The 57,671-nt window shown below is 72.8% G+C and carries 48 protein-coding genes (2 of these 48 cut by a window edge); 24 read left to right on the forward strand and 24 right to left on the reverse strand.

Annotation, left to right across the window (positions count from 1 at the left end):
- A protein-coding gene (locus ACWD35_RS01035; RefSeq protein ID WP_451348995.1) for a cytochrome P450 crosses the window boundary here: on the forward strand, window positions 1–962 show its 3' portion. The gene continues 301 nt to the left of window position 1, outside the view; only the last 962 of its 1,263 coding nucleotides appear in the window; its start codon lies beyond the left edge, outside the window; the stop codon is at window positions 960–962.
- Here ACWD35_RS01035 and ACWD35_RS01040 read toward each other — a convergent pair.
- The 3 genes from ACWD35_RS01040 to ACWD35_RS01050 form a co-directional block, all read right to left on the reverse strand.
- A complete protein-coding gene (locus ACWD35_RS01040) occupies window positions 939–2,138 on the reverse strand; it encodes a damage-control phosphatase ARMT1 family protein (RefSeq protein WP_451348996.1) in 1,200 nt (399 codons plus the stop codon). The two genes, ACWD35_RS01035 and ACWD35_RS01040, sit on opposite strands and share 24 nt — an antisense overlap.
- A gap of 21 nt (window positions 2,139–2,159) precedes the next feature.
- Window positions 2,160–2,807 carry a ScbR family autoregulator-binding transcription factor gene (locus ACWD35_RS01045; RefSeq protein WP_451348997.1) on the reverse strand — a complete coding sequence of 216 codons (648 nt, stop codon included), beginning with the start codon at window positions 2,805–2,807 and terminating at the stop codon, window positions 2,160–2,162.
- A 455-nt stretch (window positions 2,808–3,262) separates the two neighbouring features.
- Window positions 3,263–3,913, reverse strand: coding sequence for a Tat pathway signal sequence domain protein (locus ACWD35_RS01050; RefSeq protein WP_451348998.1), 651 nt, complete (start codon window positions 3,911–3,913; stop codon window positions 3,263–3,265).
- Window positions 3,914–4,534: 621 nt separating this feature from the next.
- On the opposite strand from ACWD35_RS01050, the gene ACWD35_RS01055 reads away from it, so the two are divergent.
- Together ACWD35_RS01055 and ACWD35_RS01060 are read left to right on the forward strand one after the other, a co-directional pair.
- On the forward strand, window positions 4,535–5,242 hold the full coding sequence (locus ACWD35_RS01055) for a DUF6230 family protein (protein ID WP_451348999.1): 708 nt from the start codon (window positions 4,535–4,537) through the stop codon (window positions 5,240–5,242).
- 4 nt (window positions 5,243–5,246) lie between these two features.
- The gene (locus ACWD35_RS01060; protein ID WP_451349000.1) at window positions 5,247–5,711 is read left to right on the forward strand and encodes a DUF6114 domain-containing protein; all 465 of its coding nucleotides are present in this window, start codon (window positions 5,247–5,249) and stop codon (window positions 5,709–5,711) included.
- A 42-nt stretch (window positions 5,712–5,753) separates the two neighbouring features.
- Here the strand turns inward: ACWD35_RS01060 and ACWD35_RS01065 are convergent, their stop codons facing one another.
- The 4 genes from ACWD35_RS01065 to ACWD35_RS01080 form a co-directional block, all read right to left on the reverse strand.
- The gene (locus tag ACWD35_RS01065; RefSeq protein WP_451349001.1) at window positions 5,754–6,671 is read right to left on the reverse strand and encodes an ABC transporter substrate-binding protein; all 918 of its coding nucleotides are present in this window, start codon (window positions 6,669–6,671) and stop codon (window positions 5,754–5,756) included.
- 114 nt (window positions 6,672–6,785) lie between these two features.
- The gene (locus ACWD35_RS01070; protein ID WP_451349002.1) at window positions 6,786–7,454 is read right to left on the reverse strand and encodes an ABC transporter permease; all 669 of its coding nucleotides are present in this window, start codon (window positions 7,452–7,454) and stop codon (window positions 6,786–6,788) included.
- Window positions 7,451–8,104, reverse strand: coding sequence for an ABC transporter permease (locus tag ACWD35_RS01075; RefSeq protein ID WP_451349003.1), 654 nt, complete (start codon window positions 8,102–8,104; stop codon window positions 7,451–7,453). Before ACWD35_RS01075 ends, ACWD35_RS01070 begins: the two co-directional genes overlap by 4 nt.
- Complete coding sequence (locus ACWD35_RS01080) at window positions 8,101–9,225, reverse strand: ABC transporter ATP-binding protein (RefSeq protein WP_451349004.1); 1,125 nt, start codon at window positions 9,223–9,225, stop codon at window positions 8,101–8,103. Before ACWD35_RS01080 ends, ACWD35_RS01075 begins: the two co-directional genes overlap by 4 nt.
- A gap of 528 nt (window positions 9,226–9,753) precedes the next feature.
- Here ACWD35_RS01080 and ACWD35_RS01085 point away from each other — a divergent pair.
- Entirely contained in the window at window positions 9,754–11,073 is a 1,320-nt protein-coding gene (locus ACWD35_RS01085; RefSeq protein WP_451349005.1) for a hypothetical protein, read from the forward strand.
- Window positions 11,074–11,086: 13 nt separating this feature from the next.
- Here the strand turns inward: ACWD35_RS01085 and ACWD35_RS01090 are convergent, their stop codons facing one another.
- The 11 genes from ACWD35_RS01090 to ACWD35_RS01140 all read right to left on the reverse strand — a co-directional run bounded on the left by ACWD35_RS01090 (window position 11,087) and on the right by ACWD35_RS01140 (window position 32,314).
- Window positions 11,087–13,441 (reverse strand): hypothetical protein, encoded by a 2,355-nt coding sequence (locus ACWD35_RS01090; RefSeq protein WP_451349006.1) that lies wholly within the window; start codon window positions 13,439–13,441, stop codon window positions 11,087–11,089.
- 90 nt (window positions 13,442–13,531) lie between these two features.
- Window positions 13,532–14,851, reverse strand: coding sequence for a PP2C family protein-serine/threonine phosphatase (locus ACWD35_RS01095; protein WP_451349312.1), 1,320 nt, complete (start codon window positions 14,849–14,851; stop codon window positions 13,532–13,534).
- A gap of 83 nt (window positions 14,852–14,934) precedes the next feature.
- On the reverse strand, window positions 14,935–19,485 hold the full coding sequence (locus ACWD35_RS01100; protein WP_451349007.1) for an FtsK/SpoIIIE domain-containing protein: 4,551 nt from the start codon (window positions 19,483–19,485) through the stop codon (window positions 14,935–14,937).
- A gap of 17 nt (window positions 19,486–19,502) precedes the next feature.
- On the reverse strand, window positions 19,503–21,503 hold the full coding sequence (locus tag ACWD35_RS01105; RefSeq protein ID WP_451349008.1) for a metallophosphoesterase family protein: 2,001 nt from the start codon (window positions 21,501–21,503) through the stop codon (window positions 19,503–19,505).
- Window positions 21,500–26,566, reverse strand: a complete 5,067-nt coding sequence (locus ACWD35_RS01110; protein WP_451349009.1) for an FtsK/SpoIIIE domain-containing protein — start codon at window positions 26,564–26,566, stop codon at window positions 21,500–21,502. Before ACWD35_RS01110 ends, ACWD35_RS01105 begins: the two co-directional genes overlap by 4 nt.
- A 183-nt stretch (window positions 26,567–26,749) precedes the next feature.
- Window positions 26,750–27,457 carry an SLATT domain-containing protein gene (locus tag ACWD35_RS01115; RefSeq protein WP_451349010.1) on the reverse strand — a complete coding sequence of 236 codons (708 nt, stop codon included), beginning with the start codon at window positions 27,455–27,457 and terminating at the stop codon, window positions 26,750–26,752.
- Between the two features lie 31 nt (window positions 27,458–27,488).
- Window positions 27,489–27,896 carry a peptide-methionine (R)-S-oxide reductase MsrB gene (gene msrB / locus ACWD35_RS01120; RefSeq protein WP_451349011.1) on the reverse strand — a complete coding sequence of 136 codons (408 nt, stop codon included), beginning with the start codon at window positions 27,894–27,896 and terminating at the stop codon, window positions 27,489–27,491.
- Between the two features lie 26 nt (window positions 27,897–27,922).
- Window positions 27,923–29,314, reverse strand: coding sequence for a UDP-N-acetylmuramate--L-alanine ligase (murC, locus tag ACWD35_RS01125; protein ID WP_451349012.1), 1,392 nt, complete (start codon window positions 29,312–29,314; stop codon window positions 27,923–27,925).
- A 40-nt stretch (window positions 29,315–29,354) separates the two neighbouring features.
- Entirely contained in the window at window positions 29,355–30,620 is a 1,266-nt protein-coding gene (locus tag ACWD35_RS01130; RefSeq protein WP_451349013.1) for an RNA-guided endonuclease InsQ/TnpB family protein, read from the reverse strand.
- A gap of 229 nt (window positions 30,621–30,849) precedes the next feature.
- A complete protein-coding gene (locus tag ACWD35_RS01135) occupies window positions 30,850–31,320 on the reverse strand; it encodes an indole-3-glycerol phosphate synthase (RefSeq protein ID WP_451349014.1) in 471 nt (156 codons plus the stop codon).
- A 127-nt stretch (window positions 31,321–31,447) separates the two neighbouring features.
- Window positions 31,448–32,314 (reverse strand): pyrimidine reductase family protein, encoded by an 867-nt coding sequence (locus tag ACWD35_RS01140; RefSeq protein ID WP_451349015.1) that lies wholly within the window; start codon window positions 32,312–32,314, stop codon window positions 31,448–31,450.
- 37 nt (window positions 32,315–32,351) lie between these two features.
- Between ACWD35_RS01140 and zapE the strand changes: the two genes are divergently transcribed.
- The 6 genes from zapE (at window position 32,352) to ACWD35_RS01170 (ending at window position 38,363) form a co-directional block, all read left to right on the forward strand.
- Window positions 32,352–33,464 carry a cell division protein ZapE gene (zapE, locus tag ACWD35_RS01145; RefSeq protein WP_451349016.1) on the forward strand — a complete coding sequence of 371 codons (1,113 nt, stop codon included), beginning with the start codon at window positions 32,352–32,354 and terminating at the stop codon, window positions 33,462–33,464.
- 361 nt (window positions 33,465–33,825) lie between these two features.
- The gene (locus ACWD35_RS01150; protein ID WP_451349017.1) at window positions 33,826–34,404 is read left to right on the forward strand and encodes a carbonic anhydrase; all 579 of its coding nucleotides are present in this window, start codon (window positions 33,826–33,828) and stop codon (window positions 34,402–34,404) included.
- Window positions 34,405–34,412: 8 nt separating this feature from the next.
- Window positions 34,413–35,924: a SulP family inorganic anion transporter gene (locus tag ACWD35_RS01155; protein WP_451349018.1), complete on the forward strand. Its 1,512-nt coding sequence runs from the start codon at window positions 34,413–34,415 to the stop codon at window positions 35,922–35,924.
- A 10-nt stretch (window positions 35,925–35,934) separates the two neighbouring features.
- A complete protein-coding gene (locus ACWD35_RS01160) occupies window positions 35,935–36,807 on the forward strand; it encodes a slipin family protein (protein ID WP_451349019.1) in 873 nt (290 codons plus the stop codon).
- 34 nt (window positions 36,808–36,841) lie between these two features.
- Window positions 36,842–37,378, forward strand: a complete 537-nt coding sequence (locus ACWD35_RS01165; protein WP_451349020.1) for a YbhB/YbcL family Raf kinase inhibitor-like protein — start codon at window positions 36,842–36,844, stop codon at window positions 37,376–37,378.
- Between the two features lie 130 nt (window positions 37,379–37,508).
- Complete coding sequence (locus ACWD35_RS01170) at window positions 37,509–38,363, forward strand: polysaccharide deacetylase family protein (protein ID WP_451349021.1); 855 nt, start codon at window positions 37,509–37,511, stop codon at window positions 38,361–38,363.
- An 8-nt stretch (window positions 38,364–38,371) separates the two neighbouring features.
- On the opposite strand, the gene ACWD35_RS01175 is transcribed toward ACWD35_RS01170, so the two are convergent.
- Together ACWD35_RS01175 and ACWD35_RS01180 are read right to left on the reverse strand one after the other, a co-directional pair.
- Window positions 38,372–39,043 carry an ABC transporter gene (locus ACWD35_RS01175; protein ID WP_451349022.1) on the reverse strand — a complete coding sequence of 224 codons (672 nt, stop codon included), beginning with the start codon at window positions 39,041–39,043 and terminating at the stop codon, window positions 38,372–38,374.
- The gene (locus ACWD35_RS01180) at window positions 39,040–39,972 is read right to left on the reverse strand and encodes an ABC transporter ATP-binding protein (protein ID WP_451349023.1); all 933 of its coding nucleotides are present in this window, start codon (window positions 39,970–39,972) and stop codon (window positions 39,040–39,042) included. Before ACWD35_RS01180 ends, ACWD35_RS01175 begins: the two co-directional genes overlap by 4 nt.
- Window positions 39,973–40,038: 66 nt before the next feature.
- Between ACWD35_RS01180 and ACWD35_RS01185 the strand changes: the two genes are divergently transcribed.
- The 7 genes from ACWD35_RS01185 to ACWD35_RS01215 all read left to right on the forward strand — a co-directional run bounded on the left by ACWD35_RS01185 (window position 40,039) and on the right by ACWD35_RS01215 (window position 47,042).
- Window positions 40,039–40,770 (forward strand): peptidyl-tRNA hydrolase, encoded by a 732-nt coding sequence (locus ACWD35_RS01185; protein WP_451349024.1) that lies wholly within the window; start codon window positions 40,039–40,041, stop codon window positions 40,768–40,770.
- A 13-nt stretch (window positions 40,771–40,783) separates the two neighbouring features.
- The gene (locus ACWD35_RS01190) at window positions 40,784–41,422 is read left to right on the forward strand and encodes a TetR/AcrR family transcriptional regulator (protein ID WP_451349025.1); all 639 of its coding nucleotides are present in this window, start codon (window positions 40,784–40,786) and stop codon (window positions 41,420–41,422) included.
- A 78-nt stretch (window positions 41,423–41,500) separates the two neighbouring features.
- Entirely contained in the window at window positions 41,501–42,100 is a 600-nt protein-coding gene (locus tag ACWD35_RS01195; protein ID WP_451349026.1) for a TIGR03086 family metal-binding protein, read from the forward strand.
- Between the two features lie 94 nt (window positions 42,101–42,194).
- A complete protein-coding gene (locus tag ACWD35_RS01200; RefSeq protein WP_451349027.1) occupies window positions 42,195–43,514 on the forward strand; it encodes a DUF692 domain-containing protein in 1,320 nt (439 codons plus the stop codon).
- 91 nt (window positions 43,515–43,605) lie between these two features.
- Complete coding sequence (locus ACWD35_RS01205) at window positions 43,606–44,325, forward strand: DUF4142 domain-containing protein (protein WP_451349028.1); 720 nt, start codon at window positions 43,606–43,608, stop codon at window positions 44,323–44,325.
- Between the two features lie 96 nt (window positions 44,326–44,421).
- The gene (locus ACWD35_RS01210) at window positions 44,422–45,228 is read left to right on the forward strand and encodes a TIGR04222 domain-containing membrane protein (protein WP_451349029.1); all 807 of its coding nucleotides are present in this window, start codon (window positions 44,422–44,424) and stop codon (window positions 45,226–45,228) included.
- Window positions 45,229–45,377: 149 nt separating this feature from the next.
- Window positions 45,378–47,042 (forward strand): alpha/beta hydrolase, encoded by a 1,665-nt coding sequence (locus ACWD35_RS01215; RefSeq protein WP_451349030.1) that lies wholly within the window; start codon window positions 45,378–45,380, stop codon window positions 47,040–47,042.
- 38 nt (window positions 47,043–47,080) lie between these two features.
- Here the strand turns inward: ACWD35_RS01215 and hemQ are convergent, their stop codons facing one another.
- Together hemQ and hemG are read right to left on the reverse strand one after the other, a co-directional pair.
- Window positions 47,081–47,812, reverse strand: coding sequence for a hydrogen peroxide-dependent heme synthase (gene hemQ / locus ACWD35_RS01220; RefSeq protein ID WP_451349031.1), 732 nt, complete (start codon window positions 47,810–47,812; stop codon window positions 47,081–47,083).
- Window positions 47,813–47,817: 5 nt separating this feature from the next.
- Window positions 47,818–49,272, reverse strand: a complete 1,455-nt coding sequence (gene hemG, locus ACWD35_RS01225) for a protoporphyrinogen oxidase (RefSeq protein ID WP_451349032.1) — start codon at window positions 49,270–49,272, stop codon at window positions 47,818–47,820.
- Window positions 49,273–49,431: 159 nt separating this feature from the next.
- On the opposite strand from hemG, the gene ACWD35_RS01230 reads away from it, so the two are divergent.
- Window positions 49,432–50,358, forward strand: coding sequence for a DUF4349 domain-containing protein (locus ACWD35_RS01230; protein WP_451349313.1), 927 nt, complete (start codon window positions 49,432–49,434; stop codon window positions 50,356–50,358).
- Window positions 50,359–50,385: 27 nt separating this feature from the next.
- Complete coding sequence (locus ACWD35_RS01235; RefSeq protein WP_451349033.1) at window positions 50,386–51,789, forward strand: FAD-dependent oxidoreductase; 1,404 nt, start codon at window positions 50,386–50,388, stop codon at window positions 51,787–51,789.
- Here the strand turns inward: ACWD35_RS01235 and ACWD35_RS01240 are convergent.
- The gene (locus tag ACWD35_RS01240; RefSeq protein WP_451349034.1) at window positions 51,786–52,073 is read right to left on the reverse strand and encodes a hypothetical protein; all 288 of its coding nucleotides are present in this window, start codon (window positions 52,071–52,073) and stop codon (window positions 51,786–51,788) included. The genes ACWD35_RS01235 and ACWD35_RS01240 overlap by 4 nt on opposite strands.
- A gap of 92 nt (window positions 52,074–52,165) precedes the next feature.
- On the opposite strand from ACWD35_RS01240, the gene ACWD35_RS01245 reads away from it, so the two are divergent.
- Window positions 52,166–52,990 carry a rhomboid family intramembrane serine protease gene (locus ACWD35_RS01245; protein ID WP_451349035.1) on the forward strand — a complete coding sequence of 275 codons (825 nt, stop codon included), beginning with the start codon at window positions 52,166–52,168 and terminating at the stop codon, window positions 52,988–52,990.
- Between the two features lies 1 nt (window position 52,991).
- On the opposite strand, the gene hemE is transcribed toward ACWD35_RS01245, so the two are convergent.
- Window positions 52,992–54,059: a uroporphyrinogen decarboxylase gene (gene hemE / locus ACWD35_RS01250; RefSeq protein WP_451349036.1), complete on the reverse strand. Its 1,068-nt coding sequence runs from the start codon at window positions 54,057–54,059 to the stop codon at window positions 52,992–52,994.
- Between the two features lie 97 nt (window positions 54,060–54,156).
- Here hemE and ACWD35_RS01255 point away from each other — a divergent pair, with 97 nt between their 5' ends.
- From ACWD35_RS01255 to ACWD35_RS01270, 4 genes are all read left to right on the forward strand, one after another.
- Window positions 54,157–54,831 carry a DUF3000 domain-containing protein gene (locus tag ACWD35_RS01255; RefSeq protein ID WP_451349037.1) on the forward strand — a complete coding sequence of 225 codons (675 nt, stop codon included), beginning with the start codon at window positions 54,157–54,159 and terminating at the stop codon, window positions 54,829–54,831.
- Window positions 54,832–55,090: 259 nt separating this feature from the next.
- Entirely contained in the window at window positions 55,091–55,750 is a 660-nt protein-coding gene (locus ACWD35_RS01260; protein ID WP_451349038.1) for a LuxR C-terminal-related transcriptional regulator, read from the forward strand.
- A gap of 168 nt (window positions 55,751–55,918) precedes the next feature.
- On the forward strand, window positions 55,919–57,208 hold the full coding sequence (locus ACWD35_RS01265) for a ribonuclease D (RefSeq protein WP_451349039.1): 1,290 nt from the start codon (window positions 55,919–55,921) through the stop codon (window positions 57,206–57,208).
- 220 nt (window positions 57,209–57,428) lie between these two features.
- On the forward strand, window positions 57,429–57,671 hold the beginning of the coding sequence (locus ACWD35_RS01270; RefSeq protein ID WP_263213749.1) for a thiolase family protein. It continues 975 nt past the right edge of the window; only the first 243 of its 1,218 coding nucleotides appear in the window; the start codon lies at window positions 57,429–57,431; the stop codon falls past the right edge of the window.

Genomic DNA, 57,671 nt, shown 5'->3' on the forward strand with positions numbered 1-57,671 from the left:
CGCCACACCACGGGCGGTTGCGGCGCCTGGTGAGCCGGGCGTTCACGCCCGGCCGCATCGACCGGTTCGCGGACGTCGCGCGCGAGCGGGCGCGCACGCTGCTGGCGGGGGCGCTCGCTCAGGCACGCGCGGGCGACGGCACGGCCGATCTGGTGGCCGCCGTCACCGACGAGTACGCCCTGCTCAACCTGACCGACCTGCTGGGCGTTCCGGACAGCGACCGGCGGCTGCTGCTGGACTGGACGCACCGGGTCATCGGCTACCAGGATCCGGACGAGGCCGGTACCCCGGTGCTGGACGAGGCGGGCAAGCCGGTCAACCCGCGTTCGCCGGCGATGTTGGCCGATATGTTCGCCTACGCCCGACAGTTGACTGTATACAAACGACAGTATCCCGCCGACGACATCATGACGACCCTCGCCCAGGACCCCGAACTCGCCGAGGCCGAGCTGGAGATGTTCTTCTTCCTGCTCACGATCGCCGGCAACGACACTGTGCGCAGCGCGGCGCCCGGCGGGCTGCTGGCACTGGCGGAGCACCCGGAGGCGTACGAGCTGCTGCACGCCGGCAAGGTCGGCCTACCGTCCGCGGTCGACGAGCTGCTGCGCTGGCATCCGCCGGTGCTGACCTTCCGCCGTACGGCCGAGCGTGACACCGAGCTGGCGGGGCAGCGGATCCGGGCGGGCGACAAAGTGGTGGTGTTCCACGCCTCCGCCAACCGGGACGAGCGCGTGTTCACCGACCCCGGCCGGCTCGACCTCGCCCGCACACCCAACCCGCACGTCTCCTTCGGCGACGGTCCGCATGTCTGCCTGGGCGCGCACTTCGCCCGGCTGCAACTGCGGCTGCTCTATGAGGAGGCGCTACGCGTGCTGCCCGCACCACGGCTCGCCGGGCCGCCCGGACGGCTCGTGTCGAACTTCATCAACGGCCTCAAGTCACTGCCCCTGCACCTCGCTTGACGGGCTCACCTGGATCAGAGCGTGCGTGCCCGAGGTACGCCAGCCCTGTCCTTCCGCCGCGGCCAGGGCGGCCTCGGTGTCCGCGGACAGGCCGGTGACGACGTCGGACTTCAGGGTGCGCAGGGCGACGACCGGGCCGGGGAAGTAGGCGGTCGCCCACTGGAAGGAGGTGGTGGGCGGCCACATCCGGTCGCCCACCAGGCGGCGGTAGTTGAGGTCGCCCTTGACGACGGTCAGGGCGGCCGAGCCGAACTCGGCGCGCAGGTCGTCGGGCAACTCGGCGTACGGCAGCGGGGCGCAGGAGAAGGGGTGGGCGCGCACGGTGAGGCGGCCGTCGGCCGTCGCCGCCCAGAGAGAGCGCCCGTAATCGGCGGCGGCGCCGGGCGCGGCGCGGATCCGGTGCAGGGCGTCGATCACGTCGGCGGTCGTGGCGTCGGAGACGTAGTACGGGTACGGCTTGATGTGCAGCACCGCGCGCGCGATCCGCCCCTCGGCGAGGAGGTGGGCGATCAGGAGCAGGTCGGGGATGAGTTCCCGGCCCGCGTTGTCCGCGACGAGGCAGAGCGTGCCGGTGCCGGCGGGCGGCAGCAGCGACCACAGGGTCTCGCTGTCGTCGGCGACCAGTCCGGGGACCGGCTCCCCCGCCTCGGCACCGGCGGCGGAGAGCCGGAAGCCGAGGTCCGCGCGGTTGCCCCACAGCGAGCCGTGCAGCAGGGCGCGGGCGCGCTCCCGCTCCGGGCGGTCCCGCAGTTCGTCGAGCGCGGCGAGTTCCTCGTCGGTCTCCGGGGCGTCGAGTTCGGCGCGTTTGAACGGGCGGAAGGGGTCGATGCCCTGCCAGGCGCCCGGCCCGAAGTACCCCACGGCGTCCAGCAGCCGGCGGTAGAAGTAGCTCTCGGACCACAGCCAGGGCACGTCGAACCAGGACCGTCCGACGTAGCCGTCCAGGCCCCAGTCGCGCCAGTGATCCCGGTCGGGCTCGTCGGCGGCAAGGGGCTCGATCACGCCGTCGGTGCAGCTTTCGAGCAGCGCGTCGAGCGCGCCGTGCTGCGTGGGGCCGTACGGGAAGGCGTCCCTCACCTGCCGGATGATCGCGGGGTGCCGCTCGGCCAGCACGCTGTGCGGGAAGGAGCCGGGCTCGTTGCCGAAGATCTCGGGTGCTAGGAGGGCGTCGGGCATGCCGTCACCGTATCGCGCGAGTCAGGCGGCTCTGGTCTCCCGCTCCAGCTGCGTGGCGAGCGTCAGATAGCGGGGGCGGCGGGGCACCGGGACCACACCGCGGATCATCAGATGCCACATCTCGGCAACCCTGCGGGGCAGCCGGCCGACCGGCTCGATGGTGCGGACGGCGACGCGGGTGCCGATGAAGAAGCAGACGAGGGAATGGGCGACGGCGCCCGCGTCGATGTCGGAGTGCACGTCGGCCTCCTTCACGGCGACCCTCAGTTTCCGCGTGGCGAATTCCAGCCACTCGATGAAGGGATGCGTCAGGTCCGGCTTCATGGCGATGTCCGCGGCGGCCAGGCGGAGTCCGGCGCGCGGCACCGGGTCGTCCACGGCGAGCCGGGCGATCCCGAAGGTGGTGCGCATCAGGGACTCCAGCGCGGAGCAGCCACGGCACTCGGCCTCGGCCACCACCCGCTGCGCGGCTTCGGCGTGCAGCTGCAGGATGGCGCGCGCCAGGTCCTCCTTGGCCGCGAAGTGGAAGTACAGGGCGCCCTTGGTGATCTTCGCGTGGCCGACGATGTCGCTCAGGCTGGTGGATTCGTAGCCGTGCCGGTCGAACAGATCGGCGGCGGCCGTGATGATCGTTGCCCGGGTCTGCTCAGCGCGCAACTGCCTCGCCATGATCGGACCCCTCCTTGCGACATCAACCGACGGGACATGCGGTTTGTTTTAACCCCTCGCATACGATAACTCACCGAACGGCAGGAGGGGTTCCCGGCGTCGGAATCCGTGACAACGATGCACCCGTGGCGTACGCGACACCGGCTCACGAGCAAAGATCCACAAGTGGACGGCGCCAGAACCCGCTTCCGCCTCAGGACTTGACCGATACCGGAAGCCCCCGGGCGGCAGCGCTCCGCATCCGTGAGGGCCTCTGCGCAGGGCCGAGAATCCCCTCCCCGACGGACCTCAGGCGATCACTAAACCAACTTACCAGTCGGTTTCTCTCGACCCCGGCCACAGAACGCTGCAAAATGCACAATAACGCTCCAGAACAGCAGGACGCCGGACACGAACTGATCGTGTCCGGCGTGGTGTTCTGTCAGCTCACGAGCTGGACGCTGCTGTTACGGCACTCAGTTGACGTAGACCCGAGCGCCGCCGGTGGTGACGGGTGCGTACTTGGCACTGAAGTAGGCGCTGGCGAAGCACAGCGACGAACCCGAGGTCTTGTTGAACTGCTGGCTGGAGAAGGTGATGCTGCCGTCGGCGTTGCCGGCAGTGCCGTTCAGGCCCGACCCCTGGTAGACGCAGGTGACGGTGCCCAGCAGAGTGCGCAGCGAGACCGTGGCCTGGATGCTGGAGCCGGCGGGCGGCGTGACCTTGAGGGTGCCGTCTGAGGCGACCGTCGCGCCATAGGGCAGGTGGTCGATCGTGATGCCGTTGACGCCGGTCACGCCGGTCACGTTACTCGCGCACGAGGCGGGGTCGAAGGTGTGCGCGGTGACCGACTCGGTGGCGGTGCCGGGCGCCGTCGGGTTGCTGGTGACGGTCGCGGTGAACTGGGACTTGGTGCACTTGATGCCGCTGGTGCCGGTCGGGCTGGAGTAGAACGTGGCCGAGGTGCCGGTGGCCAGCGGTGCGGTGACACTGGCGCCGACCGCGACGGCGGTGCCGCCGACGCTGCCGGTGGTGAGGACCGCGCTCGCCGCCGAGGCGGGGGTGGCCACGGTGAGCGCGAGCGCGCCGGCGGTTGCGGCGAGGACGAGTAAGGAACGCGTACGCATGCGGGTGCCTCTCTCTTCTGAGGTGGGGTGAAGTGAGTGGGGGGTGGCGGGCTTGCGTGCGATGCCGTCGTCGCCGGCCCGTGACGCCTTCTCCGTGCGCGACGGGACGGGCGGCGACGGCAGACCGGACACCTGCCGCAGGACTCCGGAGGAGGGCCGGCGGCAGGGCCGGACGAAAGAGGCGGCCGGACAAGAGCCGCTGGGGAAACGCGACCGTGGCGACCGTGCCGAAGCCGAGCTGATGCGGAGCGGTAGCTGGAAACGCGGAGCGGTTGCTGCAAGAGGGCCGGGAAAGCGGCCGGCGCCGCTCGGCGGATCCGGCGCCACGGATCCGGTGAAACAGGGAGAGTTGTAGACCTGATCAACCATCAGCGTCAAGGACTGTAAGGCGAGTTGATGCAAGAAGATGCCGCTCGCGCATATCCCGCACTCTTTTTCCACAACTCCCTTGACCCCTCAATGTAACCGGCGGTAACTTCCTGAAGGCTACTGTCGCGTAACCTGAATCCCTTTGCGTCCACCGGGAGTTGTGAGGGGGCGTGCGCGACAGCCGCAGTCCGCGCCAGGACATTCGCGCCACTGAAGCCCAACCCGCATTGACCTATGCCCATGGGAGCAGACATGGCCTCGTCCTCGGACGTCCCGTCCACCGGCAACACCCCCGACACCCCGGACAGCGATGCAGCGTCCGAAGCCCTGAGAACCTCCGAGTCCGGGGCCGCCACCGCCGGCGGCATAAGACGCGGGCGGGTCCGGGCGCGCCGGGCCGCGGTGATGGCGGTGCCCGCCACGCTGGTCGCCGCGAGCCTCGCGGTCCTGACCGCGCAGGGCGCACTCGGCGTGCAGTTCGCGATCTCCGGCATGCCGTTCACCGTCACCGCGACCGACCTCCAAGGCACCGGCTTCGAGCAGTTCGGCGGGCTCGACAACATGGCGGACGGCAGCCCCAACGCCGGGGACACCGGCGGACAGGTGCTGATCGTCACCTCCGCGATCAAGAACGCCACGCTCACCAAGCTGTGCCAGAGCGTCGACCTCGGCGGCACCAACCTTCTGATCACCGCGGGCAGCGGCGACAGGAAGGTGACCGCGCGCGACCTCACCACCGACTCGACCGAGCTGTCGGGCGACGCGGCGTTCAACAACATCGAGATCGGCAACGACGCCAGCACGCTCGACAAGGCGAACGCGAAGGGCCCGATCGGCGTCTTCAGCCAGCAGGCCGACACCGTACACATCGCCAACCTGCGGCAGACCAACTACGCGACCACCGCTGGCGTGTTCAAGCTGCCGGGGCTCAAGCTCCGCTTCAGCGGCTCGGGCTGCTGAGCCGATGCCGGACCGTCCACGTCAGGAACTGAGACCCGCCTTCCGCAGGTGGCGGGCCCGCCGGCCGTTCTGGGGCGGGCTGCTGCTGGCCCTGGGCGGCGGCGAGATCCTGTTCACCGAGAAAGCCTCGATGAAGGTCGTGATGCACATCGGCATGCAGGGCCTGGCCGGCTATCTGCTGCCGGGCCTCATGCTGCTGCTGGGCCTGCTGATCCTCTTCAACCCCGCCCAGCGGCTCTTCTACTCCATCACCGGCGTCCTGCTGTCCCTGGGCACCTGGATCACCTCGAACCTGGGCGGCTTCTTCCTCGGCCTCCTCTTCGGCGTCATCGGCAGCTGCCTCGCCTTCGGCTGGCTGCCCGACCAGGAACCCCGGATGAGCCGCCGGAAACACCGCAGGCTGGCGCGCGCGGCGGCCACTCAGTTGGCGGCGGAGGCTGCTCAGAGCCCGGTGGCCGGCGGATCCTGAGCTGTGGGGGGCACCCAGGCCGGGGCCGCCGCGGCCTCGGCGTCAGGCGAGCCCGGCGGTCCGCAGCCAGGCCTTGGCGACGTCCAGCGGGTCCTTGTGCTGGGTCTGCACCTGGGTGTCGAGCGCGAGCAGGGTCGTCGTGTCGAGCTTGGCCGAGACGGCGTTGAGCGCGTCGATCCCCTTCTTGGGCAGGTCGCCCTTGTGGACGAGCGGCTGGACGTTCTCGAAGCCGAAGAGGTTCTGCGGGTCCTGGAGGACGACGAACTTCTCCTTGGCGATGGTCGGGTCCGTGGTGAAGATGTCCGCGACCTGGACGGCGTTCTTCTTCAGGGCCTCCTGGGTGAGCGGGCCGCCCGCGTCGAGCGCCTTGAAGGACTTGAAGTCGAGGCCGTACACCGACGTGAGGCCCTTCAGGCCCTGCTGCCGGGCCTGGAACTCCGGCGAGGCACCGATGACCAGGTCCTTGGCGACGCCCTTGAGGTCGGCGATCGAGGAGGTCTTGGTCAGGTGGTACTTCAGCGCGGTGGCCGCGTTGACCGTGACGGAGTCCTTGTTCTGCGCGGGCGCGGGCTCCAGCACGGTCAGCTTGGCGTCCAGCTTGCCCTTGATGGCGGAGGTGGTCTCCTCGACGGTCTTGGGGGCGGCCTTGGCGTCGAGGTAGGCCAGCAGGGCGCCGTTGTACTCGGGCAGGACCGAGACGGAGCCGTTCTGGAGCAGTTTGTAGGTGGTCTCGCGGCTGCCGATGTTGGGCTTGTAAGTGACCTTGATTCCCTGGGCCTTGAGGGCCTCGCCGTAGATGTCCGCGAGCAGGATGCTCTCGGTGAAGTTGTTGGATCCGACGACGATGCCGTCGCTCTTCTGGGAACAGCCCGTCAGCAGGGCCGTCACCGCCACGAGGGCGACGGCCGCCGCGCCGTGGTTCCTCCGAATGGACCTTCTGCTGTGGGTCGTTGAAGTCACTCACTGATCCAAACCGGGCAGTTCTCGGTCAGTCAAGGGTTCAAGGTCACCAATTGGCTTCGATCCAAGGTCAGTTGAGCCCGGAAGGGAACGGTCCCGGATCCGCGCCCGTCGTCATCCGCTCCTGCGCACCCCCGGTGAGACCGCGGCCCGGGACACCGCCCAGAAGACCGCGAGGGTCGCGAGCGCCAGCCCCGCGACCAGGGTGGCGCCGCCGATGACCTTCGCGAAGTCCCGCTGGTAGAGGCCGTCGATGATGAACCGGCCGAGGCCGCCGAGGCTGACGTAGGCGGCGATGGTGGCGGTGGAGACGATCTGGACGGCCGCCGTGCGCAGGCCGCCGAGGATCAGCGGGAGCGCGACCGGCACCTCCACCTGGAACAGGATCCGCGGCTCGGTCATGCCCATGCCCCGGGCCGCGTCCACCGGGGACGGGTCGAGGGAGCGGAGCGCCTCGTAGGTGGTGACCAGGACGGGCGGTACGGCGAGCACGACCAGCGGGATCATCACGGGCAGCAGGCCGAACCCGATCCAGATGAACATCAGCACCAGTAGCCCGAAGCTGGGCAGCGCGCGCCCGGCGGTGGCGAGCAGCGCGAGGGCGTTGCCGCCGCGCCCGTAGTGTCCGGTGACCAGGCCGACGGGCAGTCCGATCGCGGCGGCGATCGCGAGGGCCTCCAGGGAGTACAGGACGTGCTCGACGAGCCGGGCGGGGATGCCGTCGGAGCCGTGCCAGTGGGCGCCGTCGCTGAAGAAGGCGTGGGCGTAGTGCAGTACGTTCACCGGGTGGCACCCTTCCTCGGCATCCACGGGGTCAGCAGCCTGCGGACGAGGACCAGGGCGGCGTCGGCGAGGATCGCCAGGACCGCGGTGGTCAGCACGGAGTTCACGGCGAGCTCGGGCCGGTGGTAGATGTTCGCGTCGTAGAGCATGTTGCCGAGGGCGCCCTGGTTGCCGATGAGCATCCCGACGCTGACGAGGGAGATGCTCGACACGGTCGCCACCCTGAGCCCCGCGATGATCGCGGGTACGGCGATGGGCAACTGCACCTGGAGATAGCGCCGTACGGCCCCGAAACCCATGGCCTGGGCGGCGGCGAGGGTCTCCGGCGGCACCGAGCGGACGCCGTCCACGATCGCCGGGACCAGGACGACGAGGCTGTACACGGCCAGCGGGATCATCACCGTGGTCTCGGACTGGCCGGTGTAGTCGATGAGAACGACGGAGAAGGCCAGCGAGGGGATGGCGTAGAGCACGGTCGTGACGCCGAGGACGGGCGGGTAGAGCCAGCGGAACCGCACGCACAGCTGAGCCACCGGCAGCGACAGCAGCAGTCCTGCCAGCACCGGCAGCAGGGCCTCGCGCAGGTGCAGGCCGATCAGGCCGACGTAGGTGTACTGGAGGTCGCTCGGCAGGTCGAAGAAGCCGTTCATCGCACGGCCTTCGCGTCCGGGCGGCCCGCCGCGTGGGCGGCGCGGATCGCCTCGCCGATGGCCTGCTGGGAGACGACGCCGACAGCGCGCCCCGCCTCGTCGACGGCCACGGCCCAGCCGGTCGGCGAGAGCACCGCCCCGTCGAGCGCGGTGCGCAGCGAGTCGGTGCCGGGCACGAACGGCCCTCCACAGGGCAGTAGTTGCTCCCGGTCGATTTCCCCGGCGACGAGCCGGTCCGGCTCGCCCCAGCCGAGCGGCCTGCCGTCGGGGTCCGTGACGAGCAGGTAGGGGGCGGCGGTGTGGGCGGTGAGCCGGTCGGCGCTCGCGTCGACGGGGACCACCGGTGCGGTCTCCAACTCCAGTCCGGCGGACGGGAAGAAGGACAGCCGGCGGATGCCGCGGTCGGCGCCGAGGAAGTCCTCGACGAAGGCGTCGGCGGGTGCGCTGAGCAGTTCGGCGGGGGGCGCGAACTGGGCGAGCGTGCCGCCGGTGCGCAGCACCGCGACCATCGTACCCAGCTTGACCGCCTCGTCGATGTCGTGGGTGACGAAGACAATGGTCTTGCCCAACTCCTCCTGGATGCGAAGGAGTTCGTCCTGAAGTCCCTTGCGCACGACGGGGTCGACGGCGGAGAACGGCTCGTCCATCAGCAGGACCGGAGGGTCGGCGGCGAGCGCGCGGGCCACGCCGACGCGCTGCTGCTGGCCGCCGGAGAGCTGGTACGGGTACCGCTTGGCGAGCGCGGGGTCGAGCCCGACCCGCTCCATCAGCTCCGCGGCGCGGGCCCGCGCCTTCTGCTTGCCCCAGCCGAGCAGGCGGGGCACGGTGGCGATGTTGTCGAGGATGGTGCGGTGCTGGAAGAGACCGGCGTTCTGGATGACGTAACCCATCGACCGGCGCAGGGAGTTGACCGGCTGCTGCCGGATGTCGACGCCGTCCAGGAGGATGCCGCCCTCGGTGGGCTCGATCATCCGGTTGATCATCCGGAGGGTCGTGGTCTTGCCGCAGCCGGAGGGCCCGACCAGGACGGTGATGGCGCGGTCCGGTATCTCCAGCGACAGCCCGTCGACCGCCACCGTGCCGTCCGGGTACCGCTTCGTGACTGCATCTATCCGTATCAAAACGCCGAATGCCCTTCGGTGTTGGCAGCGCCTGAGCCGTTGCCGGGTGAGTCTAGACGGCGCGTGTGACGGCACGGATATCGTGTGACACCGGGTCGGTGGGCGATCTTCGGAGGGCGGTCTTGGCACAGGGGCGGGCGTGGGACACCGTGGTCGCCGAGCGGCGCGTGCTCGGGGTGGTGCACAACATCACCTCCGCCACACGGCTGTTGGACCTGATGGCGCTGTTCGAGGGGGACAGCCGGGTCGAGGTCGTGTTCTCCTGCACGGAATCCTCGGCGCTGGATGCGGGTGTGTGGGAATTCCTGGAATCCCGGGGCATGAAACATGTGCCGTGGTCCGAGGCGGTCACCCAGGATTTCGACCTCGCCATCGCGACCAATCGGGGCGGAAGTCTGCACAAGCTCCGATTCCCGCTCATCGGAACGCCGCACGGCGCTGGCTATAATAAGAAAATCAAGCCGGGAGCCGGGAGCCGGGAGCCGGGAGCCGGGAGCCGGGGCCTTCGGGCTGACCGAGGAGTGGCTGGTGCACGGCGGGGAGGTCGTGCCGTCGGCCATCGTGCTGTCCCACACCGAGCAGTTGGCGCGGCTGGCCGCGGGCTGCCCACAGGCGCTGCCCCGTGCCGTCGTCGCCGGTGACCCGTGCGCCGACCAGCTCGCCGCCGGGCTGGCCTTCCGCGAGACCTACCGCCGCGCCCTCGGCCTGCGACCGGGCCAGCGCCTCGTCGTCGTCTCCTCCACCTGGGGCGAGGGCTCGGCCCTCGGCACCCCGCCCACCGATCTGATCCGGCGGGCGCTCGCGGAGCTGCCGTCGGACGAGTTCCGCGTCCTGGCCGCGATCCATCCCAACGCCTGGCACCGGCACGGCGTCTGGCAATGGCAGAACTGGCTGGCCCCTTACGTCGATTCCGGTCTGCTGCTGCCGGTCCCGGAGACGGAGACCTGGAAAGCGGCCCTGTGCGCCGCCGACCATCTCGTCGGCGACCACGGGTCGGTGACGTTCTACGGGATATCCCTCGGAATTCCTTGTGTGCTGGGCGCGTTCGAGGACGCGACGGTTGCCGCCGGCTCCCCCATGGACCGCCTCGGCCGCCTCCTGCCCCGCCTCGACCGCACCCGCCCGCTCCTCCCCCAGCTCCGCTCGGCCGCCGAGAGCCAGCCGTACGACCCCGCGCTCGCCGAGGTCGCCGGCGAGGTCACCTCCGAACCCGGCCGCGCCGCCGCCCTGTTGCGCCGGCTGTTCTACGGCCGGCTCGCCCTGCCCGAACCCGGCCGCCCGGCTGCCACCCGCCCGATCCCGGTCCCCGCGCCTGTCCGGCCGCCACGGCAACTGCCGCACAATGAGGCGAAGTTCGTGACCGCGAGCGTCGTGGAGCAGGCGGACGGCCCGGCCGAGGTCACCTTGCGCCGCTACCCGGCCGTCCATCAGCGCGCCCAGGACCGGCATCTGGCCGCGGCCCACCTCACCGCCGACCCGGACGACCCCGACGTCCGCTGGCCCCGCTCCGCCGACGTCCTGCTGCTCCCGCTGGAGCGGCTCGCCGGGCCGGACGCGCTGAACCGGGCCGCTCTCGCGGCCCGGTTCCCGGGCGCCGCGCTGGTGGCCGTGGAAGAGCCGGACGCCGACTGCCTGTTGCTGCCCACCGACGGAACACCCCTGCACTGCCGCTGGCTGCGGCGGCCCGAGTGGGCGTCGTTCGCCACGGCCGCCTCCGCCGCGCACGCCTGGCGGGCGACGGCACCCCGCGCGGACAGCCGTACCCGGCTGAGGGTGCGGGCGGGCGACGGCATGGAACCCGGTCTGCTCGAACTGGCCCCGGCGAACGGGTCGTTCGCCGCATCCTGAGCCGTAGCAGGGCCTACTCGGCGGCCAGGCGGGCCCGTGCCTCCTCCGCGCGGCTGCTGCCGGCCTCTTCGAAGAGGTCACGGGCGGCGGTCCAGTCCGCGGTGGCGGGGCGGCCCAGCTCGCGCAGGATGTCGCCCCGCAGGAGCAGGGCCACCGCCTGGAAGTAGCCGTTGCCGGCGGTACTCAGACACTCGGCGGCCCGGTCCAACGCATCCAGCGCAGGCTCCGGTTGGCCGCAGGCGCGGCGGTCCTCCGCGTGACGCAGCCAGGTCTTGCCGGCGTTGAAGGAGTCCCCCAGCCGGTCGAACTCGGCGCGGGCCTCCGCGAGGGTCTGCCCGGCGTCGTTGTGGCGGTTCAGCGCGCTCAGCGCCCGGCCTCGGTGCAGGGCGAGCAGCGCACGGCCCCGCGGGTGCGGGAGGTCGCCCAGCGCGGCGAGGGCCTGGTCGAAGCGGTTGAGGGCGAACTGGGGCCGCCGCAATTTCAGTTCGAGCAGGCCAAGGCCCTCCAGCGCGCTGGAGGCGGTGCGCCGCTCGCCCACGCCCGGGCCCCCCGAGCCGCCGGCGCCCCACGCCTCGTACCCCACCAGCCGCAGCGCCTCCGTGAAGTGCTCGCGGGCCTGGGCCGGGTCGCCCTCGGCCACGCTCCACCGGTCCAGATGCCCGAAGCCCCACTCGAACCGCATCCGCGCCTCGGCCATCGGGTCGCCCGAGGCTCGTGCGCACTCCCAGCCGATCCGGCGCGACGCGATCCACTCGGTGTGGCTGCCGGTGCGCAGCTGAACCGTCCACAGCCCCTGGCACAGCCGCCAGGCGTCCTGGTGCATCCCTGTGCGGGCGGCCAGGTCCACGGCGGCGAGCAGTGCGGCGCGGCGGCGGACCAGGTCCCGTTCCGGGTCGGCACCCGGGGCGGGCCGCGGTCGGGTGACGTAGCGGCCCATGGGGTCGTGGCGCCAGCGGCCGGACAGGGCGGCCTCCGCGCGCTCGGCGAGGTCCCGGTAGTGGACGACGATCCGTCGCTCGATCGCCGCGCGTACCGCCTCCGGCTCCTCCCGTTCGGCGCACTCGGCGGCGTGGTCGTGGACGTAGGGGTGCAGCAAGTAGGCGTCCACGCCCCAGCGTTCGACCAGACCGGCGGCGAGCAGGGCGCGCAGGTCGCCGCGGACGGCGGCGGGGTCGCGGTCGGGCAGCAGCGCATACACCGTGTCGAGCTGGACCTCCGCCCTGGGGTGCAGGCCGAGGCACCGGTACAGCCGGGCCGGTCCCGCGCCGAGGCCCGCGTAGCCGAGGTCGAAGGCTCGGGCGAGGGAGTCGTCCGCCGAGGTCAGCAGCTCCTGGCGGCCGGCCCGATCGGCGAGCTGGTCCAGGACGTCCTCCACGACACCGGGGCCGGGGGCGCGCAGATGCCCGGCGAGCAGCCGGAGCGCGAGCGGCAGTCCGCCCACGTACGACAGCAGGGGCCGGAACTTCTCCGGGTCCTCGGTGCTGCGGCTGACCCGGCACAGCAGGTCCAGGGCGTGGCTCTCGGCGAGCGGTCCGAGCCGCACCGGCTCGGCGTCCAGCACCTGGTGCAGGCCGGGCGGTTCGCTCTGCCCGGTGAGCAGCACGACGGCGTGCGGGGAGTCGGGCAGCAGCGACCGTAGCTGGGCCGCTGAGGTGACGTTCTCCAGGAGTACGGCGACGGGGCGCCCGCGCTCGCGCAGGGTCCGCCGTAGAAGGCCGGCCTGGTCCGCCGCTTCGGCGGGCCGGTCCTCGCGCGGGACGCCGAGCTGGTCGAGCCAGCGTTCCAGGACGGCGGCCGGGTCGGCGCGGTGGGCGGGCTCGGTGAGGGCGAGGTCGGCGTACAGCGGTTCCTCGCTGAAGACGTCGGCGTGCGTGTGCAGCCAGCGGCGGGCGGTGGTGCGCTTGCCGACGCCCGGCAGTCCGCTCAGGAAGAACACGGTGACGGCGGCGGCCTCGCGGCAGCGGGCCCAGTGGGCGTCCATCTGCGCGAAGGCGGGCTCGTTGTTGACGTAGTGGAGGAAGGCGGACGAGACGGTGGCCGCCGGACGGTGTTCGGTGAACGGGCTGACAAGGGCACGCAGTTGAGGCTCCGCCTGCGGGTGGCGGGCCAGCAGTTCCTGGAACCAGGCGGTCAGCGCCTCCTCGGCGGCACCGATCGCTTCGGCGTCAGCGCTCAGCTGGGCGTCCGCCAAGTCGTCGAGTAGTCCGTCCAGTTCACCCAGGTTCTCGCCCAGGCCCGCCCCCGGGTCCTCGCCGGTCCGGAACAGGCCTCGGATCCGCTCTCTCGTCCACGCGAATCCCTCGTTGACGGCCAGTTGCACCACGCTGGCCGCGCCCACCCCGGCCAGGGCCGCGATCTCCCCTGCCACGTCACTCCCTCCTGCCGACCGCCTCCGTCGCCACCACGGTAGAGATCATCCGGGCTGGAAGGCAGCGACTCCCGGAAAGAGAGGGGGATTTCAGGCCGACCCGGACGGGTCCTCCTTGCGGAGGCTCGGGCGCGCCGCGAGGACCGCCACGTCGTCCTCGGCGTGGAGGGCGTCCAACTGGTCCAGGATGGTCTCCAGGATCTCGTCGACGCCGTTGCCCATGGTGAAGCGCACGGCGTTGAAGCGGGCGAGGGAGGCGTCGATGTCCTCGCCGCGGTGTTCCACGAGTCCGTCGGTGAACAGCACCAGGGTCTGGCCGGGGAGCAGGGGGTGGGTGGCCAGTTCGTACCCGCCGAATCCGGTGCCGAGCGGCGGGCCGACGGGGACGGGCAGCAGCGAGACCTCGCCCTCGGCGGTGATGAGCAACGGCGGCAGATGCCCGGCGCTGGAGAGCGCCACCTGGGACCGGCCGGGGTCGACACGCGCGAGCAGGCAGGTCGCGGGCCTGCGGTCGTCCTCGCTGGAGGCGATCTCGTCCATCTGGCGCAGCACCCGGTGCGGGGGCAGGTCGGAGGAGGCCATGTAGCGCAGGGAGGAGCGGTAGGCGTTCATGTCGACGGCAGCCTCCAGGCCGTGGCCCATGACGTCGCCGACGACCAGCAGGGTGCGCCCGAAGTGCAGCCGTACGGTCTCGCACCAGTCGCCGCCGACGAGGACGCTGCCGCCGGCCGGGAGGTAGCGGATGGCGACGTCCAGGTTGGGGTGCGGCCGGCCGGGTTCGGAGAGCAGGGCGCGCTGGAGGTCACCGGCGGTGCGGCTGACCTCCGCGTGGGTGCGGGCGTGCCGGATGTGGGAGGCGGCGCGCTCGGCGAGGAGGGTCAGCGCCTCGGCCTCCGAACGGGCGAACGAGCGGTGCTCCCGGACCCATACGAGGACGCCGTAGTGGTCGTCCCCGCTGGTCAGCGGTACGCACAGGGCGGTCCTTGCGTGGCCGGCCCCCCGGTGCTCCAGCCAGGGGTCGGCCCACCCGTCGAGCGCCGGAGCGCCGGCCTCCCGGACCACCGCGGTGGCCCACCGGGCGTCGGGCAGCACGTCGACGTCCCCATCGCCGTCGATCTCCTCGTACCCGGTGATCATGTCCCCGGTCCGGCGCATCACGGCCGCCAGTCCGCCGAACAGCCGTACCACTGCCCGGGTCAGCTGGGCGCAGGTGACGGACTCGTCGAGGGTGGTGCCGATCCCGGCCAGGGCCTCCCGCAGCGCGTACGGCTGCCCGGAGGCCTCCTCGGCGTCGGCGGTCGAGCCGTCCTCGTGCCGGTGGCCGCCCCCGCGCAAAGGTACGCGCACGGGTACGCGCAGGTGCCCGCGCAGGGGTCCGCGTCGGGACCGGATCCAGCGCACCACACCCATCATCCTCACAGGATCTCAAACCGTGACAAGCCGGGCACCAGTCCCACCCGCCACACCCCGAACAAACATTCGGCATCCGGGTGTCATGCCGACGGAATCAGCACGGACAGCAGCCGGCCGTCGCCGAGATGCAGCAGGCCCTTGCGGGGCTGCACCGGATAGCCGACCGAACTGCGCGGGACCCGGACGCCGATCAGGTCGCCCGACGTGGAGTCCTGCGGCGACAGGAGCAGCCCGCGCCGGGCCTTCTTCGCGTCGACCTGCCAGCCCGAGAACCCCGCACAGACGTCCTCCTCGTCCCCGCCGAGGACGAGCGCGAGCCCCCGCCGGGCGCCGTCCCGGAGCAGGCGTTCGAAGGCGGGTTCCGCGTCGCAGTTGCGCAGGATCTCCCCGTCGTCCACGATCACCACGATCGGCCGCTCGGGAGAGGCCCGCCGTAGGGTCACCTCGAACACGGCCTCGTCGAGGTCGGTGCCCACGAAGAACCCGAGCACCCCCTCCCGCCCTCTCAGCTCCCGCAGCGGTGACGGACGCGGCGTCGCCAGGACCAGGCGCGCGCCCTGGTTGAGGCAGGACCGGGCCACGTTCAGCAGCGCGGTGGAGCGGCCCGATTTCGGCGGCCCGGCGACGACGAACGCCGGGACGCCCTCGGCGAGATCGGGGCCGTAGCCGGTCAGCTCGTCCCCGCCGACGCCGACGAGTGTCCACAGCCGGGACCGCGCGCCCCGCCGGTCGCGCAGCTGCCATGCCTCGTCGAACCCGATACGGCCGGGCAGGGCGTCCACCCGGAACGGTCGCCGCTCCTCGGGGACGCCCTCGTCCCGGGCGACCGCCGCCGCCTGGATCTCGGCGAGCGCCTCGGCCTGCGCCTGGTCCGTCGCGTCCCCGGTCAGCAGCGCGAACTGGGTCTCCGTGCCCGGCCCCGCCCGGACGGCCCGGCCGGGAGCCGGCGCGTCCGGGACCTCGCCCGGCCGGACACCGAGCAGGGTGTAGTCGGAGCGGTCCGCCAGCCGCAGCGCGTACTTGTCCTCGGTCAGGGAGGCGATCCGGCCGCTGAGCAGCTGCCGGTCGCCGGTGACGACGAGGTGGATGCCGGCGGCCACGCCCTCCCGCATCAGCACGAGCAGCGCGTCCGTGAGCCGGCCGTGGTCGTACTCGCCGAAGGTCGGCAGCCAGCCCTCCCAGTTGTCCAGCAGCACGACCAGGTACGGCAGCCGCAGCGCCGGTCCGACCCGGCCGCGCTGGTCCGTGACGTCGCTGAATCCCCCCTGGACCAGCAGGTCCTGGCGGTGCCGCAGTTCGTCCGTCAGGCGGGACAGCAGCCGGTCCGCGCGTTCGGTCTCGCGGCGGGTGACCAGGGCCCCGCAGTGCGGCAGTCCGGCCAGCGCGGCGAGTCCGTTGTTGCCGCAGTCGATGCCGTAGAGGTGCACGTCGGCGCAGGAATGGGCGCGGGCCAGCGCCCCGGCCAGGGTGCGCAGGACCTGTGAGCGGCCCGAGCGCGGTGCGCCGGCGATCAGCAGGTGGCCGAAGTCCGCGAAGTCGACGCGGACCGGGCGGCGGCGCTGCTCCGTGGGCAGGTCCTCGACGCCGAACACCACCGGGGGCAGGGCACCGGGGCCCGCCTCCCGCTCGGCGTCCGCGGCGGAGCCGATCACGTCCGGCAAAAGCAGCTCGAACGACTCGTCCGGCTCGTCCAGCACCTCCAGCTCGTCCAGTGACAGCACCTCGGGCAGCGGAGGTAGCCACGGAACGTGCGGGGGCGGGATGCGGAGCGCCAGGTGGGCGGCGCGGACGGCATCGACCAGGACGTCGAGATCGGTGCGCGCGTCCGCGCCCCGGTCCGGCACCGGCCGGGGCGCCGCCAGGGCCGACCTGCCCAGATCCGGCCAGGTCAGACGGGCGGCCCAGGGGGCGCGGGGGCGCGCTCCCGGGGCGTCGGGACGCAGCCCGCCCACGCGTCCCGTCTGGAAGGGGATGAGGGACGCGTGGCCGAGCCGGGCGTATCCGCGGCCCGGCGTGGACCTCGGGATCGCCCCGGCCTCGGGCGAGTCCACGATGTCGTACGATTCGACGCTGTCGGTGACCCGCAGCGCGATCCGCAGATTCGTGTTGACGCGGATCTCCGTGGAGATGACGCCGCTGGGCCGCTGGGTGGCGAGCACCAGGTGGACACCGAGGGATCTGCCACGCTGCGCCACGTTGATCATTCCGGTGATGAACTCGGGCAGGTCGCGCGCCATCGCGGCGATCTCGTCGACGACGACCACCAGCCGGGGCAGCGGCTCCAGCGCGCCGGGCGTGCCGCGCAGCAGGTCGTGGTAGTCGTCGATGTCCTTGGCGCCGGCGAGTGCCAGCAGCTGCTCGCGGCGTCTCAACTCGGCGGCGAACGAGTCCAGGACCCGTTGCACGAGGTAGGGGTCGAGGTCGGTCACCATGCCGACCGTGTGCGGAAGCCGGGCGCAGCCGTGGAACGCGGTACCGGCCTTGTTGTCGACCAGCACGAAGGTGAGGTGCTCGGGCGAGTTGGCGACGGCGAGCGAGGCGATGATCGTCTGCAGCAGCTCCGACTTGCCGGAGCCCGAGACGCCCGCGATGAGCGCGTGGGGCCCGTCGCGGCGCAGGTCGATGCCGAAGGGGCCGTCATAGGTCTCGCCGATGACGGCGAGGGTCGACGGACGGTTCGACGCCCAGCGCTCGGCGATGGCCTCACCGGTGGGCTCGTCGAGTCCGAGGACGTCGAGGAGGCGGCTCTGGGCGGGCAGCGCCGAGGACTGGGCCTCGCCGCCGGCGTCCCGCAGCGGGGCCAGGGAGCGGGCCAGCCGCTCGCACCACGCGGGCGCGACGAGGTCGGGCCGTACGTCGCGCAACCGGCGCCCGTCGGCCCACTCGATCCGCAGGCGCGGCTCCACGGGCGTGCCGCGGTCCGGGTCGGGCCCCGCCTCCGGCGCGAAGGCACGCCACGGGTCGCGCGACGGGGAGCCGCCGCGGGGCTCGGCGACGACGATCGCCCGGCACTCGCCGGGCAGGAACCGCTCCTCCTCGTCCAGGCACAGCACATGGATCTGCGCGGCGGGCCCCTCCCGCAGCAGCCGGGCCATGCCGGGCAGGGAGCGCAGCTGCCGGGAACCGTGGCAGACGACGACGATGTCGGGGGCGGACCCGTCCGCGGCGCCGCCCTCCCGGTCCGCCTTGCGGGCGTCGAGGAACCGGACCAGTTCGCCGATGCGGGCCCCGACGGTCTCCGCGTCCATGCCGATGGTGACGTGGGCGTCGACGCCGCCGACGGGGCGGGCGTGCGGAAGCCAGCGCAGCCAGTCCCAGGAGTCGTGCGCGCCCCTGAGTGTCAGGACGTACACCGCGACGTCGACGGGGCTGTGCAGGGCGGCCGTCTGGGCCACCGCCCAGCGCGCCAGCGCAGAGGCCGAGTCGCCCGGCCCGGCGAAACCGATCACGCCCAGCTCGGGCAGCGACAGGGTGACCGGCGCGTCCTCGATCGCCGGGGACTGCCCCTCCTCCCGCTCCTCGCGCGAGCTGCCCTCGGCCGCCGGGCCGGTGCCCACGCGCAGCAGCAGGTGGTCGTGATCGCCGGGGCGGCGCTCCCACAGACCGATGCGCGGGCCGGTGGCGAGGGAGAGGACGGCCGCCGGCGAGGGGGCCTCGCGGCGGCGGCGGCGGAGTTCGGCGGTCAGGGGCCTGCGGGCCACCTCCGCCTCCGCTCTCTTCCGCGCCTCGATTTCCCTGCCGATCCAGCGGTCGAACAGCACGAACACCGGGATCAGCAGCGCCGACAGCGCGTAGTACCACGGGAGAGGGCCCGCCAGGGCGACTACGGTGACGCCCAGCGCCATCACCCCGAGCAGTCGGACCTCGGCCTGGGCGAGGAGCCCCGCGAATCGCTGCGCCCGGCGGGGCAGCGAGTCGCGGCTCCGGCTCGCGGAGGAGAACAGCCGCCGGGGGCGCTCGAAGGCGAAGGCGATGCCGTCCGCCGAGGGGCGCAGGACGGCGTCGGGGGGTGTGTAGGCGACCAGCTCCAGCAGGGAACCCCCGACGGCGAGTTGCGAGTCGACGGGCCACGGGCCGGTCACCGACCCGTCGCGGCCCAGGTCACGGACGGCGCGCTTGCGCAGCGGCATCCCGTCCAGCGTGACCTGCTCCCCCGCGTCGTGCGCCTGCACGGTGCACCTGCCGTCGGTGCCGACCGTGACGGTCAGGGCCCGCTCGGCCAGTTCGGGATCGTCGATGCGGACGTGCGCGGCCGGTCCCCGGCCGATGTCCGTCCGGCCGAGCCCGAGCCGGTGCACGGCCCCGGCGTCCGGGCCGCCGGCGACGCGCAGTTCGACGATGCCGGTGACCTCGCGGGGCGGGCAGCCGGCCGGGGTGTACAGGCTGACGACGCTCCCTTCCGCCAGCGGGGAGCGGACGAGGGGCGTGGCCGGGTCCACGAGGAGTCCGTCGGCGTACAGGGGCGGCGGGTCGCCGGTGGGGTCCCCGCCGGACCGGCGCTCGGGCTCCCCGGCGAGCCGGCGCTCCAGCGTGCGGGCGACCTCGCCGACCGGTGACTCGGGCTCGGCGTCCAGGACGACGTCCGCCGAGTTCCCGGCCCGGGGGTCGGTGACGGTGAGGGTGAGTCGCACGGCAGGCCCTCCCTGTGTCAGTGCCGCGGGGAGCGGTCGGCGCCCAGCTCGTCGAAGGCGCACTCGTCGGCCGCGCCGGGACGGAAGGCGATGGCGAGGTCCGGTTTCCACTGGCCGCCGCGCCGGCGGACGGTGCGCACCGCCAGGGAGTGTTCGGCTCCCTCGCGGGCGATGTACACCTCGTTGTAGCCGTTCTCCTCGTTGGAGTGCACGCTGGCGAGCGCGGGGGCGCCGGCGATGCGGGTGGTCCAGGGCCGCTCCTGGTCCCGGTCGATGAGCCGTTCCGCGGCCAGGAAGCCGAGGTGCGTGTGCCCGTGCAGCACCAGGGCCGTGTGCGCTTCGGCGAGGGCCTGCTTGGCCTGACCGGCGTTCACCACACCGGCGTACGGCGCCACTTCCACGGCGGGCACCGGGGACAGGGGGTGGTGGACGACGGCCAGGTTCACGCTGCCGGTCTCCTTCTTGAGCCGCCGGAGCACGGGGTGGGCCACCACGCCGGGGTCGTGGCGTTCGAGCTTGCCCATCAGCTCGGCGACGGCGGTGTGGTCCTCCGACACCGCGAGTTCCGCGAGGAGTTGGCGTACCCGGTCGCGGTCTTCGTTGCGGACCGGTTCGCCGCCGGACTCGGCGGAGCCCAGCAGCGCGACCCGGAGGCAGGCGTCGGCGTAGCGCACGTAGAGGAGGCGGGCGTCGTGGTCCGCCTTGTCCAGCTCCGGGTGCGGGTAGGCCCGGAAGGTCTCGGCGAACCACTCGTGCCGGGCCCCGGGCCGCTCGTCGAGGCAGCGGTCCCAGGACACGTCGTGGTTGCCGCCCACGAGCAGGATGCGCGGATCGTCCGGGCGCAGGTCGGGGTGGCCGGCCAGCAGCCCCGCGAGCCGGTCGAGCCAGTCGAGGGCCTCCCGCCCGTTGGCGTCGACCGGGCGGTCGACCAGGTCGCCGGAGACGATCACCAGGTGCGGGGCCCGGCCCTGCTCGGCCAGGTGCTGGACGTGCTCCAGGTAGCCGCTGAGCGGGCTGCCGTCACCGGTGAGCCGGGCGAGGGCGGTGCCCAGCTGGGTGCGGTCCTTCTGGTCGACGTTGGACCGGTGCTCGCCGCCGAAGTGCAGATCGGACACCTGGTGGACGCGGAGCACCTCGGGCAGGTGGTGGGCGAGCACGGGGTCCTCGGCGACCGGCGGCAGCACCTTCAGGGTCTGCGCGTCGCGGGCGTCAAAGTCGAAGGACAGCCCGGCGCGGCGCCAGCGTTCGCGCCGGAGGGCGGCCCGGTGCCCGGCGGACAGGCCGTTGTGGAACCACTGCTCGATGTAGATGTGCGGGTGGAACGTGGCCTCCTCACCGGCCCGGCGGGACAGGGCCGCCGGGTCGGTGCGCAGGGCGGGTTCGGCCTCGGCCTTCTGGAGGGCGAGTTCCAGCAGGAAGGGCGTGAGCAGCCAGCCCGGCTGCTCGGCGCGCAGCCGGGCCACGAGGCCGGGCGCCCACTCGGGGGTGCGCTCCGCCATGCGCGCGGCCTCCTCGTCCGTGAGCGGCGGCGGGGGCACGATGTCCTTGAGGGCGTCGGCGCCCAGGTGCGGGGCGAGCAGCTCGTGCTCGGCGGGCGTGGCGAAGACGACGGGTACGACGCCTTCCTCCCGCAGCCGTTTGAGCCCGTCGGCCAGCGTGGCGGGGTCCTTGCCCGGTCCGCTCGACGGGCTGATGGCGGGCTCGTCGACGAGGACGACCTCCACGTCGCCGAGCTGCGGCCGGGCCGCCTTGGTGCTCGTCAGACAGGTCAGGCCCGCCCTGCGCACGTCGGCCTCGCGGCGCACGTCGACCAGCCGGGTGCGCCCCGGGGTGCGGGCCTCCTTCACGGCGCCGGCGAGCCAGCTCTTGCCGGCGCGGCGCGGCATGACCACCAGCCAGCAGGCGTCGTTGGGCGCCCAGCCCTCGACCAGCGGGCGCGCCCACTCCGGTACGTCCGTGCCGTGGAACCTGATGTCGAGGTTCCGCTCGTACGACCGGCTCGGCCGGTAGTGGCTCATCGGTGCTGCTCCTCGTCGTGCAGTTCGTGGTAGGCGTAGTCGATCCAGTCGAAGAAGGGCCGGTCGGTCAGCCACTTGTTCTGGGGCAGCAGCAGCCCGACCTCGCGCAGTTGCTGGCCCTGCGCGGCGCTCGGGTCCTTGGGCAGGCTGCCGCGTGCCCCGAGCAGGGCCTCGCGGGCCGCGGGGCCGAGTTCACTCCAGCGGGAGCGGAAGACGTCGGCCTTGTTCACGAGGAGTTCCCGCTCGATGAGCGACCTGAGTTCCCGGTCGTCGCCGAGGGCCAGGGTGCTGCCGGCGCGTGCCGCGCGCACGAGGGCGTCGCCCACCACCTGGAGGTAGAAGGGCCAGGGGCCCACGTCCTTGAGGATGCGGTCGGCGGTGACGGACGGGATCACCAGGCTCTCGTTCTCCGCGGTGCCGATCAGGAACTCGCGGGCGTCCGGCTCGGCCAGCGGGCCGAGTGTGAAGTGGTTGACGTCGTTGCCGAAGCTGGAGCCGGGTTCCTTCAGCGCGTGCCGCAGGGTGTCGTTCCAGTCCTTGTAGGTGCCGCAGTAGACGAGCCACGCGCCCTCCTGACCGAGGTCGCGCAGCCAGGAGACGGCGGCGGGCTCGTAGCAGGTGAGCCTCCCGACCTCGTCGAGCAGCAGGACCAGCCGGGACGAGCCGCTGCCCGCGCCGGCCAGGCGCATCAACTCCTCGGCAGGCCGGGCGGTTTCGGCCAGCTCGGGCATGAGCCGGACGGCGAGGTCGTCCTGCGAGCCGAGACCGTCCAGGTTGGAGAGGGTGACCACCTTCTGCACGTTGCCCAGGCCCTCGGAGCGCATCCGCTCCTGGAGTTCCTTGACGATCCACGACTTGCCGGCCCGGCGCGGCCCCAGCAGCGCGGCGGGCGTGCCGTCCCGGTAGTTGCGGTTCAGCCAGGCGAAGACGTCCTCGCGGCCCACGGGACGGCCCGCCGGGCCGAGCGAGAACCGGTCCGCGGCCAGCGCACTGCTGCCGATGCGGAACGGCTTGCATTCCAGGGGCACGCCGGCGTTGCGCTGCCGGGTCTCGGTCACGGTCTCCTGGATCCGGTCGGTCAGCGCGATCTGCGCCTCCGCTCCGCTGCCCGCGTACAACGCCCGGCCGGGCCCGAACACGGGCGGCAGCGGGCGCCCTTGGAGCCCGGCCCGCTGGTAGTCCCTGCGGTCGGCCTGCCTGAGGACGAGGGTGGTGGAGTCCGACCAGCCGTGGCGCAGACCCAGCACCTGCCGGCCTCCGGTGATGACGGGGCAGATGCCGGTCCGGGTGTCCTGGAGCAGGTCGAGCAGGTCCAGGCCGCACTGATGGCTGGAGGTGCGTTGCACCCAGTCCAGGAACTCCTCCCAGCCGTCGAGCAGCAGCACCAGGTACGGCGGTTTCTCCCGGCCGCGGCGCTCCTGCCGGTGCCCGTGCAGGCTTCTGATGCCCGAGCGGGTGAAGAGTTCCTGGCGGCTGCGAACGGTGTTGACCAGCTTGTCGACGAGTCGCCGCAGCCGCTCCGTCTCGTCCGTGGTCACCACGGCCCCGCAGTGCATCAGGTCGGTCAGGACACCCAGGTCCCCGGAGCCGCAGTCGATGGCGTAGAGGTGGACGTCCTCCACGCTGTACTGCTCGGCGACCGCGACGGCGAGGGTGAGCAGCAGCTGGGTGCGCCCGCTGCCCGCGTCGCCGGAGACGAGCAGCGGCCCGTCCTGGTCGAGGTCCCAGGCGGCCTGCCGGAAGCCCTGGGTGCCGGGGTCGTCGCGCAGCCCGAAGACGACCGGGGTGCGCGTTGCGGGGCGGGGCCGCAGGGGCCACCGGGCGTCCGGGCCGACGGCGGTCTCCTTCAGCCGCACCGACAGCGGCAGCGGGGGCGGCCACGGGACGCGCTGCGCGGGCAGGTCGTCCAGGGCGGTCGCGGCCTGTCCCACGGCACGGACGAGGTCGGCGAGTTCTCCGCCCGCCGCGCCCGCGGCCACCGGGGTCCGCACCGCGCTCTGCTGCGGGGCGCCCGTCCAGTCCGTCACCCGGAGCCGGACGGCGCCCGGCGCGGCGGAGGGTTCGTCCTGCCGCTCGCCCAGCCGTGCGCGGCGTAACAGCTCCAGCGGGCCGGAGGCGCGGCGCACATGGACGAGCCCGTGCGGGCCGGGGTCCAGCCGTGCGGCGCCCGGGGTGCCGATCAGCAACTCGCTGTCGGCGGGGTCGGCGAGCCGCAGCACGATCCTGAGGGGCACGCATTCGAGCAGGTCCGGGGTGACCGCGTCGGAGGGGCGGCGGGTCGCGAACACCACGTGGACACCGAGCGCCGGGCCCCGCCGGGTGGCGTCGATCAGGCCGTGGACGAACGCCGGGAGTTCTTCGCGGAGTTGGGCGAGATCGGAGACGACCAGCACCAGGCGGGGCAGGGCCGGCAGGTCGGTGGCGTCGGTGGCCCGGATCACCGAGTACTGCTCGAAGTCGCGCGCCCCGGCCTCCTTCACCAGCCGCTGCCGACGCGTGAGTTCCGCGTCGAGGGCGGTCAGTCCGCGGGCCGCCGCGTAGGTGTCGAGCGCGGTGTGTACGCCGACGGTGTGCGGCAGCCGGGCGGCCCGGGCGAAGGCCTCACCGCCGTCGTGGTGGACGAAGAGCAGGTTCAGTTCGTCCGGGCGGTTCGCCACGGCCAGCGCGGTCAGCCAGGCGCAGACCAGCTCCTCCATCCCGGAGCCCGCCATCCCGGCCACCAGTGCGTGCGGGCCGTCGGCGCGCAGGTCGAGGACGAAGGGCCGGCCGGCCGAACCGCCGAGGACCGCCGCCGGGGAGCGTGGGGTGCCCTGCCACCGGTCGCGGATCCGCTCGGCGGTCGGGGAGTCGAGGTCGAGCAGGTCCAGGAGGCGTTCGGCCGGGGGTTCGGCGGGTGCGGCGATGGCGTCGCGCAGCGGGGCGAGCAGCCGGGCCACGGCGTCGAGCTGGGCCGGCACCCACTGGTCGGGCACGCACCGCTGTCCCGTGCCGCCGTCCTCCTCGGCGAGGTCGGTGACCCACACTCCCGTGCCGTCCGCCACCAGGCGGGTGCCGTGCGGGTCGAGCAGCTGCTGCTCGTTCTCGGCGAGGCAGATGACGTGCACGCCGACGTCCGGCCCCTGGCGCAGCACCTCCTCGGCCCAGGGTGCCGTGCGCAGCGCCGCCGGATCGTCGAGGACCAGCAGCAGCGCGGTGTCGCCCCAGAGCGCCCCCGCGCCCCGCTCGCCCCGCAGCCGTTCGTGGATGATCAGCGCGGCTTCGTCGAGGTGCCGGGTGTGGGCGGCGGGCTCGCGGCTGATCCGCACCGGCCGGCCGCCCCGGGACATCAGCCCGTCGGGCGGCAGCCAGCGGGCGAAGCGCCAGAACTTCTCCCCCGACTCGTCGGTGAGCACCCGCACCGCGACGTCGGAGGGCGGGTGCAGCAGCACCGTCTGGGCCACGAGCCAGCCGGCCAGCCTGCGGGCGACGTCGCGGTCGGCGGCGATGCCGACGCCGCCGCCGCGCCGCACGTCGAGGGTGACCGGGGCCGCGCCCGCGCCGCGGCCGACCCTCAGTACGAGGTGGTCCGGGTGGTCCGGTCCGCGCTCCCACAGGCGGGCGGGCGCCCCGAAGACCTGGCCGGGCAGTTCGAAGGAGTCGGGGAAGCGCGGCCTCGTCTCGCGGGGCCGCCGGTCGAGTGCCCGGCCGCGCCGTCGGGGCTTGTAGGCCAGGTAGAGCCAGTGAAGCAACTGGATCAGGAAAGGGTTCCGGGACGGTGCCGGCAGTTCGTCCCGGCCGCCCGCCGCCGGAACTCCGCGCATGGCGTTCTCCTCATCGGCCGCCTGCCGGTCGAACGCCAGCATCCCGCCCGCGGCCGGCGACACATACGCATCGCGGAACCGCGCGAACCCCTCGGACGTCAGCCTCACTCCGCCGTCCTGGGCGTTCGCCCCGCCCTCGGGCGGCGCGCCGAGGTGGACCCGGCAGCCGTCGTACAGGGGCGTCTGCGCCAGCGTCGCGTACCGCGCGAGCCGCGCCCCTTCGCTCGTGAACAGGTCGGATTCCGTGCCGCGCGGGGCAAGTTGGGCCAGCTGGTCCGCGACGGCCCGCACGGGCGTCGACTCGTCGGCTTCGAGGACGACGTCCGCCTCCGACCCGCCCGGCAGCACGGCGGTGAACGTCCAGTGGGCGCCCGCGAGCGCCGTGGGCCGCGAGCCCGGGACGAGCGGCCCGGCCGACCAGGAGGGGGGCCGTTCCGTCCGGGGTGCCGGCCGGGTGCGGGCGCGGGCGGGCGGTGCCGACTCCGGTGCCCCGTCCACGCCCAGCAGCGGAGCGGAGATCCTGCCGTCCCGGGCGAGTTTGATCTCGTAGCCCGCGCCGGGCAGGTCGGGGAACATCGTGGCGGCGAGGATCCGCGGTCCCGTCCTGCCGCCCCGGGCGGCGAGCGCGGCGAGCTGCCGGGCCTCGTCGTAGTCCAGCTCGCCGATCAGGACGACCCGGCTCGCGGTCGCCGGATGCGCGGGGCGCGCCGCCCAGCCGGTGAGCACGGCGTCCGGCTCCGGGCCGCCCGCCATCGACTCGATCAGGGCCGGGATGTCGGGCAGGAACTCCACCCGGTCCGGTAACGAGGAGGCGAGGTCGTACGCCACCCCGACACCGGTGACGCGGACCTGGCCCGACCACGGTGCCGTGGCCAGTTCGGCGGCGATCGCCTCCACGAGGTCACGCCGCTGGCCGTACGGGCCGGTCACGGTGCCCAGCCCGGTGCCGGCGTCGAGATTGAGCAGCAGCCGCAGGTCGTCCCCCGTGCCCACGCTCACCAGGTGGGGGAAGTGAAGGGTCTCGGCCGCCTCGTCACGGTCCGCGTACACCTTCGCGCTCTCCCGGCTGAGGAACCACCGGCGCGCGTCCGGGCCCGCCCGCCACGGATCCGGCAGCGCACGGCCCGAGGCGTCGGCCAGCTCGGCGACGATCTCGTCGCCCCACAGCCAGACGGCGGCGAGCCGGGGCAGCAGAGAGGCGGGCTCGGCCAGCGAGTGCAGGACCCGTTCCAGCAGCCGCGCGCCCATCGGGTCGGAGCGCACCAGCAGACCGTCGGCCGGGCTCGCGCCCCGCTGCGGGCCGTACGCGTGCCGCGTTCGGCTTGCTGAGCGAGGGGAACGAGACCAAGGGGGCATGGCACATCCTCGGGAGCCGGCGGGTCCGCGAAGCGGAGCGGAGCAGGGAGACCAGGTGGAGCAGGTGGACGGAGGCGGGGAATTGACCGGTCAGCGATGCGCTGCCGCGCCGGCCTCCCGGGGCGCCGGCAACGCCATGGTCTGCCCGGTCTGGTCCTGCTGCTGAAGCCCGGCTCGGAACTCCGCCGTCCAGTCCGCGGTCTCTGTCTCGACACGCGAGCGCACCTTGCCGACCAGCCCGCCGATCAGCGTCAACCGGCGCTCGATCACCGCCTGTTCGGGCTGGCCCGTGACATCGCGCAGCAACTCCGCCGACCAGGCCAGCCGGAACGCGTTCAACTCGCCGCGCAGCGCCTGCGCCGCCGTGATGTCACGCATCCAGGCCGTGGAGAGTCCGAAGAAGTGATCGAAGCCCTTGCAGCCGGCGGCTGCGGCGAGGAACACATAGCCCCAGCTCTGGATCTCCGCACCCGTGGCCGCGCCGGCCAGCGGGATCACCGTGCCGGTCGTGGCGAGCACGATCATCAAGCCCCGGATGACCCGGGATCCGATGCGCTTGAGCCGCTTGTCCTCCAGGTACCACGCGATGGTGTCCTCGGCCTCCTGCTCGGCCCAGGCGCGCAGCGACTGCACCGAATCCAGCCGCTCCACCGCCGTACCCGTGGCGAGCACCGGAAACCCCCGACTCCGCAGGTCCCGCCCACGAGCCCTTCCCCCGTCCGGCTGGACAGCCCCTGTGCTCCCCGTCAACTCACCCTCCTCAGCAGGGAATTCGAGTACGAGAGTAGCCGAAATCACAGCACCGGGTCGGGCATGGGGACTGCGGGCGTCACTCCCCCTCGGGCGCCAGCCGCAGGGAGATCGAGTTGATGCAGTACCGCTGGTCCGTCGGAGTGGGGTAGCCCTCGCCCTCGAAGACGTGGCCCAGGTGGGAGCCGCACCTCGCGCAGCACACCTCGGTGCGCACCATCCCGTGCGAGCGGTCCTCGATCAGCTCCACCGCGTCGGTGTCCTTGGGGTCGTAGAAGGACGGCCAGCCGCAGTGCGAGTCGAACTTGGTCTCGGAGGTGAACAGTTCGGCGCCGCAGGCCCGGCAGGAGTACACGCCCTTGGTCTTGGTGTCCGTGTACTCACCCCGGAAGGCCGGCTCGGTGGCGGCCTGGCGCAGCACGGCGTACTCGGCCGGGGTCAGCTCCGCGCGCCACTGCTCGTCCGGCTTCTCGACGTCGTACGACATGAGCCTCAACCCTTCTACTGGGACAGCTACTGGGACAGACGGTCCAGGATCCGCGGGCCCAGGTCCGTCACGTCGCCCGCGCCCATGGTGAGAACGAGATCGCCGGGCTTGGCCATTCCCGCGATCACGGCGGGGACCTCCGCCCTGTCGTGCACGGCGGTGACGTCGGCGCCCGCCGCGCGCGCCGCCTCGATGATGAGGTCGCTGGTCACGCCGGGGATCGGGTCCTCGCGGGCCGGGTAGATGTCGAGCACGACGGAGGCGTCGGCGAGCGCCAGCGACTGGCCCATCTCCTTGCCCAGCTCCTGGGTGCGGGAGAACAGGTGCGGCTGGAAGACGACCAGGATCCGGGAGTCGCCGGCGGCGGACCGCATGGCCTCCAGGTCGGCCGTCATCTCGGTCGGGTGGTGCGCGTAGGAGTCGATCACCTGCACACCGGCCGCCTCGCCCTTGAGCTGGAGCCGCCGCTTGACGCCGGTGTAGGCGGCCAGCGCCGGCGCCAGCTCGGCGGCCGGGATGCCGAGGGCGGCACCGGCGGTGAGCGCGGCAACGGCGTTGAGCGCGTAGTGGCGGCCGGGCACGGAGACCCCGAAGGTCAGCTCCTGGCCGTCCAGCACCACGGTGACCTGGCTCTTCAGCCCCTGCGGGACGATCGCCAGGACCCGTACGTCCGCGTCCTCGGCCTCGCCGTAGGTCACCGTCCGTACCTGCTGACCGGCCAGCCGCCGGGTCAGCTCGCGGGCGCCCTCGTGGTCGGCGGAGATCACCAGCGTGCCGCCGGGCACGATCTTGCCGGCGAAGGTCTCGAAGGACTCGTAGATCTCGTCCATCGAGGCGTAGTTGGCGTGGTGGTCCAGCTCGACGTTGAGGACGATGGCGACCTCGGGCGCGTACTTGTGGAAGCTGCGGTCGGATTCGTCCGCCTCGGCGACGAAGATCTCGCCCTCGCCGTGCAGCGCGTTGGAGCCGGGCGCGTCCAGGTCGCCGCCGATGGCGTACGACGGCTGCCGGCCCAGTTCGCCGAGCGAGACCGCCAGCATGGAGGTGGTGGTGGTCTTGCCATGGGTGCCGGCGACGGCGATCGGGCGCAGGCCCTCCATCAGCGCGGCCAGCGCGTCGGAGCGGTGCACCACCGGGATGCCCAGCTCGGCCGCGCGGGCCAGCTCCGGGTTGTCCTGGCGGATCGCCGACGACACGACGACACAGCTGGCGTCGTCGGCGAGGTGCTCGGCGGCGTGCCCGATGTGCACGGTGGCGCCCAGCGCCCGCAGCGCCTCGGCGGTCGCCGAGTCCTTGGCGTCGGAGCCGGCCACCTGGGCGCCGCGCTGCGCGAGGATCTTGGCGATACCCGACATCCCGGCGCCCCCGATGCCGATGAAGTGCGGTCGGTCCATGGCGGTAGGAAGGCCGGGTGCCATGCGTTCTTCTCCCCAGGATTACGGTGCGGGCTGAGCGTCCCTACCCTATGCGGTCGACTACCCGTCGCTGAAACGACGGGCTTGCACAACGGGCATCACTGGGTGTGATGCTGCGTTTGCGTCCAGACCCACCCCGCTGACGCGGTGATGGGGCAGGGGCCGTTGACGGGGCCCCGCGTCGCCACAACTCCCACGCACGAGCGCGGATGTTGCGGGAGCCGTTCCGGTCCGCGTGCGCGACGACGCCGCAGCCCCGGCACGCGAACCAGGCCTGGGAGACCCGGTTCGCCTTGTCGACGTGCCCGCACTCGGCGCAGGTGCGCGAGGTGTACGCCGGATCGACGTACACCACCGGTACCCCAGCCCGGCGGGCCTTGTACGCGATGAACGCTCCCAGCTGGTGAAAGCTCCAGCTGGAGTGGGTGGCCCGTTGGGGCTTGCGAAGCCGTACCCGCTCGCGGATGCCCGTCAGATCCTCTAGGGCGATGCCGCGACCGGTGCGTTCAGCCTCGGCCACCACGTGTTTCGCGATCTTGTGGTTGATGTCCTTCGCCCGCCGCGCCTCCTTACGCCTGCGTTTCTTTAGTCGGCGTTTGGCGGACAGGGTGTTCTTCTTCTGGAGCTTGGTACGAAGTTTCTGTTCCCTGGCCCGGATGCGGTTGAGGTCCCTGCCAGCCATGATCTCGCCGTCGCTGGTGGTGGCGATGTTCACGATGCCCAGGTCGATGCCGAGGAAGCCCACGGGATCGGTGTTCAGCTCAGCTTCGGGCACCTCGCAGGTAGCGTTGAGGAACCACATGCCGTCCCGGCACACGAGATCGGACTCGCCCCTGCGGTACAGGGCCAGGGTGGCCAGCTGCTCGGGGGAGGCCGTGAATGCCACGTCCTTCACTCGCCCGTGCACGGTCCAGACGGACACCCGCCGCCGGTCGGTCTGCCAGGACAGCATCCGGTCGTCGTACGGCTGTGCGCTGTCCGCCCGGAAGGCGATCGGCTTCCCAGTGGCCTTCCGGTACCGCTTTGATCCCGGCTTCCCGAGATTCCCAGCCTTCAGGTTGGCCTTCAGTACCGCGTAGGCGTCACACGTCTTCTTGATCACATGCTGGGCGGCCTGCGCCCCCAGACCCCACCGGGCCTTGATCTCGGCGTAGGTGTGCTCGCGCAGCGCGAAATTCCTGTTCACGCCCTTCTCGAACGCAACCTCGCTCGCCCAGCCGGCGGCCTCGTTGCAGGCGCACAGGGTCGCCTCAAGTGCCGCCGCCTGCACGGGCGTCGGCAGCAGCTTGACGTGCACCACCAGCTTCACGATCACCGAACGTACACACCCGTTCGGCTCCCCGCCACACGTTCCCCACCCATCACCCGACCAGGTGAACCCGCCACCGCAGGTGCGCAGCACCGGCCCAGTACGGCAGAGCACCCGCCCGCTCCGCGGCCGAGCAAGCACCAGCGACACCGCGGCGCTCCGCGCCACGGCCACGAGGAACCACCGGGCACCGCGCAAGGGGCTCGACGACAGCCAACCCCCGAGCCCTCTAGTCCTCCCCGTGCGCAAAAAGCTTCAGCACCGGCACCCCCACCTTGTGCCGGGCCCGCGACGCCCAGTCCCGGTGGAAGAACTCCTCCACATAGTGCGGAGCGGTCAGCACGATCACCTCGTCCGCCCCCACCTCGGCCACCAGATCCTTCAGCGCGTCCAGCGGATGGTGCTCGACGAGTCTCCCCTCCGCCTCGGTCCCGGCGGCCCGCAGCGCCCGCACGGAGACGTCCAGCGCCTGCTCGGCAGGCGCCTTCGCCGCCTCCCCCTCCGGCGTCCGGCCCTCGCGGACGGCGTCTTCCAGTTCCCCGAGCGCGAGGTCGTCGATGGCCCGCAGCAGGCGGTCCTGGTCTCCGCGCGGCTGGAGAAGCACGTGGAAGGAGACCGGCTCGTCTGCGTGCAGGGTCGTGACGAAATCCACGTCGACGGACGACAGGGCCTTCTCGATCATCAGAACGCTTGTGAACACCGGGCGCCTCTTTCTCCCCGTGGGCCCGCTCAGGCCCTGCGGAAACCATCCTTCCCCGTGCTCGCACGGGCTCTGCGGACTAAGTGTGCCCATCGAAAGCTAAACGGAACGACAGATTCCGCTGTTTTCAGGACCTTCGGTAACGACCGAACAGAAATCCACCCTCCTCCAGAAGGGACACGAGTTCGAAGCGGCGCGGTACGGCGACCGCGGGACCCCCGGCGATGCGCTGCGCGTCACCCGCCGTGAGCATGGGCGACAGGGTCAGGCACAGCTCGTCCAGCACCCCGGCGGCCACGAACTGGCCGAGCAGCCGGGGCCCGCCCTCGGTGAGCAGCCTGGTGTGACCGAGGCCGGCGAGCGCACGTACCGCGTGAGCGGGGTCGACACCCTTGCCGTCACCGGCGATCAGGACCTGGGCACCGGCCCGCTCGGCGGCGGCGACGCGGTCCGGGGCCGCCCCGGCGCCGGTGAGGATCAGCGTTGGCACCAGGGGCGAGGTGAACAGCGGGAGGGAGAAGTCGAGCGCCAGGCTCGCGCTGACGACCGCGATCGCCGGGGCCGGCCCCTGTCCGGCCGCCTTGCGGGCGGCGGCGAACTCGGCACGCGCGCGTGCCGGGCGGTACCCCTCCTGCCGTACCGTTTCCGCACCCACGACGACGACGTCCGCGAGCGCCCGCAGCGTGCCGAAGATCCGCATGTCGGCGGCGCTGGAGATGGGCTGGGAACGGCCCTCGTGCTGAGCGGCGCCGTCCAGCGTGGAGACCATGTTGGCCCGCAGCCACGGCCGCGGGGCGCCCGGCTCGGGCCGCGGGTAGGCGTAGGCGGCGGCCAGCTCGGCGAGGCCCCACTCACGGTCCACGAACGCACCGGGAGCCCCGGCGGCCCCCGCCGCCCCCTCCCCCTCGATGGCCTCGATGGCCTCGCCGCCCTCGGCGCCCCCGTCAGGGGTCTGGGCTGCTGTTTCGTCGGTCACAGGGAACAGGCGTCGCATGTCGTGCAGTCTGACACGGCGCTTAGCATGGGTGACCGTGTCGTCCTCCACCTCCGCCCCTGGTTCCAGCACTCTGACCGAAGCGGGCCCACTGTCCCTGTGCGCCCGTGAGCCGCATGTCCCCGCGGACCGTCTGGTCGCCGAGATGGTGCCTCCGCCGCGCTTCGACTCCGTGCGCTTCTCCACCTACATCCCGGACCCGAAGCAGCCCAGCCAGACCGAGGCCGTCGGCGTGCTGGAGAGCTTCGCGGGCGGGCTCGGCGGCGCGCACGCCTCCGGCGCCGGCAAGCCCGGAAGGAGGGGCCTCTTCGGCTTCGGCCGGGCGAAGGCCCCCAAGGTCCCGGCCGGCCCGCGCGGCGTCTACCTGGACGGCGGCTACGGCGTCGGCAAGACGCACCTGCTCGCCTCCCTCTGGCACGCCACCCCGGCCGAGCCCGCGCTCAAGGCGTTCGGCACCTTCGTCGAGCTGACCAACCTCGTCGGCGCGCTCGGCTTCCAGCAGACCGTGCAGACGCTGAGCGGCCACCGCCTGCTCTGCATCGACGAGTTCGAGCTGGACGACCCCGGCGACACCGTCCTGGTCTCCTCGCTGCTGGGCAAGCTGGTCGAGGCGGGCGTGGCGCTCGCGGCCACTTCCAACACGCTGCCCGGCAAGCTCGGCGAGGGCCGGTTCGCCGCCGTCGACTTCCTGCGCGAGATCCAGGGCCTGTCCGCCCACTTCCGCACCCTGCGCATCGACGGCGAGGACTACCGGCACCGCGGCCTGCCCGAGGCGCCGGCGCCGTACTCCGACGAACAGGTGACGAAGGCGGCGTACGCCACCGCGGGCGCCTCGCTGGACGACTTCCCGCACCTGCTGGAGCACCTGGCCCGGGTGCACCCGAGCCGGTACGGCGCCCTGACCGACGGGCTGAAGGCGGTGTGCCTCACCGATGTGCGCCCGGTGCCGGACCAGTCGACGGCGCTGCGCCTGGTGGTGCTGGCGGACCGGCTGTACGACCGCGAGGTCCCGGTGGTGGCCTCCGGACTGCCGTTCGATCAGCTGTTCAGCGAGGAGATGCTGAACGGCGGCTACCGCAAGAAGTACTTCCGCGCGATATCCCGGCTCACCGCGCTGACCCGTGACTCGAACGGGCTAATCGCCGGGTAGCCGCGCCACTTCCTGACAACCGCTCAAAACATGCGGGTCACGGGCCAGTTCAGGTCACGTGACCCGCTTTTTTTTACGCCCTCTGTCGTGCGTGACCCCCCAGTTGACCTTGCAGAGGACTTTGCAGGGTTAACATCTTCTTGACCATCCATTGACCCGGGCTTGGTGTGCACTAGACAGACCACCGCCCCGCAGCCACCGGCCACTCCCGGTGCCCCGCACCACCGCACCACGAGATCGTCCAGAGCCCACTCGCCGGCAGCGCTTCAGGTCTTCCGCTGCCGAGAGCCGGCTTCCCCCACACACGAACGTCGTGCAGGCCCGACGCGCCACTGCAGCGCGCCAGGAGGAATCCACATACATGCAGCCCCTCATCGACAACGCCCGTACGTTCGGACAGCGCCCTGAGGAGTTCGCCAAACTCGCAGAAGGCCAGTCCCCGCAGGTCCTGTTCATCACCTGCTCCGATTCCCGGGTCGTCCCGGCCCTGATCACGGGTGCCCGCCCCGGCGAGCTGTTCGAGCTGCGCACCGCGGGCAACATCGTCCCGCCGTACGCCTCGCAGCATCCCACCGGCGAGGCCGCCACCATCGAGTACGCCGTGGAGGTGCTCCGCGTCCGGGACATCGTCGTCTGCGGCCACTCGCACTGCGGCGCGGTCGGCGCGCTGGTGCGCGGCGACGACCTGACCGCCGTACCGGCCGTGCGCGACTGGCTGGCGCACGCCACCCCGCGCCCGGCCGGCGCGGCCGAGGACCCGGAGGTCGCCGAGGGCGTGCGCAGCCACGTCCTGACGCAGCTGCTGCGGCTGCGCTCGTACCCGTGCGTGCAGCGTGCGCTGGCGGCGGGCCGGCTCGCCCTGCACGCCTGGTACTACGAGGTGCACACCGGCGCCGTACGGGTGCACAGCCCGCACACCGACATCTTCGAGGCCCTGTGAGCGCGCCGGTGAACAGCACGCTCATATCCCGTTTCCCCCAACTGAGACAGGACTTCACCGCCTCTCTCGTCGTCTTCCTGGTCGCGCTCCCGTTGTGCGTGGGGGTGGCCGTCGCCTCCGGGGTGCCGGCCGAACTCGGCCTGGTCACCGGCATCGTGGGCGGCCTCGTCACCGGGCTGATGCGCGGCAGCAGCCTCCAGGTGTCGGGGCCGGCCGCGGGACTGACCGTGCTCGTCCTCGAGGCGGTCAAGGAGTTCGGGCTGCCGGTGCTCGGCGCCATCGTGCTCACCTCCGGCCTGCTCCAGCTCCTGATGGGCACGCTGAAGGTGGGCCGCTACTTCCGGGCCATCTCGGTCTCGGTCGTGGAGGGCATGCTGGCCGGAATCGGCCTGGTCCTGATCGCCGGACAGCTGTACCCGGCCCTGGCGGCCAAGGCCCCCGACTCGGCACTGGGCAAGATCGCCGGGCTGCCGGGGGCGTTCCTCGACGCCCCCGGCGACGGCGGGGCGCTCGCCTCGCTCGCCCTGTGCGCGGGCACGATCGCGGTGCTGGTGCTGTGGAAGCTCGCGCCGACGCGGGTGCGTACGGTGCCCGGTCCGCTCGCCGCGGTCGGCCTCGCCACGGTGGCCGTGCTGGTGCTCGACCTGCCGGTGGCCACCGTCGAGGTGAAGGGGCTGCTGGACTCCGTCCAGCCGCCGCCCCTGAGCGCGTTCGGCGAGCTGGCCGGGCTCGGGGCGCTCGGCACGGTCGTCGCGTTCACGCTGATCGCGTCCGCGGAGTCGCTGTTCAGCGCGGCTGCCGTGGACCGGCTGCACCACGGGCCGCGCACCGAGTACAACAAGGAGCTGGTCGCCCAGGGCATGGGCAACACGGTGTGCGGGCTGCTCGGCGCGCTGCCGATGACCGCGGTGATCGTGCGCAGCGCGGCCAACGTCCAGGCGGGCGCCCGTACGAAGGCGTCCCGGGTGCTGCACGGCGTCTGGCTGCTGCTCTTCGCGGCCCTGCTGCCGGACGCGCTCGCCCACATCCCGGTCCCGGCCCTCGCGGGCGTCCTCATCCACTCGGGCGCCAAGCTCCTCCCGGTCCGGGCGCTGGCCGCGCTGTGGCGCGAGCACCGGGGCGAGGCACTGGTCCTCGCGGCCACGGCCGTGTCGATCGTGGCGGTCGGCATGTTCGAGGGGGTGGTGATCGGCCTGGCGCTGGCGGTCGCCAAGGCGGCCTGGGAGGCTTCGCACGTCCGGCTGGAGGTGGTCGACAAGGGCGCGGGCCCGATCGAGGCGCACCTGTCCGGCAACGCGACCTTCCTGCGCCTGCCGAAGATCCTCGACAGCCTGGAGTCCCTGCCCGAGGACCGCCCGGTCCGCCTCGACCTGTCCGGCCTCCACCATCTGGACCACGCGTGCCGCACGGCACTGGAGAACTGGTACGGCCATGATCCCGGGCCCGGCGCGCGCCCATGGCTTACACCCCGGGCCCGTCCTATCGTTGACACCAGCGAACAAAAGCAGACCTCTCGGTGAGGAGGTCGTCATGCTCCAGGAGCTGCTGGGCGCCGCCGCGGCGGCGGGTTCCGTCGGCGTGGTGTACCTGGCGATGGCGGCGCGGGTCGTCAAGCAGTACGAGCGGGGCGTCCTGTTCCGCCTCGGCCGGCTCGCGGGCGAGGCACGCACGCCCGGGCTGACGCTGATCATCCCGTTCGTGGACCGGCTGTACAAAGTCAACATGCAGATCGTGACGATGCCGATCCCCGCCCAGGAGGGCATCACCCGCGACAACGTCACCGTGCGCGTGGACGCGGTGGTCTACTTCCGGGTGATCGACGCGGCGAGCGCGCTGGTGAAGGTCGAGGACTACAAGTTCGCCGTCTCGCAGATGGCGCAGACCTCGCTGCGGTCGATCATCGGCAAGAGCGACCTGGACGACCTGCTGTCCAACCGCGAGAAGCTCAACCAGGGCCTGGAGCTGATGATCGACAGCCCGGCGGTGGGCTGGGGCATCCAGGTCGACCGGGTGGAGATCAAGGACGTGTCGCTGCCGGACACGATGAAGCGGTCCATGGCCCGGCAGGCCGAGGCCGACCGGGAGCGCCGGGCCCGGATCATCAACGCGGACGCCGAGCTGCAGGCCTCGAAGAAGCTCGCCGAGGCCGCCCAGCAGATGGCCGACACACCGGCCGCGCTCCAGCTGCGGCTGTTGCAGACGGTGATGGCGGTGTCGGCCGAGAAGAACTCCACGCTGGTCCTGCCCATCCCGGTGGAGCTGCTGCACTTCCTGGAGAGGGGTCACCAGCAGCCCGCGCCCGACGGCCACCAGCAGCCCGCGCCGGACAGTCCCCAGCAGGCCGTAACGGAAGGTCAGGAGCAGCCCGCGCCGGACGACGGGCGCGAGCAGCCCCCGGGCTGACGGGCAGCGCATGCGCAGCGGCAGAGGAGCAGTGGTGATCGCGGTCGCGCTGGCCGCCGTGTCCGGGTGCGGTACGGGCGGGGACGGCGGCTCGGCGTCCGCGCCCTCCCCCACCGCCGCCCACCGGATCGCCGTGACGAGCCCCGCCTACCCCGACGGCGGCACGATCCCGCGCCGCTACACGTGCGACGGCGCGGACGTCTCTCCCCCACTCGCCTTCTCCGGCGTCCCCGCGGGCACGGTCTCCCTGGCCCTGCTGCTCCAGGACCCGGACGCCCCGCACGGCACCTTCACGCACTGGCTGGCCTGGGACGTCGACCCGCACAGCACGCACCTGTACACCGGAGAGCACCCCAAGGGCTCGATGGAGGGCCCCAACAGTTTCAGCAAGACGGGCTACGACGGCCCCTGCCCGCCGCACGGCGACCGCCCGCACCGCTACGTCCTCACGGTGTACGCCACCGACCGCCGCCCGCCCCTCGCTGCGGACGCCACCCCCGCCGACCTCCTGCGGTCCCTGTCCGGCCACACCCTCGCGACCGGAACACTGACCGGGCGCTACGGCCGATAGGCCGGGGGCGGCCGACAGGCCCGGGGCGACCGACAGGGCTCCTGGGGCCGCTGCCGCCGCGCGGGTGACCGTACGACGCGCCACCGGACATATCGCCACACAAAGGGATACTCAGTCCTACGTTCGTAGGATGATCCCACTAGTACGCCGTATCGCCGCCGTCTGCGCCCTGGGCGCGGCTCTCGCCGCCTGCGGCGCCGCGGGCACCCCGGGCAGCACCCGGCCGGGCCCGGCCAGGTCCCCCGTCTCCGCGTCCCCGTCCGCCGCGCGGCCTCCGGTCCTGGCTCCGGGACCGGGCGGTCAGACCCCGGTGTTCGAGCACGGCCCGCGCAACCGGGGCAAGACCGTGGCGCTGACCTTCGACGCCGACATGACCGCCGACCAGGGCCGGCGAGCCGCGGCCGGCGAGCACTTCGACAACCCGGACCTCATCGGCGCCCTGCACACGCTGAAGGTCCCGGCGACGATCTTCATGACCGGCCGGTGGGCCGACCAGTACCCGATCGAGGCCCGCAGCCTCGGCCACGACCCGCAGTTCGAGATCGCCAACCACTCCTACAGCCACTACGCGTTCACCGCCGACTGCTACGGCCTGCCGAGGGTCTCCGCGGACCGGATGCGGACGGACGTCGAGCGGGCGTACGCCTCCCTGCGCAAGGCGGGCGTGCCGAACCCGATGCCGTACTTTCGCTTCCCCGGCGGCTGTTACGACCGGCAGGCGCTGCGCGCGCTCAGCGGGCTCGGGGTCACCGCGGTGCAGTGGGACGTGGTGAGCGGCGACGCGTTCGCCACCGACGCCGACGCGGTGGCCCGGCAGGTGCTGGGCGGGGTGAAGCCGGGCTCGGTCGTCGTCATGCACTGCACCCACAGCGCCGCCCCGACCACCCCGGAGGTCGTCCGCACGATCGTGCCGGAGCTGCGCAAGCGGGGCTACCGGTTCGTGAAGGTCTCCGAGCTGATCGGCGAGACCGGCGGCCACCGGTGACCGGCTGTTCAGGGTGACCGCCGGGCGGTGAGGGCGCCGGCCGCCGCGAAGGCCGCGGCGGTGAACAGCGCCGCCCCGGCCAGCGGCAGCAGCGGCACCGGCACCCGGCCGGACTGCGAGCCGGTGACCAGGCCGCTGACCGCGGCCTGCGCCGGGGAGCCCGCGACCACCACCGACAGCAGCGCGGCCAGCAGCATCGCGGGCACCGCGCGGCCGGTGGAGCGCAGCAGCGGCGGGTGGGTGAGCGCGCCGACAGCGGAGCCGAGCAGCGCGCAGGCGAGGGTGGCGAGCAGCCCGGCGGCGCAGGCGGAGAGCGGCGGGACGTGCGCGCGGTGGCCGTTGCTCGCCGGGTCGCTGATCAGGGTCACGACGAGCGTCGCCGCCACGCCGAGCAACGCCGCGGTGATCAGCGCCGTCAGCAGGCAGGCCAGGTGGGCACGGGCGGGGCCGCGCGCCGCGGCGACGCAGGCGCGCGCCGCGGGCGGTTCGCCGGTGACGCAGATCCGCACCAGCCAGGCGGCCACCGGCAGCAGCCCGGCGGCGGTGTAGCCGAGCGAGTCGAGGACCGGCTGGCCGCTCTGGACGCCCACCGCCAGGAAGGCGGCGTAGAGGAGCACCGGGGGCAGCCAGCGCTGGGAGCGCAGCAGCAGATCGGCCTGGTAGCGCAGGAGTGCGGTCATGGACGGCTTTCGGGGTCGAGGGGGGTGGAGTTGGAGGTGGAGATGGGGGTGGGGGTGGAGTTGGAGATAGGGGTGGGGGTGGGGCCGGCGGGTGCGACGGCCACCACGTGCCAGGGCGGGCGGGCCGTGAGCAGGGCGCGCAGCAGGACGTCCGAGTGAGAGGCGGGGACGGTGAGGTGCCAGGTGCCGGAGGTGGTCTCCTCGGCCGAGGTGACCGCTCGGGCGGCGTCGGCGGGCAGCCGTCCGCCCGCCGGACCCTGCGCGACGACCCGGGCGTGCGGACCGAGGCCGGCTGAACTCCCCGATTCCGTACGGCGGTCGAGGGTCCCGTCGGCGACGGCGTACATGACGTCGGGCACCCCGGCCAGGCGGCGCGGGTCGTGGTCCACGAAGACGACGGCGCCCCCGTCGGCGGTCCGCTCGGCCACCGCCCGCTCCAGCTCGGCCCGCGCGCCCTCGTCCAGGCCGGTCCATGCCTCGTCCAGCACCAGCAGCTCCGGCGCGGCGAGCAGCGCCTGGGCCACCGCGACCTTCTGGCTGCTGCCCTTGGACAGGCGGGCCATGGGGGTGCCGGCGTAGGCGGCGGCGCCGAAGCGCTCCAGCCAGTCGCCCGCGAGGCGCTCCGCGTTCCGGCGGGCCAGTCCGTGCACCGTGCCGAGGTGGGTGAGATAGCCGAGGGGAGTGAAGGGCAGCGCGGAGGGGAACCGCTCGGGGACGTAGGCCGTGCGGGGTCGGCCCGTGACGCGGCCCTCCGTGGGGGCGTCCAGGCGGGCTATGAGGCGGAGGAGGGTGGACTTGCCGGTGCCGTTCGCCCCTTCTATGCGGGTGAGGGTGCCGGGCGCGACGGTTAAATCGACGCCACGCAGGACCCAGGGCCCGCGGAGGCCGTAGCGGCGGCCGACGCCGGCCAGTCGTAGATCACGTTGCATGCAGGTATTTTCGTCCGGCCGGAGCGGCTGATCGGCACGGCTCCGGGACCCGTAGGGTTGGCTGGTGTGAGCGCAGTGTCGAATTCCCCCAGTGACAGTCCTTCCAGTGACAGCCCCTTCCAGGACCGGCGTACCTCTCGCGACGAGGCGCCCCAGTTCGTGCTGCCCCTCGTCGTGCGGATCGAGCGGGGCGCGCCGCCCGCCCGTACAGATGCGCTGGAGACCGCCGCGCGTTCCGTGCTCACCCTGCTCAGCGACGAACGCGCCCTCGGCGACGGCGCGTGGGCCGAGGCCGTGCGCGCCTGGGAGGACGCCCGGATCCGGAAGGTCGTACGGCGGGCCCGGGGCGCCGAGTGGCGGCGCGCCGAGGCGCTGCCCGGGATCACGGTGAACGGCAAGTCCGCCGAGGTGCGGGTCTTCCCGCCGGTCCCGCTGGACGCCTGGCCGAAGGACCTGGCCAAGCTCCAGGTGTCGGGCACCGAGCTGGACGACCCGGAGCCGCCCGTCGCCGCCGATCCGGGACAGCCCGTGCTGTGGCTCAACCCGGAACTGAAGATGTCGGCCGGCAAGTCGATGGCCCAGGCCGGACACGGGGCCCAACTGGCCTGGTGGGCACTGTCCGAGGCCGAGCGCACCGCCTGGCGGGCGGCGGGCTTCCCACTGTCCGTGCGCACCGCCCGGCCCGCCGATTGGGCCGAACTGACGGGCAGCGGGCTGCCGTTGGTACGGGACGCGGGGTTCACGGAGATCACTCCGGGTTCCTGCACGGTCGTCGCCGACCATCCGGCCCTGCGGTAGGAGGTCCGTCCGGATGACGCAGATCGACGGCAGAGTCGAACGAGGCAATCGTACAAGGAAGTTGGTGCTGCGCCGCACCGTGGACATCGCCTCGGTCGAGGGCCTCGAGGCGCTCACCGTCGGCCGGCTCGCCGCCGAGCTGGAGCTGAGCAAGAGCGGGGTGTTCGCGCTCTTCGGGTCCAAGCAGGAGCTGCAACTGGCCACCGTGCGCGAGGCCACGCGGATCTTCACCGAGCGGGTGATCCGGCCCACGGAGGAGACCCCGGCCGGCCTCGGACGCCTGTGGCGGCTGTGCGAGCTGTGGCTGGAGTACTCGCGGGGCCGGGTGTTCCCGGGCGGCTGCTTCTTCTACGGCGTCATCGCGGAGTTCGACGCGCGGACGGGGCCGGTGCACGACGCCGTGGTCCGCGCCCAGCGGGGCTGGTCGGCCTACGTGGAGCGCTCGATCGACGAGGCCCGCACGGCCGGTGATCTGCGCGCCGACACGGATGTCCGCCAACTCGCCTTCGAACTGGTGGCGTTGATGGAGACCGCGAACGCCCTCTCGGTGCTGCACGGGGAGGAGACCGCGTACGGCAGGGCCCGGACGGGCATCGCCGGGCGATTGCGGGGCGTCGCGACGGACGGGACGGGGATCCCCCAAGTCCCTTGAACGGGCGCGGAGTCGGCGGCATGACGGTACAGGCCAAAACAAGTAGCACGATCGTTCGCTCGGTTTTAGACTCGGCCCATGACTCTGACCGGAGCGGACATCGTGGAACTCGACCGGATCGCCGTGCACGAGGCCGTGCGGGTGGTGGGGCTGGCCGAGGAGAAGGACTGGGAGCGCGACACCCCGTGCGCCGGGTGGAACCTGCGGCGGCTCGTCGCGCACATGACCGCGCAGCACCTCGGGTTCGCCGCGGCTGCGCGCGGCGCCGGGCAGGAGGCGACGCACTGGCGGGACCCGGAGGACATGCGGGAGCCCGACCGCGTGCACCGCGCCGCCGCCACCGCCGTGCTCTCGGCGTTCGCCGAACCGGGCGCGACGGAGCGGGAGTTCGTGCTGCCGGAGCTGGGCGGAGGCTTTCCGGGCGGGATGGCGGTCGGCTTCCACTTCATCGACTACGTGGTGCACTCCTGGGACGTCGCCGCGGCCCTCGGCGTCGGCCTGGAGCTGCCGGAACACGTGCTGGACGCCGCGCTCGCCGTGGCCCGGCTCGTGCCGACCGACCCCGCCCGGCGCGGACCGGGCTTCGCCTTCGCCCCGGCGCTGGAGGTGCCGCGGGGGTCCGGGCCGCTGACGGAGGCGCTGCGGCTGCTGGGCCGGAGTCCGCAGGAGTGGGCGTAAACCTCAAATGTTCCTCTGAACGCGGCCGAGCGGGGGTTCGGGGCCGCGCGGCGGGGCCATACCCCCGTCACTCGGAGAAGGAGGGGGACGAGCCATGCCGCGACTGGGCACGGGAATCGGCTGGCGGCCGGAGCTCGCGGACGCCGTGGAGCGCATGCCGGGCATCGACTGGGTGGAGGTCGTGGCGGAGAACGTCTGCCCCGGCCACCTCCCCGAGTCGCTGCTGCGGCTGCGCGAGCGCGGGGTGACCGTCGTCCCGCACGGTGTCTCCCTCGGGCTCGGCGGGGCGGACCGGCCCGACGCGGGGCGGCTGGCCGCGCTCGCCGAGCGGGCGGAGGTGCTCGGCGCGCCGCTGGTCACCGAGCACATCGCGTTCGTCCGGGCGGGCGGCGCGCTCACCGCGTCCCCGCAGCTGGAGGCGGGTCACCTGCTGCCGGTACCGCGCACCCGGGGCGCGCTGGACGTGCTGTGCGAGAACGTGCGGATCGCGCAGGAGGCGCTGCCGGTGCCGCTGGCCGTCGAGAACATCGCCGCGCTGTTCTCCTGGCCCGGGGAGGAGCTGACCGAGGGGCAGTTCCTCGCGGAACTGGTGGAGCGGACCGGGGTACGGCTGCTGATCGACGTGGCCAACCTGCACACGAACCACGTCAACCGGGGCGAGGACCCTGCCGAGGCGCTGGCCGCGCTGCCGCTGGAGGCGATCGCGTACGTCCATGTCGCGGGCGGCTTCGAGCGGGACGGGGTGTGGCACGACAGCCATGCGCATCCTGTGCCGCAGGCGGTGCTCGACATCCTGCGCGACCTTGCCGGGCGGGTGGCACCGCCGGGCGTTCTGCTGGAGCGGGACGAGAACTTTCCGGAACCGGGTGAGCTGGAGCGGGAGTTGGAGGCGATCCGGGGGGCGGTGGAGGCCGGCCGGGCGGGGGGTGCGCACCGGCCGACGAGCGCTGCGGCCCCGGTCGCCGTGGCGAGCGGGAACGGGGGCGTCGCCGTACTCACCCGGCCTGAGGTCGCCCGCCAGCGCCTCGGCGTCGCGCAGGCCGCCGTTCTCTCCTCGCTGGTGGCCGGAACACCGGTGCCGGAGGGGTTCGACCGGGTGCGGATGGGCGTGCAGGCGAGGGCGCTGGCCGGGAAGCGGGCGGACGTGGTGGCCAAGGTCGCGCCCGAGTTGCCGGCGATCCTCGGGGAGGGGTATCGCGAGGCCTTCCTGGAGTACGCGCGCGAACGGGCGATGACCGGGGGGTACCGACGGGATGCGCTGGACTTCGCGGGGCACTTGCTGAAGATCGGGCGGCCGGCGGACGCGGCGCTTCAGCGAGCCCTACGGGAGTGGTGGCTGGACCGGTCGGGACCGAAGCCGCGGTCGCGGCTTACGCGGGTGGCGCGGAGGGCCTTGCTGCGCGGACGGCACTGAGGCTGGGCGGGGGTGGGCACCGCCCCTGCGGCACGACTGTCCGCAGCTGCGCAACCGCCCAGTAATATGCCCAGCCGTACCAGGAGGCACCATGCGACCGCGACCCCCCGTCAACGGCCGAGGCATATTCAGCGGCACCGGACTCATCATCATGGCTCTGTCGGCGACCGCCGCCGCACTGCTCTATCCGGTCTGGTCGTACGGCGACCAGCAGAGCGCGAGTGGGGTGAGCGCGCAGACCGTGGCGACTCCGTACGGGCCCTTGTCCGCACAGGACCGGGACTTCGTCACCAAGGTGCGGCTGGCGGGGCTCTGGGAGCTGCCTGCCGGGGAGTTGGCACAGCAGAAGGGCACCACACAGGCGGTGCGTACGGCCGGGCAGCACCTGGTCGACGGGCACACCTCGCTCGACGCGCACGCGCGGGCCGTCGCCACCCAGCTCGGCGTGCCACTGCCCAACGAGCCCAACGCGCAGCAGACGCAGTGGCTCGCCACCTTGAGCTCGGCTCAAGGGCAGGACTTCGACCGGCAGTTCACGGGGATTCTGCGGCTCGCGCACGGCCGGGTGTTCTCGCTGGTCGCCCAAGTCCGGGCCGCCACCCAGAACGCGCTGGTCCGTGACCTCGCCGACGACGCCAACGCGACCGTGCTGGACCACATCAAGATCCTGGAGGCGACGGGCTACGTCGACTTCGGCGCGCTGGCGCGGGACTTGGCGACGTCCGCGTCGCCGGTGCCGACCCCGCCGGAGGTCGACCCGAGCGCCGCGGCCCCGGTCACGCCCATACCGAGCCCGGCGTACAGCCCCTGACCTGCACGGGAAGCGGAACGTCACATATCGGCCACACTCTGTCCGGATGTTGAACAAGGCATGGCGTTTGCCTGGCCGCTGGCATACAAACAGCTCATGTTCTGGGTCCTCTTCCTGCTCATGGCCTGGGCTTTCGTCGGCACAGCGGCAAGTCGGCTGTGCCTGGCCGCCGTTCGTTCGGCAGCCGCGGAGGCGGACGTCACCGCGGCGGCCCGGGAGCGTGATCTGACGCTGTACGAGGCGGCGTTCCTCTCCGGCGGGCCCGCGCGGGTCGCCGATCTGACCCTGGTCGCCATGGCACGGCAGCGGCGGCTGCTGCTCGCGCACACCGGCTGGGCCACGGTGGTGGACCCGCGTGGGCGCGACGAGATGGAACGGTCCGTCATAGGCGCGATCGGGCCCGAGGGGCAGTCCCGGATCGCGCCGGTCCGGACGGCCGCCGCCGGCGCCGAGGCCGTGCGCCGGCTCGCCGACGGGCTGGTGCGCTCCGGGCTCGCGGTGCCCGAGGGCGCCGGTACGACCGTCGCGGCCGGGGTGCGCCAGACGCGCGCCGCCGCGCTGGCCGTGCTCGCGCTGGGCGGTGCCGCGCTGCTGCTGCCCGTGCAGACCGGGACGCCGCGCTACCTGATCGCCCTGTGGTTCGCCCTCCCCCTCACGCTCTCCCTGAGCTGTCTGGTCCTGGCCCGCATAGAGGCGCATCCGTACTCGCGCTGGGCCTCCCCGGCCGGGCAGCGGCTGCTGGACGCCCTGCCCCGCAGGCCGTACCGCGACGGTGACGGCGACGACCGCTCGTTCCTGACGCGCGTCGCCGTACGGGGCATCGGTGCGGTCGGCGAGCCAGAACTTCGGGCGGCCTTCGCCCACCGGGACGCGCCCCGTCGAGAGCATTCCTGGCGGGAGTGAGGAGCCTGCCGGGGGGCGCATCGGGGGCATTGGCGCCGACACCGGCAGGACGGTACTTGCCTTCCCCTCCGGCCGAACGAAATATCCCTTTTGTTGTCGCCGGGCCATGGCAGCCGTGCCATCGCCGCCGCGCACCGAAGGGATACGCGATGAGAGCTGCCGCCCTGTACTCGGCCGCCGGTTCCTTGCTGCTCACCACCCTGGCCGCCGCCCCGGCGGGCAGCGCCCCAGGCGTTCCCGGTGCGCCGAGTGCGCCGGGCGCGGCCGAGCTGCGCGGCACCGCGGTGGCCGCAGCCCACGCCCGCGCGGCCGGCATCGGCTTCGGCAAGTGCGCCACCGAAGCCGGGCAGGAGGCGCCGGCCGGCCTGGAGTGCGGCACCGTGAGCGTCCCGCTGGACTACGCGCATCCCGACGGGAAGAAGATCAAGCTGACCGTCAGCCGGGTCCGGGCCACGCACCGGGACCCGCGCAACAGCAAGCGGAGGGTGCCCCGGCAGGGCGCCCTCGTCTACAACCCGGGCGGCCCCGGCGCCTCCGGCATGTACTTCCCGCTGATCGGCGCGCTGCCGGAGTGGAAGCGGATCGCCGCCGCCTACGACCTGATCGGCTACGCCCCGCGTGGGGTGGACCGTTCGGCCCCGCTGTCCTGCGTGGACCCCAAGCGTTTCCTCAAGGGGCCCACCCAGTCGCCCGACCACCCTTCGGAGGCGTACAAGCGGCAGCGCATCGCCCAGGCGAAGGCGTACGCGAGCGGCTGCGCCCGGCGCTCCGGGAGCAGGCTCGCGTTCTACAACTCCCTGAACAACGCCCGTGACCTGGACGTCCTGCGGGCCGCCCTGGGCGAGGACCGGCTGACGTTCATGGGGGCGTCGTACGGCACCTACTTCGGGGCGCTGTACGCGGCCATGTTCCCCTCGCACGTACGGCGGATGGTGCTGGACGCGGCGGTGAACCCGGACCCGGCGAAGATCTGGTACCGCGAAAACCTCGACCAGTCGGCCGCGTTCGAGGACCGCTGGGCGGACTTCCGCGCGTGGATCGCCCGGCACGACGACGTCTACGGGCTCGGCGCCTCGCCCGCGAAGGTGCAGCGCAGCTACGACACCGCGCGGCAGCGGCTGGCCGCGAAGGCGGCGGGCGGCAAGGTCGGGCCGGGCCAGCTGCAGAACGCGTTCCTCACCGCCGGGTACTACGACGACTTCTGGCCGAGCCGGGCCGCCGCGCTGTCGGCCTATCTGAACGGCGACGCGAAGCCGCTGATCCGGCTGGCCGCGCCGAGCCCGGAGACGGCCGCCGAGGCGGAGAACGGCGCCGCGGTCTACACGGCCGTCGAGTGCAACGACGCGCCCTGGCCGACGGACTGGAAGGTGTGGGACCGCGACAACACGCGGCTCGCCCGGGTGGCGCCGTTCGAGACCTGGGGCAACGCCTGGATGAACCTGCCGTGCGCCTACTGGCCGGCGCGCCGGCAGCAGCCGCTCGACGTGCGGACCGGGCCGGGCGAGCTGCCGCCGGTGCTGATCCTGGCGGCCGACCGGGATGCGGCGGCGCCGTACGAGGGCGCGCTGGAGATGAACCGGCGGCTGGCCGGCTCGGTGCTGGTGACCGAGCGGGACGCGGGCACGCACGGCATCGGGGGCGGCCCCAACAAGTGCGTCAACGCGCACATGGAGGCCTACCTGCTGGAGGGCCGGGTCCCCGAACGGCACGCGTCCTGCGCGGGCCGCCCGGAGCCGAAGCCGGACGCCCCGGTCGGCCATGCCACGGAGCAGTCCCCACGGGACGCCCTCAAAGGCAAGGCCGACCGCGGCTGACCATCTGGCTCAGGGCCCACCGCCGCGCCGCCAAACGGTCAGGCGAGCCCGGCAACCAGCTCCGCGATGTCCTTCCTGCGGCCCGTGAAGAACGGGACCTCCTCGCGGACATGCATGCGGGCCTCGGAGGCGCGCAGGTGGCGCATGAGGTCGACGATGCGGTACAGCTCGTCGGCCTCGAAGGCCAGCAGCCATTCGTAGTCGCCGAGGGAGAACGAGGCGACCGTGTTGGCGCGCACGTCCGGGTAGCCGCGGGCCATCTTGCCGTGGTCGGCGAGCATGCGGCGGCGGTCCTCTTCGGGCAGCAGGTACCAGTCGTAGGAGCGCACGAAGGGGTAGACGCTCACGTAGTTGCGCGGCGTCTCGTCGGCGAGGAACGCCGGGATGTGCGAGCGGTTGAACTCGGCGGGGCGGTGCAGCGCCATGTTCGACCACACGGGCTCCAGGGCGCGGCCGAGCTTCGTGCGGCGGAAGAGGTTGTACGCCTCCTGGAGCTGGTCGCTGGTCTCGGCGTGCCACCAGATCATGAGGTCGGCGTCGGCGCGCAGGCCGGAGAGGTCGTAGGTGCCGCGGATCGTCACGTCCTTGGCGGCGAGCTGGTCGAACAGCTCCTGGACCTCGTCGGCGTAACCCGCGCGGTCCTCCGGCAGCACGTCCTTCAGCTTGAAGACCGACCACAGGGTGTAGCGGATGACCTCGTTGAGGTCCTTGGCCAGCTTGCCCTTGTTCGGGATCCTGCCGGACTCGGTGGTGGGGGCGTCGTCACTCATGGTCCCTATTCTCCCGCTCCGCCGTGCAGACTCTGCACCGGGTTGGCCGTCAGCTCCTCGACCCCGCGCAGGTCACCGCCGAGCTGGTCCACCGCGGCGTACGCGCTCGCGATGCACGCGGGGATGCCGACGCCGTCGTACTGCGCGCCGCACACCGCGAGGCCGGGCAGCTTGGCGACGTGCTCGCGGACACGGGCCACGCGCGCGTGGTGGCCGACGGGGTACTGGGGCAGGCCGTCGGTCCAGCGGACGACGCGCGTCTCCAGCGGTACGGCGTCCAGGCCGACCGCCTCGCGCAGGTCGTGCCGGGAGACGGCGACCAGGTCGGCGTCCTCGCGCTGGAGCACCTCCGTCTCGCCGTACCGCCCGACCGAGGTGCGCAGCACGACGACGTCCGGGTCCTCGTCGGCGATCCAGCCCCACTTCTGGGAGGCGAACGTCGACGCCTTGATCGTGCGCCCGTCGACCGGCGGGACCAGGAAGCCGCTGCCCTCGGGCAGGGCGAGGTCGGCTCGGCGGTAGGCGAGGGTGATCAGGGCCATGGAGGCGTACTCGACGCCGCTCAGCTCGGCGGCGGCCTCCGGGGACTCGGCGCGCAGCAGGCGCGCGGCGGCCGGGGCGGGCACCGCGACGATCACCGCGTCGGCCCGCAGGGTCTCCTGCCCGGTGACGATCCGCCAGCCGCCGGACGTCTCACGGCGCAGCTCGGTCACCGGCGTTCCGGTGCGGATCTCGCCGCCGCGCGCCCGCACCGAGTCGGCGACCGCGAGCGGCAGCGTGCCCACGCCGCCCTCGATGCCCATGAACACGGGCCCGGTCTGCTGATTCGCCGCCGCCTTCGCCTGGATGTCGCGGACGGCCGCCGTGAGGGAGTCGTGCGTGCGGGCCGCCTGGAACAGCTGCGGGACGGCCGAGCGCATCGAGATGCGGTACGCGTCGCCCGCGTACACCCCGCCGAGCAGGGGCTCGACCAGGCGGTCGACGACCTCGTGGCCGAGCCGGGCCGCCACGTACTCGCCCACCGCCACGTCGTCGCCGACCTCGGTGCGGGGCAGTTCGGCGTCGCGCCCGATGCGGGCCAGGCCCTCCTCGGACAGGACCCCGGCCAGGGCGGCTGCGGTGCCGGGGACACCCATGACGTGCCCCTTGGGCATGGGGCGCAGGGCGTCGCGGGTCCAGATCGAGGCGGTCGCGGTGGCCGGCGGCTGGAGCCGGGCGGCGAGGCCGGCCTCGCGGGCGAGGGACACCGCCTCGGGGCGGCGGGCGAGCATCGACTCGGCGCCCAGGTCGACCCGGACGCCCGCGATCTCGCCGGGCAGCAGCTTGCCGCCGACCCGGTCGGACGCCTCCAGCACGGTCACGCGCGCGCCGCGCCCCAGCAGCCGGTGGGCGGCGGCCAGCCCGGCGATTCCGGCTCCGATGACGACGACGTGCCCCGTGCTCGTACCCGTTGCGCTCATGTCCCCACTCTCTCAGACCCCACTGACACTCCCGTCCCGGCCCGGTGTCCGCGCCGAGTCCGGACCGTGACCGCTTCGGAACCGCGGGCCGCCAACGTTCCGGACGGCTCCGGCGTCGAAGAGACGTCACTCGGCCCGGCGATCCTCGGGGGTAAAGCCATGCGCACAGCACACCGCCCGCACCGACCACGTTCCGCACGCCCCGTCCCGGCCCTGGCCGGGGTCCTGCTCGCCGCCTCTCTCGCGCTCGCCGGGTGCAGCGGCGCGAGCGACTCGGGCGGCGGCTCCGCCGACAAGGCCGCCGCGGGCAGCATCGCGCAGAACGGCGGTCAGCGCGCCGGCGACTACGGCGCGGCGGACGGCGCCGAGGCGCACAGCGGGAAGTCCCGTACGGCGCCGAAGCTCACGCCGAACGCCATCATCCGCACCGCGTCCCTGACCATCCGGGTCAAGGACGTGCCCAAGGCCCTGGACGAGGCACGCACGACCGCCGAGAGCGCGGGCGGTTACGTCGGCGACGAGACGACGGACCGGGACGCCGAGGGCCACGAGCACACCCGTGTCGTGCTGCGGGTGCCCACGGAGAAGTACGACACCGTCCTCACCTCTCTCCAGGGCACCGGCAAGCTCGTGGAACGCACCGCGAAGGCGGTGGACGTCACCGACCAGGTCGTGGACGTGGACAGCCGCGTCAAGTCACAGCGGGCCAGCGTGGCCCGGATCCGCGCGCTGATGGCCCGGGCGGACAAGCTGAGCGACGTCGTCAGCCTGGAGGGCGAGTTGAGCAGCCGTGAGGCCGACCTGGAGTCGCTGCTGGCCCAGCAGGCGTCCCTGAAGGACCGCACGAGCCTGGCCACCATCACGCTGTCGCTGTCCGAGACACCGGTGCGCAAGGCGGCGGCGAAGGACGACTCGCCGGGCTTCGTGGACGCCCTGTCGGGCGGCTGGCACGTGTTCGTCACCATGCTGCGCTGGATCGCCCTCGCCCTGGGTGCCGTCCTGCCGTTCGCGGCGCTCGCGGCCCTGCTCGCGCTGGTGTGGCGGCGCGTCGTACGCCCGCGGCTGTCCCAGTCCGAGCGGGACTGAAATGGCCGCGCCCCGTAGCGTGTTCACATGAGCATGAGCGCTGGGCGGGGCGGAACGGAACGCACGGAACGACTGGTCGTCATCGGCGGTGACGCCGCGGGCATGTCCGCGGCGTCCCAGGCGCGCCGGCTGAAGGGGCCGGACGAGCTGGAGATCGTGGCCTTCGAACGCGGCCACTTCACCTCGTTCTCGGCGTGCGGCATCCCGTACTGGGTGGGCGGGGACGTCCCCGAACGCGACCAGCTGATCGCGCGCACCCCGGACGAGCACCGCGCGCGCGGGATCGATCTGCGGCTGCGCACCGAGGTGACGGAGATCGACGTGGCCCGGCAGCGGGTACGCGCGCGTGACGTCGATTCCGGCGCCGAGTCGTGGACGCCGTACGACAAGCTCGTCATCGCCACCGGCGCCCGCCCGGTCCGCCCGGACATGCCCGGCGCGGACGCCCCCGGTGTGCACGGCGTGCAGACCCTGGACGACGGCCAGGCCCTGCTCGACACGATGGCAGGAACGCGTGGCCGCAGGGCGGTGGTCGTCGGGGCGGGCTACATCGGCGTGGAGATGGCCGAGGCGCTGATCAACCGCGGCTTCGAGGTGACGGTCGTCAACCGCGGCAAGGAGCCGATGTCGACGCTCGACCCGGACATGGGCCGTCTGGTGCACGAGGCCATGGAGGGACTCGGCATCACCATGGTGAACGACGCCGAGGTCACCAAGGTGCTCACCGGTCAGGACGGCCGGGTCCGCGCGGTCGTCACGGAGGACGCGGAGTTCCCGGCGGACGTGGTGGTCCTGGGCATCGGCGTCCGCCCCGAGACCACGCTCGCGCGCGCCGCGGGCCTGCCCCTCGGCGCCCGCGGGGGCCTGCTCACCGACCTCGCGATGCGGGTGCGCGGCCACGAGAACATCTGGGCGGGCGGCGACTGCGTCGAGGTGCTGAACCTGGTCTCGGGCCAGGAGCAGTACGTCCCGCTCGGCACCCACGCCAACAAGCACGGCCAGGTCGTCGGCACCAACGTGGGCGGCGGCTACGCCATCTTCCCGGGCGTGGTCGGCACGGCGGTCAGCAAGGTCTGCGACCTGGAGATCGCCCGGACCGGCCTGCGCGAGAAGGACGCCCGCCGGGTGGGCCTCCAGTACGAGAGCGTCACCATCGAGTCGACCAGCCGCGCCGGCTACTACCCGGGCGCCTCCCCCATGACGGTCAAGATGCTCGCCGAGCGCCGCACGGGACGCCTGCTGGGTGTCCAGATCGTGGGCCGCGAAGGCGCGGCGAAGCGGGTGGACATCGCTGCGGTGGCGCTGACCGCCGGGATGACGGTGGAACAGATGACGGCCCTGGACCTGGGCTACGCCCCGCCCTTCTCCCCGGTGTGGGACCCGGTCCTGGTGGCGGCGCGGAAGGCGACGGCGAAGGTACGGGCTGCCTAGGCCGTCCCGCTGATCCGCGGCAATGAAGTGACCGCTGCACTCGACGTCACAGCCGCGGGCTGCTCACCTGCCGGCTTCGCATGCGACGCGGTCGGCCGGGTCGATCGCAGCCGGTAACTCACCGCCTCGTCCAGCGTCACAGGCCGCTGCATCTGCGAAGCGAGTCGCCCGGCTTCCTGGCCGAGCCGTGCGACATCTTCCCAGGGGAGCCGCACCACCAAGGAGATCTCGGCCTCCCCATCGGGCAGGGCGTGCATCGCCGGGAGCTGCGGAGCGTTCGTCATCGCCTGATCCTCACGTCGGTTGACCAGGGATACGGACGCCCGCCCTGCGGCGTTCACCGGTTCGCGCGCCGCAGCGGGGGCAGACCTTCTGTGTGGTCATCCCCGTCCATGACGTGAACCCGGTGCGCGGCACCCCCTGGGTGACGTACGCGCTCATCGCCGCCAACGTGCTCGTGTTCCTCTCCACGCCCGGCATAGCGGGTTCCGTGGCCGGCGGCGGCGATCTCGCGCAGCTGTGCCATCTGAGGGCCTTCACGGAGCACTACGCGGCGGTCCCCAGGGAGCTGATCCACCATCGGATGCCGGGGCTGGTGCCGACCGGCGACGTCGGCGTGGGCCCGCACGGCGCGGGCTGTGTCGTGGCCCTGCCCGGCTACCACAAGTCCCCGCCGCTGTCGGTCTTCACGGCGATGTTCCTGCACGGCAGCTGGCTGCACCTGCTCGGGAACATGCTGTTCCTGCTGATCTTCGGCAACAACGTCGAGGACCGGATGGGCCACATCCGCTACTTCCTCTTCTACGTCGTCTGCGGCTACGCTGCCGGGTACGGCTTCGCGCTGCTCAACGCCTCCTCGGGCGACCCGCTGATCGGCGCGTCCGGCGCGATCGCCGGAGTCCTCGGCGCCTATCTGGTGCTGTATCCGAGAGCCAGGGTCTGGGTCCTCGTCCCGTTCCTGGTCTTCCTGCCGCTGCGGCTGCCCGCCTGGCTGGTGCTGGGCTTCTGGTTCGCGCTCCAGGCGGTGTACTCCTCCGGCCACGGCGTCTCGGGCGCCGGAACGGTGGCGTACGCGGCCCACGTGGTCGGCTTTGTCGCGGGGATGCTGCTGGCCTGGCCGCTCAAACCCGGCACGCCGCCCCCGCCGGAGCCGCCCGGCCTGCTGTTCGGCAGGCGGGCGCGGCCCCGCCACACGTGGTGAGTCAGCGCGCGGTGGCGGTGTGGACGTACTCCACGAGCCGGGTCAGCGCGTCCGGGTCGGTGTTGGGCATGACCCCGTGGCCGAGGTTGAAGACGTGGCCCTCCAGACCGGAGGCCGCATCGAGGACCTCGCGGGCCTTGGCCGCGACGGTGTCCTTGTCGGTGAACAGGACGGTCGGGTCGAGGTTGCCCTGGAGCGCCTTGCCGGGGCCGACGCGGCGGACGGCCTCGTCCAGCGGGACGCGCCAGTCGACGCCGACGACGTCCGCCCCGGCCTCGCCCATGAGCTTCAGCAGCTCGCCGGTGCCGACGCCGAAGTGGATGCGCGGGACGCCGTAGCCGGCGACGGCCTCGAAGACCTTCGCGGAGGCGGGCATGACCGAGCGACGGTAGTCGGCCGGGGCGAGCGAGCCGACCCAGGAGTCGAACAGCTGGACCGCGCTGGCGCCCGCCTCGATCTGCACCTTCAGGAAGGCGGCCGTGATCTCGGCGAGGCGGTCCAGCAGGTCGGCCCACAGCTCGGGGTCGCCGTACATCATCGCCTTGGCGTTCTCGTACGTCCGGGACGGGCCGCCCTCGACCAGATAGCTCGCGAGGGTGAACGGCGCTCCCGCGAACCCGATCAGCGGGGTCGGTCCCAGCTCGCGGGTGAGCAGACCGATGGCCTCGGTGACGTAGGGGACGTCCTCGGGGGTGAGGTCACGCAGCCGGGCGAGGTCGGCGCGGGTGCGGATCGGCTGCTCGACGACCGGGCCGACGCCGGGCTTGATGTCGAGGTCGATGCCGATGGCCTTGAGCGGGACGACGATGTCGCTGAAGTAGATCGCCGCGTCCACGTCGTGGCGGCGGACCGGCTGGAGCGTGATCTCGGTGACCAGCTCGGGCCGCATGCAGGACTCGAGCATGGGGATGCCCTCGCGCACCTTGCGGTACTCGGGCAGCGAGCGGCCGGCCTGACGCATGAACCACACGGGGGTGTGCGGCACGGGTTCGCGCCGGCACGCCCGGAGGAATGCGCTGTCGTAGGTGGCTGTCGGCTGCTGGCCCGTGGGGCTTCCGTTGGCACTCACGACGGCAAGTCTCGCACGCCCCGGAGCGGAGAAGTGCCGCAGCCCTTAGGGGGTGTCCTGCCTGCACGAAGGCCGCGTTCCCCTTACTCTTCCCCGCATGGCTGCGGCTCAGGGACGACTGTCGGACGGCGCTGACGGAATGGACGACGCGGAGGACACCGCGGAGGGGCAAGGGGGCAGTGGGCTGCCGCCGGCGTTCCAGAGCGCGGTGGAGGCGCTGCGGTCCGCGCGGCTGCGCCCGCAGGTCGAGGTGGAGCCGACACCCGCCCCGCAGCGGCTGGCCCCTTTCGCGTACGCGCTGGAGGCGGTGGTGGTCGACGGCGAGCAGGAGCTGGCCGACGGGCGTCTGGTGCTGCTGCACGACCCGGCCGGGCACGAGGCCTGGCAGGGCACGTTCCGCCTGGTGACGCTGGTGCGGGCGGAGCTGGAGCCGGAGATGGCGGTCGACCCGCTGCTGCCCGAGGTGTGCTGGTCGTGGCTGACCGGGGCGTTGCAGGCGCGGGGGCTCGGCTACGGCGAGCCGAGCGGGACGGTCACGCGCGCGGGTTCGCACTACTTCGGCGGGCTGGCCGAGCGCCCGCCCGCCTCGCAGATCGAGATCCGCGCCTCCTGGACGCCGCGCGAGGGCCTGGGCGGGGCGCCGGACACCGCGGCCCACCTGGCGTCCTGGTGCGATCTGCTGGCCCAGGTCGCGGGGCTGCCGCCGGCCGGTCCGGGCGACGCCTCGGTGGTGACGTTGCCGCAGCGTCGGCGGGGCCCGCAGTCCCGTTGACGGAGTGCCGGGAAACGCCTTATTGACCATCTCTTTGTCGATACGGCCACTTTCCGCACTCGAATGGCACCCGCACGAACCGACTCGATCTTCGGATGATCGATCGCGTGTCCGAATTGCACGGATTGTTACTCACTAGATCGTGATCATTCTCTAAAGGCGGACGAGTTTGCTGCCGAAGACGACTGTGACCTTGAAAGCACGGTTCGTCCCGGCTACCTCCCCACAAGCCGGCCCCGTCCCCCACCCAGGAGGCCTGGTGTCCGTTCTCCTAGAGCAACCCGCAAGCCTGGTCGCCTACCGCCCGAACAAGCCGACCGCCATGGTCGTCGTGGCCGACCCGCGCGTGCGCTCCACCGTCACCCGCCACCTGTGGGCGCTCGGTGTGCGCGATGTCATCGAAGCCTCGTCCATCGCGGAGGCTCGTCCCCGCATCGGCAACCCCCGCGACATCTGCGTCGCCGACGTCCACCTGCCCGACGGCTCCGGCCTGACCCTGTTGTCCGAGACCCGCGCCGCCGGCTGGCCCAACGGTCTGGCGCTCTCCGCCGCCGACGACATCGGCGCCGTCCGCAACGCCCTGGCCGGCGGGGTCAAGGGCTACGTCGTCACCGGCACCCGCACCAACATCGGGCTCCCCACCCGACCCGGTGCCACTCCCCTCGGTGCCACCGCCCGCATGCACCGCCGCCCCCCGGGTGCCCCGAGCCACCCGGGCGGCTACCGCGAACTGTCCGGACGCGAGGTCGAGGTCCTGCGACTCGTCGCGGAGGGCCAGTCCAACAAGGCGATCGGTGTCTCCATGGGCCTGTCCGCCCTCACCGTGAAGAGCCACCTGGCCCGGATCGCGCGCAAGCTGGGCACCGGCGACCGCGCCGGCATGGTGGCCGTGGCCCTGCGCACCGGGATCATCCACTGACCCCTGACTGCCCCCTGGAATCGACCCCCACGCCCCCGGGAACCGGCCGCACCCGTTCACTCATGTGAACCGGGAGTTTCACCGGGCTGACTGGTTTACGACCCTACGGTGCCCGTCGACGGAACGTTACGTCGACGGGCGCTGTGCACACACCGATACCCTTGACAGGTGACCGACGCCCAAGAGACCGCAGCAGACAGCGCCCTGCGAACCACCGGAGGCACCCCTCCGGACGACGCCGGATCTTCTGTGATGGGGGCGCCGACACCTTTGCTCGAACCGCGCGAGGGCATTCCGCCCGTGATCGCCGACGAGGCCGCCCTCGCCGAGGTGACCGCCGCCTTCGCCGCGGGCTCCGGCCCCGTCGCCGTCGACGCCGAGCGCGCCTCCGGCTACCGCTACGGCCAGCGCGCCTACCTCGTGCAGCTGCGCCGCGAGGGCGCCGGCAGCGCGCTGATCGACCCCGTGGCCTGCCCCGACCTGTCCGGTCTCGGCCAGGCGCTGTCCGGCGTCGAGTGGGTGCTGCACGCGGCCACCCAGGACCTGCCCTGCCTGCGCGAGATAGGCATGGTGCCGACCCGTCTGTTCGACACCGAGCTGGCCGGCCGGCTCGCCGGCTTCCCCCGGGTCGGTCTCGGCGCCATGGTCGAGGGCGTCCTCGGCTTCGTCCTGGAGAAGGGCCACTCCGCCGTCGACTGGTCGACCCGCCCGCTGCCCGATCCCTGGCTGCGCTACGCCACCCTGGACGTCGAACTCCTCGTCGACCTGCGGGACGCCCTGGAGAAGGAGCTGGACCGGCAGGGCAAGCTGGAGTGGGCCCTGCAGGAGTTCGACGCGATCGCGGCTGCGCCGCCGGCCGAGCCGAGGAAGGACCCCTGGCGCCGTACGTCCGGGATGCACAAGGTGCGGCGGCGCCGTCAGCTGGCCGTCGTACGGGAGCTGTGGGAGACGCGGGACCGGATCGCCCAGCGCAGGGACGTGTCCCCGGGCAAGGTGCTGTCCGACGCGGCCATCGTGGAGGCCGCGCTCGCCGTTCCGGCCAATGTGCACGCGCTGGCCGCGCTGAACGGGTTCGGGCACCGGGTGGGCCGCCGGCAGCTGGAGCAGTGGCAGGCCGCGGTGGACCGTGCGAAGACCCTGTCCGACAGCGCCCTGCCGCAGCCGGGACAGCCCGTCGCCGGTCCGCCGCCGCCGCGGGCCTGGGCCGACAAGGACCCTGCCGCCGCGGCCCGGCTGTCGGCCGCCCGCGCCGGTGTGTCGGCCCTGGCCGAGCAGCTCAACATGCCCCAGGAGAACCTGATCTCCCCGGACACCGTGCGCCGGGTCTGCTGGGAGCCGCCGAAGGCGGTCGACGCCGGCTCCGTCGGGGCCGCGCTGGCCGGGTACGGTGCGCGAGCGTGGCAGGTGGAGCAGGTGACGCCGGTCCTCGTGGAGGCCCTGGCGGCGAAGCCGGCGTAACCGCGGAACCGGAACAGGAACGTCGAGATCACGCCAAGATCCGGGGCGGCGTTCCGTGCTGCCACGAGGCGGGGCGAGCAACGCATTCGGGTGTGACGTTCGCCGCTCGCCCCGGCAGGACTGTGCAGCTACGTTACTCATAAGTAGCATGGGCCCTGAGCGCGCGCTCAGCGCTTGCGCGCCGCAGCTGTGCCATCCCGCACCCTGGAGGAGAGCCATCGTGCCTCGTACCGTCAGGGACGTCGTCTTCGTCGACGGCGTCCGCACCCCGTTCGGCAAGGCGGGCCCGAAGGGCATCTACCACGAGACCCGTGCCGACGACCTTGTCGTGAAGGCGATCCGGGAGCTGCTGCGCCGCAACCCCGGCCTGGACCCGAAGAAGATCGACGAGGTCGCCATCGCCGCGACCACGCAGATCGGTGACCAGGGCCTGACCCTCGGCCGCACGGCCGGCATCCTCGCC

It is taken from the genome of Streptomyces sp. NPDC002671 (assembly GCF_053592475.1).

Excerpts from the sequence above, each read along its gene's own strand:
- ACWD35_RS01040 (WP_451348996.1), bottom strand. The coding sequence starts at position 2,138 with ATGCCCGACGCCCTCCTAGCACCCGAGATCTTCGGCAACGAGCCCGGC.
- ACWD35_RS01045 (WP_451348997.1), bottom strand. The coding sequence starts at position 2,807 with ATGGCGAGGCAGTTGCGCGCTGAGCAGACCCGGGCAACGATCATCACG.
- ACWD35_RS01050 (WP_451348998.1), bottom strand. The coding sequence starts at position 3,913 with ATGCGTACGCGTTCCTTACTCGTCCTCGCCGCAACCGCCGGCGCGCTC.
- ACWD35_RS01055 (WP_451348999.1), top strand. The coding sequence starts at position 4,535 with ATGGCCTCGTCCTCGGACGTCCCGTCCACCGGCAACACCCCCGACACC.
- ACWD35_RS01060 (WP_451349000.1), top strand. The coding sequence starts at position 5,247 with ATGCCGGACCGTCCACGTCAGGAACTGAGACCCGCCTTCCGCAGGTGG.
- ACWD35_RS01075 (WP_451349003.1), bottom strand. The coding sequence starts at position 8,104 with ATGAACGGCTTCTTCGACCTGCCGAGCGACCTCCAGTACACCTACGTC.
- ACWD35_RS01095 (WP_451349312.1), bottom strand. The coding sequence starts at position 14,851 with ATGGGTGTGGTGCGCTGGATCCGGTCCCGACGCGGACCCCTGCGCGGG.
- ACWD35_RS01105 (WP_451349008.1), bottom strand. The coding sequence starts at position 21,503 with ATGAGCCACTACCGGCCGAGCCGGTCGTACGAGCGGAACCTCGACATC.
- msrB (WP_451349011.1), bottom strand. The coding sequence starts at position 27,896 with ATGTCGTACGACGTCGAGAAGCCGGACGAGCAGTGGCGCGCGGAGCTG.
- murC (WP_451349012.1), bottom strand. The coding sequence starts at position 29,314 with ATGGCACCCGGCCTTCCTACCGCCATGGACCGACCGCACTTCATCGGC.
- ACWD35_RS01140 (WP_451349015.1), bottom strand. The coding sequence starts at position 32,314 with ATGCGACGCCTGTTCCCTGTGACCGACGAAACAGCAGCCCAGACCCCT.
- ACWD35_RS01150 (WP_451349017.1), top strand. The coding sequence starts at position 33,826 with ATGCAGCCCCTCATCGACAACGCCCGTACGTTCGGACAGCGCCCTGAG.
- ACWD35_RS01160 (WP_451349019.1), top strand. The coding sequence starts at position 35,935 with ATGCTCCAGGAGCTGCTGGGCGCCGCCGCGGCGGCGGGTTCCGTCGGC.
- ACWD35_RS01170 (WP_451349021.1), top strand. The coding sequence starts at position 37,509 with ATGATCCCACTAGTACGCCGTATCGCCGCCGTCTGCGCCCTGGGCGCG.
- ACWD35_RS01175 (WP_451349022.1), bottom strand. The coding sequence starts at position 39,043 with ATGACCGCACTCCTGCGCTACCAGGCCGATCTGCTGCTGCGCTCCCAG.
- ACWD35_RS01180 (WP_451349023.1), bottom strand. The coding sequence starts at position 39,972 with ATGCAACGTGATCTACGACTGGCCGGCGTCGGCCGCCGCTACGGCCTC.
- ACWD35_RS01190 (WP_451349025.1), top strand. The coding sequence starts at position 40,784 with ATGACGCAGATCGACGGCAGAGTCGAACGAGGCAATCGTACAAGGAAG.
- ACWD35_RS01195 (WP_451349026.1), top strand. The coding sequence starts at position 41,501 with ATGACTCTGACCGGAGCGGACATCGTGGAACTCGACCGGATCGCCGTG.
- ACWD35_RS01200 (WP_451349027.1), top strand. The coding sequence starts at position 42,195 with ATGCCGCGACTGGGCACGGGAATCGGCTGGCGGCCGGAGCTCGCGGAC.
- ACWD35_RS01205 (WP_451349028.1), top strand. The coding sequence starts at position 43,606 with ATGCGACCGCGACCCCCCGTCAACGGCCGAGGCATATTCAGCGGCACC.
- ACWD35_RS01210 (WP_451349029.1), top strand. The coding sequence starts at position 44,422 with ATGTTCTGGGTCCTCTTCCTGCTCATGGCCTGGGCTTTCGTCGGCACA.
- ACWD35_RS01215 (WP_451349030.1), top strand. The coding sequence starts at position 45,378 with ATGAGAGCTGCCGCCCTGTACTCGGCCGCCGGTTCCTTGCTGCTCACC.
- hemQ (WP_451349031.1), bottom strand. The coding sequence starts at position 47,812 with ATGAGTGACGACGCCCCCACCACCGAGTCCGGCAGGATCCCGAACAAG.
- hemG (WP_451349032.1), bottom strand. The coding sequence starts at position 49,272 with ATGAGCGCAACGGGTACGAGCACGGGGCACGTCGTCGTCATCGGAGCC.
- ACWD35_RS01230 (WP_451349313.1), top strand. The coding sequence starts at position 49,432 with ATGCGCACAGCACACCGCCCGCACCGACCACGTTCCGCACGCCCCGTC.
- ACWD35_RS01235 (WP_451349033.1), top strand. The coding sequence starts at position 50,386 with ATGAGCATGAGCGCTGGGCGGGGCGGAACGGAACGCACGGAACGACTG.
- ACWD35_RS01240 (WP_451349034.1), bottom strand. The coding sequence starts at position 52,073 with ATGACGAACGCTCCGCAGCTCCCGGCGATGCACGCCCTGCCCGATGGG.
- ACWD35_RS01255 (WP_451349037.1), top strand. The coding sequence starts at position 54,157 with ATGGCTGCGGCTCAGGGACGACTGTCGGACGGCGCTGACGGAATGGAC.